The organism is Bartonella sp. P12B (assembly GCF_055796185.1).
This window is the reverse complement of record NZ_JBTTDI010000002.1, coordinates 57672-115342: the sequence shown is the minus strand read 5'-3', so window position 1 is coordinate 115342 and position 57671 is coordinate 57672. Positions and strand designations below refer to the sequence as shown.

General features: G+C 37.0%; 44 protein-coding genes, 2 tRNA genes and 1 pseudogene (1 of these 47 only partly in view). 30 read left to right on the top strand and 17 right to left on the bottom strand.

Annotated features, from left to right (window positions below; genetic code table 11):
* Positions 1–514 precede the first annotated feature (514 nt).
* Positions 515–1603, bottom strand: coding sequence for a 2'-deoxycytidine 5'-triphosphate deaminase (locus AC0QT1_RS02090; protein WP_473201543.1), 1089 nt, complete (start codon positions 1601–1603; stop codon positions 515–517).
* A 301-nt stretch (positions 1604–1904) separates the two neighbouring features.
* Between AC0QT1_RS02090 and mutL the strand changes: the two genes are divergently transcribed.
* A complete protein-coding gene (gene mutL / locus AC0QT1_RS02085) occupies positions 1905–3743 on the top strand; it encodes a DNA mismatch repair endonuclease MutL (RefSeq protein ID WP_473200140.1) in 1839 nt (612 codons plus the stop codon).
* 122 nt (positions 3744–3865) lie between these two features.
* On the top strand, positions 3866–4102 hold the full coding sequence (locus AC0QT1_RS02080) for a DUF2093 domain-containing protein (RefSeq protein WP_473200141.1): 237 nt from the start codon (positions 3866–3868) through the stop codon (positions 4100–4102).
* Between the two features lie 45 nt (positions 4103–4147).
* Here AC0QT1_RS02080 and lpxK read toward each other — a convergent pair whose 3' ends face one another.
* The 7 genes from lpxK to AC0QT1_RS02045 all read right to left on the bottom strand — a co-directional run bounded on the left by lpxK (position 4148) and on the right by AC0QT1_RS02045 (position 11087).
* Positions 4148–5167, bottom strand: coding sequence for a tetraacyldisaccharide 4'-kinase (gene lpxK / locus AC0QT1_RS02075; protein ID WP_473200142.1), 1020 nt, complete (start codon positions 5165–5167; stop codon positions 4148–4150).
* Complete coding sequence (gene waaA / locus AC0QT1_RS02070; protein WP_473200143.1) at positions 5157–6479, bottom strand: lipid IV(A) 3-deoxy-D-manno-octulosonic acid transferase; 1323 nt, start codon at positions 6477–6479, stop codon at positions 5157–5159. The genes lpxK and waaA overlap by 11 nt, the downstream gene beginning before the upstream one ends.
* Positions 6480–7029: 550 nt before the next feature.
* A complete protein-coding gene (locus AC0QT1_RS02065; protein ID WP_473200144.1) occupies positions 7030–7272 on the bottom strand; it encodes a DUF4170 domain-containing protein in 243 nt (80 codons plus the stop codon).
* A 47-nt stretch (positions 7273–7319) separates the two neighbouring features.
* Positions 7320–8123, bottom strand: a complete 804-nt coding sequence (locus AC0QT1_RS02060) for a 3'(2'),5'-bisphosphate nucleotidase CysQ (protein WP_473200145.1) — start codon at positions 8121–8123, stop codon at positions 7320–7322.
* Positions 8110–9441, bottom strand: coding sequence for a TldD/PmbA family protein (locus AC0QT1_RS02055; protein ID WP_473200233.1), 1332 nt, complete (start codon positions 9439–9441; stop codon positions 8110–8112). Before AC0QT1_RS02055 ends, AC0QT1_RS02060 begins: the two co-directional genes overlap by 14 nt.
* A 522-nt stretch (positions 9442–9963) precedes the next feature.
* On the bottom strand, positions 9964–10413 hold the full coding sequence (locus AC0QT1_RS02050; RefSeq protein ID WP_473200146.1) for an SRPBCC family protein: 450 nt from the start codon (positions 10411–10413) through the stop codon (positions 9964–9966).
* 254 nt (positions 10414–10667) lie between these two features.
* Positions 10668–11087 carry an EVE domain-containing protein gene (locus tag AC0QT1_RS02045; RefSeq protein ID WP_473200147.1) on the bottom strand — a complete coding sequence of 140 codons (420 nt, stop codon included), beginning with the start codon at positions 11085–11087 and terminating at the stop codon, positions 10668–10670.
* 1518 nt (positions 11088–12605) lie between these two features.
* On the opposite strand from AC0QT1_RS02045, the gene AC0QT1_RS02040 reads away from it, so the two are divergent.
* On the top strand, positions 12606–12776 hold the full coding sequence (locus AC0QT1_RS02040) for a hypothetical protein (protein ID WP_473201542.1): 171 nt from the start codon (positions 12606–12608) through the stop codon (positions 12774–12776).
* Positions 12777–13653: 877 nt separating this feature from the next.
* On the opposite strand, the gene AC0QT1_RS02035 is transcribed toward AC0QT1_RS02040, so the two are convergent.
* The gene (locus AC0QT1_RS02035) at positions 13654–14889 is read right to left on the bottom strand and encodes an MFS transporter (protein WP_473201541.1); all 1236 of its coding nucleotides are present in this window, start codon (positions 14887–14889) and stop codon (positions 13654–13656) included.
* Positions 14890–15884: 995 nt separating this feature from the next.
* Here AC0QT1_RS02035 and AC0QT1_RS02030 point away from each other — a divergent pair.
* Positions 15885–16068, top strand: a pseudogene (locus AC0QT1_RS02030) (helix-turn-helix transcriptional regulator).
* A 98-nt stretch (positions 16069–16166) separates the two neighbouring features.
* Here AC0QT1_RS02030 and AC0QT1_RS02025 read toward each other — a convergent pair.
* A tRNA-Phe gene (locus AC0QT1_RS02025) sits at positions 16167–16242 on the bottom strand.
* Positions 16243–16646: 404 nt separating this feature from the next.
* Here AC0QT1_RS02025 and AC0QT1_RS02020 point away from each other — a divergent pair.
* The 3 genes from AC0QT1_RS02020 to AC0QT1_RS02010 all read left to right on the top strand — a co-directional run bounded on the left by AC0QT1_RS02020 (position 16647) and on the right by AC0QT1_RS02010 (position 21129).
* A complete protein-coding gene (locus AC0QT1_RS02020) occupies positions 16647–17810 on the top strand; it encodes a phosphoserine transaminase (RefSeq protein WP_473200151.1) in 1164 nt (387 codons plus the stop codon).
* Positions 17811–18196: 386 nt separating this feature from the next.
* A complete protein-coding gene (locus tag AC0QT1_RS02015) occupies positions 18197–19486 on the top strand; it encodes an adenylosuccinate synthase (protein WP_473200152.1) in 1290 nt (429 codons plus the stop codon).
* Between the two features lie 245 nt (positions 19487–19731).
* Entirely contained in the window at positions 19732–21129 is a 1398-nt protein-coding gene (locus AC0QT1_RS02010) for a hypothetical protein (RefSeq protein WP_473201540.1), read from the top strand.
* Between the two features lie 138 nt (positions 21130–21267).
* Here AC0QT1_RS02010 and rpoH read toward each other — a convergent pair whose 3' ends face one another.
* The 3 genes from rpoH to AC0QT1_RS01995 form a co-directional block, all read right to left on the bottom strand.
* A complete protein-coding gene (gene rpoH, locus AC0QT1_RS02005) occupies positions 21268–22152 on the bottom strand; it encodes an RNA polymerase sigma factor RpoH (RefSeq protein WP_473200154.1) in 885 nt (294 codons plus the stop codon).
* 153 nt (positions 22153–22305) lie between these two features.
* Positions 22306–23304 carry an RluA family pseudouridine synthase gene (locus tag AC0QT1_RS02000; protein WP_473201539.1) on the bottom strand — a complete coding sequence of 333 codons (999 nt, stop codon included), beginning with the start codon at positions 23302–23304 and terminating at the stop codon, positions 22306–22308.
* A gap of 30 nt (positions 23305–23334) precedes the next feature.
* Positions 23335–24765, bottom strand: coding sequence for an aldehyde dehydrogenase family protein (locus AC0QT1_RS01995; RefSeq protein ID WP_473201538.1), 1431 nt, complete (start codon positions 24763–24765; stop codon positions 23335–23337).
* A 456-nt stretch (positions 24766–25221) separates the two neighbouring features.
* Here AC0QT1_RS01995 and AC0QT1_RS01990 point away from each other — a divergent pair, with 456 nt between their 5' ends.
* From AC0QT1_RS01990 to AC0QT1_RS01980, 3 genes are all read left to right on the top strand, one after another.
* Complete coding sequence (locus AC0QT1_RS01990) at positions 25222–27738, top strand: DNA translocase FtsK (protein ID WP_473201537.1); 2517 nt, start codon at positions 25222–25224, stop codon at positions 27736–27738.
* A 503-nt stretch (positions 27739–28241) separates the two neighbouring features.
* Positions 28242–28391, top strand: a complete 150-nt coding sequence (locus AC0QT1_RS01985) for a hypothetical protein (RefSeq protein ID WP_473200158.1) — start codon at positions 28242–28244, stop codon at positions 28389–28391.
* Between the two features lie 472 nt (positions 28392–28863).
* The gene (locus tag AC0QT1_RS01980; RefSeq protein WP_473201536.1) at positions 28864–30183 is read left to right on the top strand and encodes a PAS domain-containing sensor histidine kinase; all 1320 of its coding nucleotides are present in this window, start codon (positions 28864–28866) and stop codon (positions 30181–30183) included.
* Between the two features lie 2 nt (positions 30184–30185).
* On the opposite strand, the gene mscL is transcribed toward AC0QT1_RS01980, so the two are convergent.
* A complete protein-coding gene (gene mscL / locus AC0QT1_RS01975; RefSeq protein WP_473200160.1) occupies positions 30186–30599 on the bottom strand; it encodes a large conductance mechanosensitive channel protein MscL in 414 nt (137 codons plus the stop codon).
* 587 nt (positions 30600–31186) lie between these two features.
* Between mscL and AC0QT1_RS01970 the strand changes: the two genes are divergently transcribed.
* From AC0QT1_RS01970 to edd, 15 genes are all read left to right on the top strand, one after another.
* Positions 31187–32275 (top strand): quinone-dependent dihydroorotate dehydrogenase, encoded by a 1089-nt coding sequence (locus AC0QT1_RS01970; protein ID WP_473201535.1) that lies wholly within the window; start codon positions 31187–31189, stop codon positions 32273–32275.
* A gap of 135 nt (positions 32276–32410) precedes the next feature.
* Positions 32411–32487 (top strand) — tRNA-His (locus AC0QT1_RS01965).
* Between the two features lie 545 nt (positions 32488–33032).
* On the top strand, positions 33033–33341 hold the full coding sequence (locus AC0QT1_RS01960) for a hypothetical protein (RefSeq protein ID WP_473201534.1): 309 nt from the start codon (positions 33033–33035) through the stop codon (positions 33339–33341).
* A gap of 88 nt (positions 33342–33429) precedes the next feature.
* On the top strand, positions 33430–34329 hold the full coding sequence (locus AC0QT1_RS01955) for a hypothetical protein (RefSeq protein WP_473200163.1): 900 nt from the start codon (positions 33430–33432) through the stop codon (positions 34327–34329).
* A 291-nt stretch (positions 34330–34620) separates the two neighbouring features.
* Positions 34621–35454, top strand: coding sequence for a hypothetical protein (locus AC0QT1_RS01950; protein WP_473200164.1), 834 nt, complete (start codon positions 34621–34623; stop codon positions 35452–35454).
* Entirely contained in the window at positions 35447–36334 is an 888-nt protein-coding gene (locus tag AC0QT1_RS01945) for a hypothetical protein (RefSeq protein WP_473200165.1), read from the top strand. Before AC0QT1_RS01950 ends, AC0QT1_RS01945 begins: the two co-directional genes overlap by 8 nt.
* A gap of 2 nt (positions 36335–36336) precedes the next feature.
* Complete coding sequence (locus tag AC0QT1_RS01940; RefSeq protein ID WP_473200166.1) at positions 36337–37251, top strand: hypothetical protein; 915 nt, start codon at positions 36337–36339, stop codon at positions 37249–37251.
* 245 nt (positions 37252–37496) lie between these two features.
* Positions 37497–37856 (top strand): hypothetical protein, encoded by a 360-nt coding sequence (locus AC0QT1_RS01935; RefSeq protein WP_473200167.1) that lies wholly within the window; start codon positions 37497–37499, stop codon positions 37854–37856.
* On the top strand, positions 37847–38308 hold the full coding sequence (locus tag AC0QT1_RS01930) for a hypothetical protein (RefSeq protein ID WP_473200168.1): 462 nt from the start codon (positions 37847–37849) through the stop codon (positions 38306–38308). The genes AC0QT1_RS01935 and AC0QT1_RS01930 overlap by 10 nt, the downstream gene beginning before the upstream one ends.
* Positions 38309–39275: 967 nt before the next feature.
* Positions 39276–39719 (top strand): hypothetical protein, encoded by a 444-nt coding sequence (locus AC0QT1_RS01925; RefSeq protein ID WP_473201533.1) that lies wholly within the window; start codon positions 39276–39278, stop codon positions 39717–39719.
* An 846-nt stretch (positions 39720–40565) separates the two neighbouring features.
* Positions 40566–41993 (top strand): glutamine synthetase family protein, encoded by a 1428-nt coding sequence (locus AC0QT1_RS01920; protein WP_473201532.1) that lies wholly within the window; start codon positions 40566–40568, stop codon positions 41991–41993.
* Between the two features lie 11 nt (positions 41994–42004).
* The gene (locus tag AC0QT1_RS01915; RefSeq protein ID WP_473200171.1) at positions 42005–43288 is read left to right on the top strand and encodes an NAD(P)/FAD-dependent oxidoreductase; all 1284 of its coding nucleotides are present in this window, start codon (positions 42005–42007) and stop codon (positions 43286–43288) included.
* Between the two features lie 119 nt (positions 43289–43407).
* Positions 43408–44883: a glucose-6-phosphate dehydrogenase gene (gene zwf / locus AC0QT1_RS01910; protein WP_473200172.1), complete on the top strand. Its 1476-nt coding sequence runs from the start codon at positions 43408–43410 to the stop codon at positions 44881–44883.
* A gap of 10 nt (positions 44884–44893) precedes the next feature.
* On the top strand, positions 44894–45631 hold the full coding sequence (gene pgl / locus AC0QT1_RS01905) for a 6-phosphogluconolactonase (protein ID WP_473201531.1): 738 nt from the start codon (positions 44894–44896) through the stop codon (positions 45629–45631).
* A gap of 67 nt (positions 45632–45698) precedes the next feature.
* Positions 45699–47522, top strand: a complete 1824-nt coding sequence (edd, locus tag AC0QT1_RS01900) for a phosphogluconate dehydratase (protein WP_473201530.1) — start codon at positions 45699–45701, stop codon at positions 47520–47522.
* Positions 47523–47562: 40 nt separating this feature from the next.
* On the opposite strand, the gene folD is transcribed toward edd, so the two are convergent.
* Positions 47563–48462, bottom strand: coding sequence for a bifunctional methylenetetrahydrofolate dehydrogenase/methenyltetrahydrofolate cyclohydrolase FolD (gene folD, locus AC0QT1_RS01895; protein WP_473200175.1), 900 nt, complete (start codon positions 48460–48462; stop codon positions 47563–47565).
* A gap of 323 nt (positions 48463–48785) precedes the next feature.
* Between folD and AC0QT1_RS01890 the strand changes: the two genes are divergently transcribed.
* The gene (locus tag AC0QT1_RS01890) at positions 48786–50666 is read left to right on the top strand and encodes an AsmA family protein (protein ID WP_473200176.1); all 1881 of its coding nucleotides are present in this window, start codon (positions 48786–48788) and stop codon (positions 50664–50666) included.
* Between the two features lie 93 nt (positions 50667–50759).
* On the opposite strand, the gene AC0QT1_RS01885 is transcribed toward AC0QT1_RS01890, so the two are convergent.
* A complete protein-coding gene (locus AC0QT1_RS01885) occupies positions 50760–50903 on the bottom strand; it encodes a hypothetical protein (protein ID WP_473200177.1) in 144 nt (47 codons plus the stop codon).
* Between the two features lie 226 nt (positions 50904–51129).
* Between AC0QT1_RS01885 and AC0QT1_RS01880 the strand changes: the two genes are divergently transcribed.
* From AC0QT1_RS01880 to AC0QT1_RS01870, 3 genes are all read left to right on the top strand, one after another.
* On the top strand, positions 51130–51873 hold the full coding sequence (locus AC0QT1_RS01880) for a 16S rRNA (uracil(1498)-N(3))-methyltransferase (protein ID WP_473200178.1): 744 nt from the start codon (positions 51130–51132) through the stop codon (positions 51871–51873).
* Between the two features lie 66 nt (positions 51874–51939).
* The gene (locus AC0QT1_RS01875) at positions 51940–53313 is read left to right on the top strand and encodes a glutamate--cysteine ligase (protein WP_473200179.1); all 1374 of its coding nucleotides are present in this window, start codon (positions 51940–51942) and stop codon (positions 53311–53313) included.
* A gap of 1695 nt (positions 53314–55008) precedes the next feature.
* Positions 55009–56364, top strand: a complete 1356-nt coding sequence (locus AC0QT1_RS01870; protein WP_473200180.1) for an L-cystine transporter — start codon at positions 55009–55011, stop codon at positions 56362–56364.
* A 14-nt stretch (positions 56365–56378) separates the two neighbouring features.
* Here the strand turns inward: AC0QT1_RS01870 and AC0QT1_RS01865 are convergent, their stop codons facing one another.
* Positions 56379–57263: a methyltransferase domain-containing protein gene (locus AC0QT1_RS01865; RefSeq protein ID WP_473201584.1), complete on the bottom strand. Its 885-nt coding sequence runs from the start codon at positions 57261–57263 to the stop codon at positions 56379–56381.
* A 184-nt stretch (positions 57264–57447) separates the two neighbouring features.
* Here AC0QT1_RS01865 and AC0QT1_RS01860 point away from each other — a divergent pair, with 184 nt between their 5' ends.
* Positions 57448–57671, top strand: the 5' end (the start) of a protein-coding gene (locus AC0QT1_RS01860) for a ComF family protein (RefSeq protein ID WP_473200181.1). 562 nt of this gene lie beyond the right edge of the window; only the first 224 of its 786 coding nucleotides appear in the window; its start codon is at positions 57448–57450; the stop codon falls past the right edge of the window.

The window sequence follows — 57671 nt, the reverse complement described above, 5'->3', positions numbered from 1 at the left end:
TATTTTAGTTCATTAGTAACAGAGACAATTATTGTGTTAGCACATAAAATCAAAAAGGTCTTTGTTAGAATTGAAAGCCAAGCCGTTGAATGCATCCAATAATCTTCTCATATTATAAATACTTAAAATTAAATTAAGTTTCTTCTTCATTGAAATTTATGAAAATACTTTTCATGATTCACAAGGAGCAATTTCAAAAATTTTGAATATTAATGCATATTGATAAACAAATTTCTTTTTCTATCAAGTAATTTTCTGGTTATAATTGTAAACAGAGGAAGCAACCTAAAAAAGTATCAAAATATTGTTGTGCTGTATAAAAACCATAAATTCTGTAATGACAGTAAAAGACATGGACATTTTCAGTTAAATTTTTAAATGGGGTCTATGCTAGCAACCGGTTTTGCATCCTTAATTTTAATTTGCGAAATATACAAACGAAGAGTGCAGCATATCTATGAGAAATCGAAAATGCTTTTTCTGCACGAAGTTTATCAAAACCTATGTTTCAAAATCATTTAAAATGTTTAGAAAGTTTTAATCCCTGTGCTTGGTAATGTGATCCAGTATTCTGTCCATAAAGTGTTAACGGCCGGTGAAGCATATGTTCATACACTAAGCGACCAATAATTTGACCATGCTCCAAGATAAACGGAACTTCATGGCTACGCACTTCTAAAACCGCTTTTGCTCCTTTTCCACCTACTTCCATATGTCCAAATCCTGGGTCAAAAAAGCCTGCATAATGCACCCTAAATTCACCAACTAAGGGATCAAAGGGGGTCATTTCAGCTGCATAAAGTGGAGGGACATGAACAGCTTCTCGTGAAACCAAAATATAAAATTCATTAGGATCAAGAATCAGTTCCCTTTGACCACGATCAAAGAGAGGTTCCCAAAAATCTAGAATGTTAGCAACAGCACGTTTATCAATATCAATAACACTTGTGTGACGTTTACCACGATAGCCGATAAGCCCATTTTCATCCCCCTTTAAATTAATAGAAAGCCCAATACCATTCGCACTAATATTAGGAAAATCTTCTGATATCAGCGTTTCATCTCTATGCAAAGCGTGGAGTTCAATTTCATTTAAAGAGCTGCATCCTTTACGAAACCGAAGTTGAGATAAACGTGAGCCGGTACGGACTAAAATAGGAAATGTGCGTGGACTAATTTCAAGATAAAGTGGACCATGATAGCCGGAACAAATTTTATCAAATTCTTGTGCATTATCTGTAATCACACGCGTAAAAATGTCTAATCGACCAGTAGAACTTTTAGGATTAGCAACAGCTGATAAAGCCTCTGGTAAAACCAAACTTTCTAAAAGGGGAACAATATAAACACAACCTGTTTCTAAAACTGCTCCATCTTGCAAATCAAATTCGTGCAATTTTAACCGTTCGAGTTTATCTAAAACTTTTACATTGGCTCCAGGCATAAAAGAAGCACGTATACGATAGGCTTTGCCCCCTAAACGAAGATCAAGACTTGCAGGTTGTATTTGGGTTGTCTCAAATGGACAAAGAGCTTTGAGAACTTCATTATCAATCAAAGTTTGTATATCATTATCTGCCAAAATACCGCTTATACGCGTCATAGTCTTATGCCTTCCATTTTTACTTTATTTCTTTTTGGCTCAGATGATTGATTAGCGCAAACCGTTTTGAGGTTATAAATTTCTTCCCTTTTGGTTTTGCCAATCAATTTATTGCTACAATTTATACAAGAATGTTACAAACAATAAATAGTACTTGGTACAACATTTCTTGAAAGTAAATAAGAGTTCTTTTACAAATAATATTTCTAACCCACACCCATTCTTGAATGTTGCACAAATAATGCTATCATAGCTCAGAGTTTCTATTATAGAATCCACAAGAATCCTGTTAGAATTTATTATGATCATACGCCATCTTAGCGAAAATATTATTAATCAAATTGCCGCTGGTGAAGTTATTGAACGGCCAGCAAATGTTGTCAAAGAACTTGTTGAAAATGCTATTGATGCAGGAGCAACTCGAATCGAAATTGTTACGGCAAACGGAGGAAAAAATTTTATAAAGGTAAGCGATAATGGCTATGGTATTCCGGAAGATCAGTTAACACTAGCAGTTTCTCGCCATTGTACCTCAAAAATTACTGATGACGTGCATAATATCTGCTTTCTGGGGTTTCGAGGAGAAGCTTTACCCTCGATTGGTTCAGTTGCTAAACTTAAATTAATCTCACGAACGAAAGATGCCGATAGTGCTTATGAAATTGCTGTTACAGCAGGAAAAATTATTGGGCCAAAACCAGCTTCTGGAAACGTTGGAACGATTGTTGAAGTTCGTGACCTTTTCTTTGTGACTCCAGCACGGCTAAAATTTATGAAAACTGATCGTGCTGAAGCAAATGCTATTACTGATATGATTAAGCGAATTGCGATCGCATTTCCACATATTCGCTTTTCTCTTTCAGGTTCAGACAGAACTTCTATGGAACTATCTGCTACTGAAAATAATACACGAGGACAGTTACAACGTATTACGCAGATTATGGGTAAAGAATTTGCTCCCAACAGTATTGCTCTTAATGCTGAGCGTGAAACAGTACGTTTAACGGGGTTTGCTTGTTTGCCATCCTTTAACCGTAGTAATAGCCTTCATCAATTTGCTTATGTTAATGGGCGCCCAGTACGAGACAAATTTATTTGGGGTGCAATTCGAGGAGCTTATGCTGATGTCATGACACGGGATCGTTATCCTGTCTCTATCCTTTTTATTGATTTACCACCCGCTGATGTAGATGTTAACGTTCATCCAGCCAAAGCAGATGTACGTTTCCGTGATTCAGGATTCATTCGCGGTTTAATCGTTGGAGCAATTCGTGAAGCGCTGCATCAAATTGGTGTTCGTCCTACTTCAACGCGTTCTGAAGCAATGTTAGCAGCCTTTCAAACACAACAGTCATTAAAGCCTTTTCAAAGTACTCACCAACCTTTTTCTCACAATCCGCAGCACCAGCATTTAGCATCCGCCTCAATGATTCACAAACCATTGGATATTACCAGTTCTCTTGGTTTTAAAGAAGATGCTACTCCTCTTATGGAGGGCTTAGATATACCAAGCGGTGATGCCTACATTTCTAGCCCAATACCATCATCAGAAGAATTATCTTATCCCTTAGGAGCAGCTAGGGCCCAAATCCATAAGAACTACATTATTGCTCAAACTCAAGAGAGTTTGATCATTGTCGACCAGCATGCTGCTCACGAACGATTGATTTATGAAGCGCTCAAGAATGCACTTTATTCCAAACCGCTTCCGTCACAATTGTTGCTTATCCCTGAAATTGTAGAACTCTCTGAAGAAGAAGCAACATGTCTTTTAACCCACAAAGATGCTTTGCAGAAGTTTGGTTTGGGAATAGAACCATTTGGACCTGGTGCAATCGTTGTGCGCGAAACACCTTCCATGTTAGGAGAGATCAACATACAAGCGCTCATTAAAGATCTTGCAGATGAGGCCGCTGAATATGATACAACAGATAATTTAAAAGCAATGCTTGATTATGTTGCAGCAACTATGGCTTGTCATGGCTCAATACGATCAGGGCGTCTTTTGCGCCCTGAAGAAATGAATGCACTGTTACGACAAATAGAAGCAACCCCTAATACAGGAACGTGCAATCACGGTCGTCCTACTTATATTGAACTTAAATTGGCTGATATAGAGAGACTTTTTGGTAGAAAATAAATTTTTATTTATTGCTTTTTAGCAAGAAAGAAATATTTTTAAATTCACTCTCGACTTTATAAGGTATTCTATGGCACTTTTCCTCAGTTATTTCTCATACAAACAGGAAGGGATTAGAAAGAATGTTTTCCAATGATGAACGTGAAGCAAAAATTCATTATACCAATAATGGATATAAAATCATAGAATATGGAACTTATACCCGTTGTGCTGTAAGCGGACAAAAAATCCCTATAGATGATTTAAAATATTGGAATCATCAGCGTCAAGAAGCATATGCGAGTTGTGAAATTTCCTATCATCGCGAGCTTGAATGTAATCCATATCTCAGCCAATTGTTAAAAGCACAGAAAAAATAACCAGTTGAAAACTATAAATTCAGTCTTTTCTTTCAAAAATGCAAATTAAAGGGGATGTTTACGCTTTCTAAAACGGGTTATGACCTCTTCAAGCAGCATACGGCAAAAATCTTTTTGAGAAAAATTGACTTTGACATCAAAGATAATAAGATTTTTTAAATCTTTTTGTGCACTGTTTGTTTGTATACGGACATAATCCTTAGCTGTTGTAGCGAGCCATAAGTTTTGCATTTTAGCTTTTTGTGCAAGATTCTTTAAATCTGCGTCGGTAAAAAAATAGTGGTCAGGGTAAGAGTAAGTTTGCTTCACATGACCAGACAGTTCTTTAATGGATTGAAAAAATTTATCTGGATTGCCAATACCTGCAAATGCCAAAAATGATTTTCCTGAAACCTCACCAGACGCTAATGATTTAAGGTGCGCATGATGCAAAGTTTTCCCCGCACGAGTGACTAAAAAAGCAACCTTATCATGTGTATCAGAGTGTCCAATCAATAAAACACTGTCTGTTAAAGAAAGTTGTGTTTTTAACGATACACGCAAGGGTCCTGCTGGAAAAACAGCTCCATTACCAAAACCACGCATTGCATCTACAACGAGTAATGCGTAGTCCATGTAAAGACGGCGGCTTTGAAATCCATCATCCATTAAAATAAGATTACATCCTTCTTGCTTGAGTCGTTGTGCTGCCGCATAACGATCAACTGATATAGCAACAAAAGCATGCTTTACAAGTAACAGAGCTTCGTCTCCAACATTGCGTGCATTATCATCTTTCTCATTTACAAGATGTACTCCCTTAAATGCTCCTCCATAACCCCGTGATACAACACCAGGCATGAAACCAAGCTCTTTAGCAGCTTTTGCAAAAGCAATGACAACAGGGGTTTTACCAGTACCACCACATGTAAAATTGCCAATACATAGAACTGGAAGATCGATAATAGGGGGTTGTTGTGCTATACGGCGCTGTGAACAATAGCCATATATCCAAGAAATCGGAGCTAATAAAAGACGTAAAAAGCTTTTTTCTTTCCACCAAAAATGAGGTGTCTTAATGCGCATGCTTCCCCTGATATTGATTTAAACCTGTTTGTATTACAAGAGGTTGTAAAAATGGCTCAAGAAGCTTTAATGTTCGCTCAAGTGCACCCGTCATACCGGTTGCTACTTCATAGGCTTTATCAACCATTTCTTGTCGCAATACCTCATTTGTTAAAAGTTTATATACCTGAATAGCAAGCTGTTTTGTGTCTTGAATCTTATATGCTGCATCATGCGTTAAAAATTGTTCAAACATTTCTTGAAAATTTGAAACATGAGGTCCAGTTAAAATAGCCGAACCAAGCAAAGCTAATTCCAATGGATTGTGTCCACCATCTTCACATAATGACTTTCCGATGAAAGAAACTTTCGATAAGCGAAGGAAAAGTCCCATTTCTCCAATCGTATCTCCCCAAAAAATGTCTGTATTTGCATCTGGAACAGCATTGCTACTTCTACGGATAAAACGCAAGCTTTTATTGTCACATCTTCGAAAAAGATCTTCTAAACGCTCAGGATGACGAGGTACAATGATTGTCAATAAATCTGGCAAATAATTTTTAAGAATCTCATGAACCTCAAAAGCAATTTCTTCTTCCCCTTCATGGGTTGAAACAGCTGCCCAAACTGGACGATTGCCAATGGCACTACGATAATATGTGAGTAAATCTTGATCTTCAAGCGGTAAAACATCAGCCTTAAGATTACCAGAAAACGCTACAGATTTTACTCCAAGTGCTTGATAATAAACGACATCTCTTTCGTTTTGGCTAATAGCTAAGTCGATATGCTTAAAAATATGTCTGGCAAGAACAGGTCGTTTTTGCCAAGCTTTGAAAGAATGTTCAGACATACGAGCATTAACTAAAATTTGTGGAATATGCTTTTTGGCAAGTTCTTTAATACGAAGAGGCCAAATCTCCGATTCACAAACTAATGCTAAATCAGGCTTCCAATGACTAATAAAACGACGCACAGCCAAATCTAAATCCAACGGAGCGTATTGATGAATGAGCCGATTACCAAACTGCTTTTTTACAAGAGAAGAAGATGTTACAGTGCCGGTTGTTAATAATATATTGATTTTCAATGATAAAATATAATTAATAAGTGGGAAAAGTGCAAGAGTTTCTCCAACGCTAGCCGCATGCAACCAAATTAATGGACTTTGAGGACGGACTTTATGGCTTTTACCTAAACGCTCTTTTTTGCGACCCCATTCTTCTTTTTTACGTATAGCGCGAAGAAGCAAATAGAAAGGTACAATGGGGCGTAAACAAAAGCCAATCATTCGATAGATTAAAAGAGCCGTACGTGCCTTTAGTTCCATCATTAAAACCACCTCATTCACCTAGTTTAAGACGTTTATAAGCTTTTTTCTATTAAACGATTCTTCCCTCTGTTTATTGCATCAATTTTTTCCAACAAGTAGCGAAATACTAATACTTTTCACATTTTAGGTAACAAAAACGCTTTATTCATGAGAATAATTTGAAAAGCAGAAACGTAATTTTATTCCGTGCTTTTTCAAGAATCTTCCCTCATGAAAATGCATGTACACAAAGTATGATAGGACAGGTAAATAATTTGGCTAATAAAATAATCTTTTTTCTAGTTTTATAGGATTTATATCCACAATTACGGTATCTTTTATCAGACTTAAGAGCGCTGTAAGCATGAACACTCTCACCCCCATCTTTATAAGGAGGCATTTTATTTTATATGATCAAATTATGAATAAATTTAATCTTTCACTTTTTTACAAAGGGCACATTCATCTCTAAATTTACAAAAGAAAATTATCCAAATCGCGCTTTTATGAGTAAATATCGATTTATTCATAAAAAGCATCTTAAAATACACTGCTTCTTTTTCTGATTTTTTTACGCATCACTCATTTCATTATCAAGAAAGCGATGCAAATCTACAATATAATAACGCTGTAATGCATTATCTACACTGCTTTGTGCTTTCGCTTGCCATGCTTCTTGAGCGGATTGATAATCTGGAAAAATACCAACGACATCTAAATCATCAAGGTTCTTAAATTGATTGCTATTAAGGTTTTTCAATTCTCCACCAAATACAAGATGCAAACATTGTTTTTTTTCGTTGTCTTCAGTCATATGTGCCTCCATATCATTAAGAAATTTTAGCGTATTTTTATCTGTGATTAAACTAACTTTGCTTTATGAACAACATCTATCATATCCTGACAGCAATTATTTTTCCCCGCAATTAAAAGTCCATAGTGGTGAGGTTCAATTCCGTAGGATATGAAAGATGCATCAAGCGATAGGAAACATCCTCCGCATTCTTGTAAAATAAGATCTGCCGCGGCAATATCCCATGCATGACAATTCGGACGAACTAATACGATATCGATTTCATTTTGAGCAATAAGAGCAATACGATATGCGAGAGAAGGAATGTGACGATAAAGACTGACTGTATTGAGAAAATCATCTGGCAATTTTTGAGCGAGCGATTTATCAAGTGAGATTTTATATTTGCGATTAATCTGAGACGCCAAAAGGGGAAGCTTTATACCATTTAACGTCGCCCCTTCACCAATAACAGCGGCATACACATCTCCCTGTGCGGCACATTGCAAGACACCAACGATAGGACGTCCGTTCTCAATAATGGCAACTGAAACACACCAATAGGTGCTACCAGAAAGAAAACCACGAGTCCCATCAATAGGATCAACCACAAAGTAGCGCGCGTAAGCTCCTTGCCCTCGATCATCTTTTGTTTCTTCTGAAATCCAACCATAATGTGGACGTGCTTCAAGAAGTCTTTCTTTCAAAAAGCGATCAACGGCAAAATCTGCTTCACTGACTGGTGAATTACCTTCTTTTCTCCAAACGTTCAACGTACACCCAAAATACCTCATTGCTAAATCCCCTGCTTTTCGACAAACATCAAGCAAAAGGTTTAAATCAGAAGAATGATGCGTGTTATATTCCTGCAAGGGTCATCCCTTCAATTAATAATGTTGGAGCTGCTGTACCATAACGCCGATCAATATCGTTTGCAGGCGTTAAATGCGCTAACATATGAAGCAAATCAGACCCTAGTGTTACTTCACTCACTGGATAAGTGATTTCACCATTTTCAATCCAAAAACCAGAAGCACCCCGACTATACTGACCTGTAACAAAATCAATACCATGTCCGAATAATTCTGTAACATAAAAACCACGTCGTAAATTTTTTATCATATCGTGAGGCGATACTAAACTCGGTTCAATAGAAAAATTGGTACTTGCAGGCTGGACCAATGAGGCTGAACGCACGCCACGACCATTGGTTTTAAGACCTAGTTCACGCGCTGTAGATGATGAAAGAAGCCAGTTTTTTAAAATACCATTTTCAATAATATTTAATGTTTGTCCCTCTACGCCTTCTCCATCGAAAGGACGAGAAGCATTTCCACGCAATCGCAAAGGTTGATCTTTCACATGCACATTCGGTTTCATCACCGCTTTTCCCAAGAGATTTTGTAAAAGACTCGTTTTGCGAGCCACGGACGCTCCATTCACCATAGATGCAATATGTCCAGCAATTCCACGAGCTGTACGCGGATCAAAGATAACATCTACCCTCCCTGTCGAAGCACGAACTGCTCCTAAACGTCGAACAGCTCTCATTCCTGCATTTTTTCCCACAATTTCTGCGGCCTCTAAATCAGAAAAATGTAAGGCTGTTGTATAATCATAATCGCGCTCCATCGCTGTACCCTCACCAGCTACAGTACTACAAGAACGTGAAAAACAACTGGATTGATAAGCTCCACAAAAACCATTGCTAGTCACAAGAACAAATCCACTACGACCATAAGCTGTCGCAGCTCCACCAGAATTGCTTACTCCTTTAACATCAAGCGCTGCTGCCTCTGTTTTTAAAGCATCTTCTGTTAAGAAATGACTATGTGGAACAAAATCATCAAAAAGATCAAGATCTTTAGGATATTTAACCAGAGAATCTTTATCTGCCAAACCTTCAAATAAACTGTCAGGAGAAGCTTTTGCCATTGCAACAGCACGTTCTGCAAGTCCTTGCGGATAAGCCGCTAAATTAGCAGAAACACTTGCTACTTTTTTGCCAACAAAAACTCTTAATGTAAAATCATTGCTTTCTGAAGCTTCTGTTGATTCAACTTTCCCAAAACGGACTGATACACCGCTAGAATATGTATGAACAACAACAGCATCAGCAGCATCTGCTCCAGAACGCTTTGCTGCTTCAACCAACAAAGCAGCTTTATCAATCTGGTTTTTGTCTGTCATCATAGACTCCCTTAATATATTCTTATATGGGTAAGCAATTGGGCGAATTTATATAAAAACGCAATTCTTGTATGCTCATCAATAAAATTGTGTATCATTCATGCCTTGTTTTTCTTGTAACAAATCGAGCATTTTTCTTGTTAGCTTCTTTTTAAAAACACAATAAGTCTTAAAACCTCGTTAGTTTCAATCTTTTTAATTCTCTTTTGTGATCTAAAAAAATCAAATTCACGTTTACAAAAAAACCAATAGAAAATTGCATGATAACGCTTAATTTAAAAATCAAAAATTGCAAAATGATCTAAACCATTTACATATCCACCATAAAGAATGAAACTAATTTTCATGTTATTTTCATTTTCTCTATAACACTCTTTCATTTCTAATCAAGCATAAGGAGATACTTTGCTGATAAGTATTGCAACACATATTAATGGTTCAAAGATTTAATTTTAATAGAGGATTAGCTTGCAAATTGTTTTCTTTTTAACAAAGATCAATTGTCATTATGAGTGAGTATAGCTATGAAAAATTTTTATTTCCAGTAAGAGCACGATGGCTCATTTCAATCATGGCATCGCGAAGATGCAATTTAATCTTCGATCCAATAATGGCTCCAAATAATGGAGCAAGAAAGCCAAACATAGTTACCGTATGACGAATTTTGTTATTTAAGGAACCAGATTCCATTGAATTAATATACTCATGATCAAAAACCATACGCGTAAAAGGGAGTTTAGCATAATCGGAAAAGCAAACATTTTGAATAACTTTATCAAGTGTAAAAGACACTTTAGGTCCTTTTTTAGGTTTCATCTGTCCTACAGTTCCTGCTTTGAAATCACCTGAAAGTTTTACCCACTCAAGCTCGTGGTCCCAACAAGGCCAAGTCGCAGCATCTTCCCACATAGACCAAATTTGCTCAGCATTTGCTTCTGTATTAATTTCTTCGCTATAGGTCCATTTAAACATTTGAGTTCCCTTTATAAAAAAATTCCATTCAATAAATTAAATATATAAATATTCAGGCTAAAAGAAGCTATTCAATTTAAGAGATTCTTCCGTCTTCTAGCTCAGCCCTGAACGGTATTATCATAACAAAGAGTGAGTGGATAACAATCTATTCTTTCAGATAAGGCTTTAGTGAAATGAATCTGCTCAATTTTTTAAAGAAATCTTCTATAGATATCGTATCAAAAATAAAAAATAAGGAAAACAGTTAATACTTAACCGTCATAAATCCCCATTGCTTCGCGAATTCGGGTTGCATCATACGCCGTAATTTCAAAAAAAACTCGTTGCGCTAACATTCCCCAATGAGAATTAGTCAAGAATTTAAGACCTTTAACCTCTTTTAAAACAACTGATTTTGCTTGTTTATTAAAAATAACATCTTTTCGAAAAGGTATGAAATGAGGAGCTTGCTCTACTTGATAAATGTGATTATCCTTAAACACACACTGAAACTCTATCGTTTGAAGAACTTGCCCAGTGCCCATTTCACTACGTGGACAATAAATAAAGACTTCATCTCCTTTGGATGTTTTTCGAAGCGGACTGGTTTTACCGTGACAGACTTGAAGAAAGCCAAATTCTGCTGCAAGCTGCGCGTGAGCCCGAGAAATGACAGCAATCCAATATTTCATCTTATAGTTACCCTTTCAAAAAGTAAGCAATATTTTCTAAATTAAATAAAATCTCTTTTTTAATTTATCCAGTAACAAAAGCAACCTCTTCTCACCACTGAAGATAGTGGAGAGAATTGAGTAGCTTAAATCTGTAAATAGCTGATATGTCATTAATAATAATTATATAGACAATGTAATAAGATATGATTTCTTAATGAGAAAATTAGCTAAATAATTATTGAATTAGAATTTAAATCAGATGTTAGGATCATAAAATCATCTCAAATGAATTATCCTTACATGTCTTCGTTTTAAAAGAAGCGCAATCCATTTTGTTAATCAGCTAACTTATACTATACTTGCTATATCTTTAAATCATAAAACAGAGAAAAGTTTAACGCGAGAATTAAAAATACACTAAGGAATAATTTTATTTATTGCTAGAGCATTCGTTGAAAGATATTTTTTACAATTGTTCTAATCATAAACAAATACAGCTTACATATATAAGCAATTTATATAGGATTATGCATTAAAAATCATATAATAATCTAAAGGCAGCTTTCAAAATCTTTATTGAACTGATTTTGAAGGATTGTATCACGATAAAAGTACAATTTTTTGATTATAGTTTAACACTAAGTTTTATACTAGGAAGAGAAACATAATAATTTGTTGTTTTTATAGCTATTTTTATCATTAAATGCGTTATTCGTAAAAATCGATTTTATACCTAAAAGTTGAAAAAAACACAAAAGATAGCCCAGATAAGAGTTAGAGAGAAAATATAAGAGAAGACTTTGAAAGGTGTTTAAAGTTCTTTGGTGATAAAACAATCTTTGAAAATTGTTTAAAAAATATTGTAGTAGAAAATGCACTGACAACCGAAATTGCATAAACTGTAGAAGATAATCTGAAAATTGGCAATTAAATAAAAACTCCATATATTTCAATATAATAAAATGATGCTGTAGGATGACGTACAAGCCTTTCCCCTAACCAGACCACTGTTAGTGATCGGGGATTTATCACAGTTTTCTAAGCTTGATAAGCATCGCGGTCCATTGCTTGGTGCTCTTAACCTCATTTTCAAGCAAGTTGATGCACGTGTTGTCTTGGTTTGTATGGAAGAAAAATGAGAGTACAATCCTGAACAATATTCTTGGAAGTGTGCATGCGAAGGAAGCATATGAAGGCGTTCATACTTTTATGGGGGTAAATCGATTGTTTGGTAAACGCTATATATTCTCATCACTCGTGGTTTATATACAGGTACTTTATGAGGGCGAGCGAGATTCAAGTTATCTCTCAAGGTTTATTATACACAAGCGCAAGTGAAGATTGAAGGAAAGCTGAGAGAGAAGCAATTTTTTCAGAGAGAAAAATTATTTCTATTCTTCTTATAAAAAACAGCAGTAATTACACAAGCGAACCGACAGCAAAAATTGAAGGAGATAGAAGTGATGCCATAGCAAAGGATGAAATTAGAATAACTTCTAATTCTGTAGCGATGGAGTTAAGAGGGATACCACGTGTATGAATGCTATTGCAGTGATTGAGGGGACAACAGTACGGATGAAGAAACTCTTCATTTCAGCAAAAGATCTTGATTCAAAGTACGCTTATATGGTCGCTTCCTTTGTTTCTGTTCATCGAGATGGGAAAACTCAAAAGAACCAGCAAGTTGCGTGGTTGCAGGACTTCTAACTAAAATCGATTATATGTAGTTTTTTTGGCATTCTCCTTCTAAAAGTTATAAATGGCATTGTAGGAATGGCAGGTTCCATTTTTTCCATTGGAGATCATTCCAGTTGAGCCAATTTTATCAATGAGTAGAATGTCACAACGATCATTTGTAAGAACGGCTACCGTCTGTGGAGAAATCAAGGCTTAGTGCCTGAGATATTGAAGAGCAATTTTTATAAAGTGAGGATTAAAAACAACAATAGAATACTATTCAGTTTTATCGACTTTTGGTTTGTTGTTTTACTCTTGTATCTCTGGTCCAGAGTTGACGAAAACTCACCAACATGTGCTTCGAAAGCTATTGTCCTGCTTTCTAATTAAGTCCCAAGATGACCGATTAAAATAACTTTATTAAATATGCTAGCCCCCTTTATTTTACTTTTTAGCGGAAAAATGCATTATTTTCTGAACGCAATATTGAAAATTGATACGCAAACTAGAGATCATTTTTATGCTGTAAACTCTACCATAAAAAGCTCATTTCTTTCAAGAAAAATATCAATAACATATTATAATATATAATTATTTATACATTTACATCAAGTTGTGCACAAGATCTTTTCATATGTTTTTCTGCTTATTTTTTGTTGAATACCAATTTTGTTGTACAATAATAGTTAATCAAGAGAAAGTTAGGGGGTGAATGGAACGAGAGCTTTACTCAGAGGTCACGCAAGGAAGCTAGGAAAGAAGTATTTATTACAGGAAAACTGCCGATGCAGGAAAGGACTCACATCACTTGATTACTTTTGGAGATAAAACAACAGTTATTAAATCTACCGAAATTAACACTCCCACTCTACGTAAAATCGCCAAAAAAGTGTAAGCATAAAATATGTCAATGATTGTCATCTCTTATAGTATTAAGGGATATTTTATCCTTATTTTTCTTAATTTTTATAGCTCCAACAATTCCAGTAGAAATAATTAATGCAGACATAGCCAAAAAAGAGGTCATTAAGCCCACGAGTGCAAAAAGTCCAGCAATAAAACCAGATACTGCTTCAGCAGAGTTAGCTAAAGTTGAAAAAGTTCCAAAACTCTTACCAAGATCTTCACGACGAGAGCATAATTGGATAGCTGAAACTAAACTAATATCCACAAAAGCACCAATAAATCCTAAGACAAATGCTAATACGAGAAGCGGTTTTAAATAAAATATTCCAACTAATGGTATCATGAACATAGCAATCCCATACAAAAGCCAAAATATCATTAGCTTCAACGATGTAATCTTTAATATAATTTTACTATACAATAAACCACCTACAATAGTTCCAACAGCAATGAGAGAAAAAATATAACTAACAAAGCTTTCCTCTCCACCAACGGAAAGAACAAAAGCTGGAATTAAAAATCTTAAAATTGCACCAGTAAAGAGAATAGCAAATGACGAGCCAATGAGCGTAATAAATAAATTATTATTTTCTTTAGAAATATAGTGAAGATAGGAAGCTGTTTCGCGATAAATTTTGATAAAACTGAAAGATTTATTCTTATTTGAATTGAAATTTATGATATTAAATAACAATATAATAGATGTAAAATAAGTAAAAAAATCAAAAATGAGTACTGCCGATTTATTGGCGAAAAAAAGAAGTACCGAACAAACTAAAGGGCCAATTACGGATGCAGTTTCATCCATAATTTGTGCAATGCTATTTGCCTTTGTAAGATCATTTATTGAAAACATTCTCGGAATAGCAGCTTGAAAACTTGGTTGAAAAATACTCCTTCCTATTGTTGTCAATATTGCTGCAAAGATAAGAAAAATAATCTGTGCAGTACCTGTTACATATGTTATAAAAACAAATAATGAGGTTAATAATCTGATAAATTCACTTAAGATCATATTTTTCTTTAAAGAAAAATTATCAGCTAACCAACCTCCTATAGGACCGAAAAAGAGAAAAGGGATAAATCGAAAGAAATATACAAGACCTGTAAAAAAGACGTAATCTGTTAATTCTAAGACAAGTAAAACAAAAATAACTTCATAGGCAGAATCCCCCATTTTGGAAATAAATAGAGAGAGAAAAAACGATAATGGACTCCTTTTCGTAAATAAAGTCATATAAATCATCCGATATTAAAATTTTCTACGCTTAAAATTACATTACCTTTAATAAAATTGGTAAATATGAAATTTAAAGAAAAAGATAATAAAAATACTTAATAATTTTATAGAAGACGTAAATAAAATTTCATCATAAGACAATAATTCATATCAATATGAAGCAATATAATAATTTTTCTTTCTTATTGCGTTCCAAAAGAAGGAGGATCTAAAAACTATTAGATCAAAATTCACCATATTAATACAAAAATGCCTTATTTTTTTATAACTCTTTTTTGATAAGAATGATTAAAGTCAACACGAGTAAATAAGAAACAGCGCCTATTTTTGTCAAGAGTACTGTAAATTTCACTATTTTTTGTGAAGGGTATAAAATGCTTTTTAAGTAAATGTTGATTATATTATTTTAGTCTGAAGACAACAATGTATACTCATTGTTTATAAGGAGATATATCCCAGATGTCTTGCTGAAGCAGAAAATTATCAAAATAGGTCAGGTTTTAGTTTTGATTGCAATAGAAAATTCATCCTTTAGAAGGATGAATATATAAATGAACAAGTTTTTAGCTATAAATCACTCTATTTTAGCAATTTTTTTGCAATAAATGCCTTTAAAAGACGTTGCCCTTCTTCTAATCATCAGCAAAAACATAATTTTAATGTAATAAGACTAGCTTAGTTTTGTCAGTTCCTCAATAATAATTATCTTTTACTATAAGATTGTTTGATAAAAGAACATCTACATCTAGTCTAGCGAAGCTACTGCTAGGAACACAGTCCATTTTTCGGTTCAAGCTTCAACCTGTTCATTGATATGAGGAAAGAATTGAACAGATTAACAGAGCTATTGGATATTTCTTTATAGGAATTCAACAGAATATGAAGCTGATTCTCACAAAAGTAGCTTAAACTTATGAGGGCGTATCTTTCAACTTTTCTCGAAGAGAGTGCCCTAATCCGTTTAGATAAGGTATAAAATGAAAGGGAATGAGATGATATTTGATGATAACGATTGATATGTAACAACATGTGAATGTGCACAGATTTTTAGCTTTTTGACAATAAATATCCGTAATTGGCTGATTCAGGGTATTTTTTCCTCTACCTTAAGCGGAGAGGTCAGTGAGATGGAGAAAGAAAGAGATATTAGCATTTACGCTTAAAAAAATTACCTAGAAAATAGCAATAATTTAGGTCAACTTATATAAAAGGTGGACTAAAGTTTGTCCTTTTAAGAAAAAGATTACATATTTCAATGTATTAAAGAAATAAAATGGTGCCCAGACGCGGATTCGAACCACGGACACGCGGATTTTCAGTCCGCTGCTCTACCAACTGAGCTATCTGGGCACATTTCACAAAACATATGAAACGTGTGCGGTTATAACATTAAAATTTTCTCTGTCCAGTCATCAAAAGAAAAATAATTGATTTTTTATAAGTTTATTTCCGTATTCTAGAAATTATAACTGCTCTTTTCGTAAAATCAACTTGATAGGTATATTGCGATACGTTAGTGTACTCTCATCAGAATGTTGTCTTATCGTGGTGATAGCACAAGGAAATCTTTCTAAAGAATGAATCTAGAAATATAATTGAGAGAAATATTCTTCATAAGATTTCCGTGTGTTTTAAGCTTACGAAATAAATAGAAATGTTTTTGATCTTTGTTTAAGGGGACTTATTGGCACAGTCTTTATAAGATTAGCTTTTCTTTAAAGAAAGGCAAGCCATCATCTAAAAGGGGAGTAATAATGATAATGTTGCAAAAACCAAATTGTCGGCCAAATAATCCTAATTTTTCTTCAGGTCCTTGTAGTAAACGACCTGGCTGGACTATTGAAGTCCTTAAAAATGCATTAGTTGGGCGTTCACATCGATCGAGAGAAGCAGAATTAAGACTTGCTGAAGTCGTTGATTTAACCCGTGAGATTCTTGAAGTGCCTTCTAATTATCGTATAGGAATTGTGCCTGCTTCAGATACTGGAGCTGTTGAGATGTCTCTATGGTCTTTATTAGGTGAGCGTGGCGTTGATATGGCAGCGTGGGAAAGTTTTGGATTGGGGTGGATTGCAGATGTTGTTGAGCAATTAAAGCTTTCTGATGTGCGCCTTTTTAAAGCTCCTTATGGTGAGCTACCAGACTTAACACAAATTGATTTTGATCGTGATGTTGTTTTTACATGGAATGGAACCACTTCAGGTGTCCGTATTCCTAATGCCGATTTCATTCCAAATACGAGAACAGGGTTAACAATTTGTGATGCAACATCAGCAGCTTTTGCTCAAAATCTTGATTTTTCAAAATTAGATGTTGTTACTTTTTCATGGCAAAAAGTTCTTGGAGGAGAGGCTGCACATGGTATGGTGATTTTAAGTCCTCGTGCTGTTGAGCGACTTGAGAGCTATGTTCCATCTTGGCCTATGCCGCAAATTTTTTGTATGACAAAAGATGGAAAATTGACTGAAAATATTTTTAGAGGTGTGACCATCAATACGCCCTCTCTGCTCTGTGTTGAGGATTTTCTTGATGGGTTGAGGTGGGCAAAGGCGCAGGGTGGTTTGCGCGCATTGATGGCGCGCGTTGAGAAAAATTTTGCTGTACTCGACGCTTTTGTTCGCAAAACACCGTGGTTAGAATATTTGGCAAAAGATCCTCAGGTACGTTCTAATACATCTGTTTGTTTAGATATTGTTGACCCAGTTATTACTTCTTTGAATACTGAAAAGCGGGTGTCTTTTATAAAGGCGGTCGTGAATCGTCTTGATGAAGAAGGGGTAGCTTATGATATTGGCTCTTATCGAGATGCACCTCCAGGAATTCGAATTTGGACAGGTATAACAATTGAGGCTTCTGATCTGGAAGTTTTAACACAATGGCTTGAATGGGCATTTCAGGTTGAAAAAGCTCGTCTTTAAGTCATTATTGGCGAATTTTATACTGTGTTTTTTCAAAAAAATACGAAAGGGAATGATGACCTTTCGTATTCTTGTGACAGATAAACAATTTGCAAATATCGTACAGATTACAAAAGATCATGAGAGGAGTGTGAGTGATTTGTCAGGTATTGGTTAAGGAAACAACCAAAATCTTTAAATATTTCTACCTTTTGCGGCAAAAATAATAGATTTAAAATGAAGATATATCTTGATATTTTTACCTTTATTATCATGAATTTGAAAATTTAATGACTAAGATTAGAAAAAGCTGAAATGAAGAGTCGCACTTGCTCTAAGGTTTCGTTATAAAGAGACATTTGTTTTTGAATGCTGGTTTTATTTGACAAAACACGACGGAGAAAGTTATGGCCAATGTAGTAGTTGTCGGTACACAATGGGGAGATGAAGGTAAAGGTAAAATTGTAGATTGGTTGTCTGAGCGTGCAGATATCGTGGTAAGATATCAGGGGGGGCATAATGCAGGTCACACATTGGTTGTTGATGGAATTAGTTATAAATTATCGCTTTTACCATCTGGTTTAGTTCGTGGAAAGTTATCAATTATCGGTAATGGTGTTGTCGTTGATCCCCATCATTTTGTAGCAGAATTAAAAAAACTGCGTGATCAGGGTATAAAAATTACACCAGAAATTTTACGTATTGCTGAAAATGCTCCGTTAATTCTCTCTTTGCATCGTGATCTTGATGCAATGCGTGAAAGCGGTTTGTCTGGTTTAAAAATTGGTACGACGAAGCGTGGTATTGGACCAGCTTATGAAGATAAAGTAGGGCGTCGTGCTATTCGTGTAATGGATTTAGCGGAAGCTGAAACGCTTATGGCCAAGATCGAACGCCTTTTGGGACATCATAATGCTTTGCGTCGTGGGATGGATGTTGCAGAGATTGATTCTCAGGCGCTTTATGATGAGTTGATGCAAGTAGCAGATGAAATTTTACCCTTTATGGATTGTACGTGGCGCCTTTTAGATGAAAGTTATCGGATGGGAAAGCATGTTCTTTTTGAGGGGGCGCAAGGTGCTTTATTAGATAATGATTTTGGGACTTATCCTTATGTGACGTCATCCAATACAGTTGCTGGACAGGCATGCACTGGTTCAGGGATGGGACCTAGCGCGATTCATTATGTTTTGGGTATTGCAAAAGCTTATACAACACGTGTTGGAGAAGGACCATTTCCGACAGAGCAAATAAATAATATTGGCGAATTTCTTGGAATGCGAGGACGTGAGTTTGGCGTTGTAACGGGTCGAAAACGTCGCTGTGGTTGGTTTGATGCAGTTTTAGTACGTCAGATGGTAACGATTTGTGGGGTGCAGGGAATAGCACTGACAAAACTTGATGTTTTAGATGGCTTGGATGAAATTAAAATCTGTATTGGTTATGAGCTTGATGGTAAAGGAATTGATTATTTACCCTCTTCTATGAGAGCACAAGCTCGTGTGAAGCCCATTTATGAAACATTAGAAGGTTGGAAGGATACAACAGCACGTGCGTTAAGCTGGGAGGATTTACCAGTTCAAGCTATTAAGTATATACGTTATATTGAAAAACTGACCAAGACAAGCATAGCTTTATTATCGACTAGCCCTGAGCGTGAAGATACGATTTTGATTACTGATCCTTTTAAAAATTAATCATTATGTTTAAAATTGCTGTATAAATTCTAAATTTAATTCTTTGTGCTTTTCTATGACGAGAGGCTTGAGAGTGTATAAGAGAAAGGCACAAAATAGCATTGTTTATTTTTCATATTCGTTTTAAACTGTTAGGATAGTTGTATCGTATATAAATGACAATCAATTTAAAAGGCTAGAATAAAGCCATTTTTGGCCTTATAACTGGGATCTTTTTTCTCAGTTTGAGAAAGATTATAGAGGATATGGTAGATTTCGTTGGAATCTTAAAAAGGGCGATTAATGCGCAAAGTAATGTTACACAGCAAGTGCGTCAACGGATTTATAAGCGGGCTATCGAAACACTAGAACATCAATTTGTAGCAGCAAAAGCACCACAAGCCATAGCAGATGGGCAAAGGAAGATTTTGCAGAGTGCTATTGCAACTGTTGAAGAAGAATATTTAGCTCTTGAAAAGAATTTACTTTCTTCAGGTCTTGAAGGGAATCCTATAAATAGCACTAAAGTTGACAAGTACACGCAAAGTTCTATTTTGCAGCAAGATAATGCGTTTTTAGAGGTAGAAACACAAGAAAAGCAGGTTTTTGTTACAAGTTCAAAGGATAACAAAGTGCTTGATAAACTTAGTGTGTCCGTTACACCAGACGCAGAGCCTGTCAAGATGGAAACTTATTTAGCTTCTTCTTCGGAAGCGGATAATCCATACATTGTTTCGCATATTTTTTCTCAAGCCATGCGTCGTGCTAATCGGTCCTCAATGCAAAAACGTATTGTGATAAGTACTGCTGTTATTGCTAGTCTTGTCGTCTTAACTATTGGAGTTTGTTTTGTTGGTCGCCGTATTTTTGTATTAGATGACTATCAGCTTTCTGAGGAAAATCAGCAAATTTCTCATCCGTTATCAAAGGCACTTGCGGTTAACCAAAAATTAACGAAACGCTTATTAGAGGATGGGAGAGAAGTTGATGTTGGCTTAGATCAAGCAGCAGATTCTTCTAATAAAGAAGGAACTTCAACAGTTGTTTCCAGTAATTTCCAATCGTTTGAACAACGAGGTGAAGCTGTTTTTTATCAAGCACGTACAAATTATGATGCAGAAAAAGTAGCAACAGGGAGTGTTCATTGGACACTTATAAAGGAATTTCGTGAGAAGGGTACTTTAGAAGAACCAACTATACAAGGTGATATAACAATTCCAGATGAAGGGTTATCATTACGGTTAATTTTACGTCGTAATACTGAGGTCTCTTTTCCTGCTGCATATATTATGGATCTTATTTTTATTCCTTCTGATAATTTTTCAGGTCAAGCTATAAGTAATGTTCAAGCATTCACTTTTAAAGCAAGTGAACAATCCATTGGACAGGCTTTAACAAGGGCTATTGCAGCAAAGATTGATGATAATCTCTTTCTTGTTGCTTTGAGTGGCAATCAACCATTTCTTGATCGAAATTTACAATTGATGCGAGAATTGGATTGGGTACGTTTAGTGTTAACTGATAAAAAGGGACGAATAAGCGAATTAACCTTTGCAAAAGGGCTAAAAGGTAAGTCTGTTTTTAATGAAGTTATTGGGCAATGGCTTACGCAACCAGATAAGCGAACAATTCTTGGACAGAAAAATAAAGCATCAATGTATTAGCAGACAAAGAGCCACAATGAATTTTTTCCATCAAAAGGGCTTTGTATTTCAATTTAAGAATAGAGAGCAAATACACTTTGCTCCTGCTTACTTTTAAGAATGCACAAGCAATCGAGTTTACACTTGATCTTTAAAGTTTTATATTTGACTTTCGGATAAAACAGAAGATTTGATGAAATTTTGTACTTTTTCAAATGCACGCATTTCGATTTGTCTTACACGTTCTCGACTGATATTAAATTCACTGGAGAGTTCTTCTAGTGTCAAAGGTTTATCGCTTAAACGACGTGCTTTGAATATGCGTCTTTCACGTTCATTCAGATTATCCATAGCATTTGTGAGCATAGAACGGCGATTTTGCAATTCACTTTGTTCAATTAAAATCTGCTCTTGATTGTTGGAGTCATCCACCAACCAATCTTGCCATTCACCGTTTTCACCTTCTTTTGTGCGGAGAGGTGCATTGAGTGAAGTATCACCACCAAGTCGGCGATTCATTGAAATAACTTCATCTTCTGACACATTCAACTTCGTTGCAATTTCTTTTACGTGTTCCGCATTAAGATCGCCACTATCAAGTGCTTGAAGCCTGCTTTTTAATTTACGAAGATTGAAAAACAAACGCTTTTGATTAGCGGTTGTTCCCATTTTCACCAAACTCCAAGATCTCAAGACATATTCTTGGATTGATGCTTTAATCCACCATATTGCATAGGTCGCAAGACGAAAACCACGTTCTGGGTCGAAACGTTTAACAGCTTGCATAAGTCCAACATTGCCTTCTGAAATAACTTCTCCAATAGGCAGTCCGTAGCCGCGATAGCCCATTGCAATTTTGGCTACGAGACGCAAATGACTCGTTACCAATCTATGTGCGGCTTTTAGATCATTATGTTCACGATAACGTTGAGCCAACATATATTCTTCTTTTGGCTCAAGCATTGGAAAACGACGCACTTCTTCTAGGTAACGATTCAATCCTCCGTCACCTGTCGTCACGGATAACACATTCACATGGGCCATAAAGCACCCTCCTTTTGTATAAATTCCCTGATAAGGCAAATTCTATTTGCAGATATTATAAATATTCATCTAACCTTATTCTAGCATAATTTTCAATTTTGTTCAAAAAGAGATATTTTATTGTGAAATCTTGAAAAGGCTAAAAGTTTCAATTTATTTTTTAAAATTCTTAATAAGTTCAGCCATATCTTGAGGGAGAGGTGAAGAAAAAGACATAATTTGACCTGTCGCAGGGTGTTCAAAAGTAAGGCTAGCAGCATGGAGTGCTTGTCGGTTAAATTGATCGATTGCATTCTTAATGATGGGACTAAGCGTATTCGATTTTGTTTTAAAAGCGTTTCCATAAACAGTATCACCTATAAGGGGGTGTCCAATATAAGCCATATGAACACGAATTTGATGAGTCCGTCCAGTTTCCAGACGACATTCCAGAAGACTTGCAAAAGGTGTTGTATCTGTGGAGGTTTGATATTTTTCAAGGAGAGAAAAATGTGTAACAGCATGGCGTGTATGGGTGTTTCTATTATGGATGACAGCTTGTTTTATTCGATTATGAGGGGAACGGCCAAGGGATGCATCAATTGTCGAAATATTACGACGAGGAGATCCCCAAATCAAAGCGTGATAGCGCCGATCTAATGCACTGTTACGTCCATGATCAGAAAATTGGATACTCAGGCTTTTATGAGCAAGATCATTTTTAGCGACAACCATGATTCCAGTTGTGTTCTTATCAAGACGATGAACAATACCAGGGCGCTTAACACCGCCGATACCAGATAAACTATTACCACAGTGATAGAGAAGGGCATTAACCAATGTTCCGGTCCAATTACCATTGCCAGGATGAACAACAAGTCCAGCAGGTTTATTAATGACAATAACATGATCATCTTCAAAAAGAATGTCCAATGCAATGGCTTCACCGCTAGGTTCTGCATCACGAAGGAGTGGCATTTTCAATTCTATAATTTGATTGGGTTTTAATTTTGTTTTTGGCTCCTTTATTAATTGATCATCAATTTTAAGATAGCCTTCACGGATGAGAGTTTGCAAGCGTGAGCGTGACAGCGTATTATGATATTTTTTCGCAAGCCACTGATCAAGTCGTTGCCCAAGAGCACTTTCATCCGTTATTTGCTGTGTTATCATACAATTCCTATTAAGCTATAATATTATCCTTTACCAATATGAAATTGCTTTCGTATCAAGAAACTCTTTAATTCCCCAATCACCACCTTCACGAGCTCGTCCAGAAAATTTTACGCCTCCAAAGTAACTCCCACTCGGTAATCCATATCCGTTAACTTCTACCATACCAGAGCGGACTTGTGCCGCAATACGACGACATTTGCTACGATCTTGAGACTGTATATAGTTTGTAAGACCATATTCTGTATCATTAGCCAAAGCGACGGCTTCATCTTCTGTGTTAAAGGGAAGAATCGAGAGGACTGGACCAAAGATTTCTTCTCGGAAAATACGCATGTGAGGTTTTACATCGGCAAAGACTGTTGGGCGTACATAATAACCGCGCTCCATTCCTACTGGTAAACCAATTCCGCCTGCGACAAGAGTTGCACCTTCATCAATTCCAGATTGGATAAGATCTTGAATTTTTTCATATTGTTGTTTTGAAACGACTGGGCCAATATGATTTCCTGCTTGATGACTTGGCCCCACTTTTGTTTGTTCAGCAATATTTTTGGCTGTTTGAATAGCTTTTTCATAGAGAGCTTGTTCTACAAGCATACGTGTTGGTGCATTACAGCTTTGTCCACTGTTATAAAAGCAGTGTCGTACACCACGTTGAACAGCTTCTGTGTCAGCATCGGCAAAGATGATATTAGCTCCTTTACCTCCCAGTTCCAGACAGACTCGTTTTAAAGTATTGCTAGCATTTTTAGAAATATCTTTCCCCGCTCTCGTTGATCCGGTAAAGCTAATCATTTCTAGCTGTGGATGAGCAGAGAGATAAGAGCCAACATTGACACCATCACCATTGATTAAATTAAAAACGCCGGCAGGTAAAGCAGCCTCATCTAAAATTTCAGCAAAGAGCATAGCAGAAAGAGGAGCAATTTCAGAGGGTTTTAACACCATAGTGCAGCCAGCTAAGAGAGCAGGGATAACTTTAAGTGTTACTTGGTTCATAGGCCAATTCCATGGAGTAATCAATCCTACAACACCGATAGGGTCATAATGAAGAATTGCCTGTTCATTTCCTTCTATTAAAATGTCTTGAAATGAAAACTCTTTATAGGCTTTAATAAAGTTGCGAATATGGGAACTACCAGTTGCTGTTTGCGCATTGAGTGCCATATCGATCGGTGCTCCCATTTCCATTGAAATGGTTTTTGCCATCTCTTCTGAGCGTTTTTCGTAGATTTCTAAAATTTTTTCAACGAAGTTAAGACGTTCACGAGGCAGAGTTGTTTTCCAGGTTTGAAAAGCTTCTTTAGCAGCGTTAATCGCTTTATCTGCGTCTTTTGTATTGGCAAGGCTAATGACAGCACAAGCTTCTTCTGTTGATGGATCAATGACATGGAAATCATGAGGAGTGCTTGGATCATCCCATTGTCCATTGATATAAAATTTCCGTTTGTTAAACATGATACGCTCCCTATTTTTTCTATTTTTGTATTATTAAGTTTCGTTCTATTTGAGCCTTTTTAAACAAGAATAACAAGGATAATCTTATCAAAGGTAAAAACGCGTTTGTTTTATAACAACAAGGCTGTAAAATTTAAAGAGCACTTCTTATGCGAACGGCGTGCATTATTTGTCTTAATCCTTTTTAAAAAATGGGAAGGAAAGAGAAGTATGGGCAATTTTTCCATAATTTTTTATCATGGAGTTTTTTTTCACGAAAAATGATGCACAATTGTATTGATCATGATTTTACAATTTATCCAGTATTTGTCGAAAAAATCTCAATGAAAGAAATGACAGCATTATTTTTTGTTAAAAAATGACAGTTAGCAAAGGGTTATTAACCTTCATCCTGTAGGCTCTACGCATTCTTTTTGAAGAAGTATTTTTTCCATTGCTATAAGTTTGTTGGATACCATGCATAATTTGAAAACAAAATCTATTTCAACGTCTTCTTCTGATGAGAGTACACAAAGTGTCTCAGAAGGGAAGTTATCTACGAAGATTACGGAGATATTTCCTTATCCGGAAGTATGGAAAAAGGCATTCACTCTCGGACAAAATGTGCGCTTTACGCGAACACCAGAGGTTGAGATTTTACGTCGTCGTATTGAGTCAGATCCAGTTTTTGCAAAGCAGTTTAGAGTTTTTACGAAGAAAGAGCGAAACAATCTCACAAATATTATACATAATAAGGATACAAAAAATTCCATCCCAACAAAAAGGGTCATTAATTCACAATCGATAGCAAATAAAGCGTCTGTTTGTCATGCAACTGTTTTGAAAGAATTATCACGACAAGCTGTTAGGAAGCCGCTTGAGGAGGAAGCAGAAAAGCATAAATTACAAGTAGAAAATGTTGAGCAAAAAACAACGCCTGTTTTTCATCTTTCTGATGACGCATTTTTTGAGTGTGGATCCTTTCTATTAGAACAGGTTGATGCTAAAATTTCAAGAGAGGATGCAACATCGATTGGTTGCATGAGTCATGAGATTCCTCTCGATGCGACTTCTACTTTTGATGAGTCCATTACGGCTCTCTACCGTGTTCTTGAATACCGCTTTCCACAATTTTACGATTCCATTACATCAGAAACACCAGCGGAGAAGATTTCTCATTTGAAACATGCAAAGAATGATACAGTTAAAGAGAATCAAAAGTGTCATTCCGATCTTATTGTTGAGGATTCTGCTGAGAGGTTAATCAACATTGAGGGCCCTATAAAAAGACAAAATACTAATAGTGTTGCCGATTGTGCAACAGAAAGTATTGCCAAAAATTCAAAAGATTTTTCTGTAATGCAATCAAAAGGAAAAGTTTTTCGATCGACTAACGCATCTTTATACAATTATGATTCTACTTTTACGTCAAAGACTCAATCTTTTGATGATGCTCCTTATGAATTTCCTCCGATAAATTTATTACAGGAACCTGTTCTGCATGAAGGAACGCTGATTCCACAGGAAACATTGGAGCGTGGTGCTGGACTCTTGGAAAGTGTTTTGGAAGATTTTGGCATTAAAGGTGAAATTATTCACGTTCATCCAGGGCCCGTGGTGACAATGTATGAATTTGAACCTGCTGCTGGAGTGAAATCATCACGGGTTATTAATCTCTCTGATGATATTGCGCGTTCTATGTCTGCTATTTCTACACGCGTTGCTGTTATTCCTGGACGGAATGTTATTGGGATTGAGTTGCCAAATGCGGTTCGTGAAACGGTTTATTTACGAGAATTAATCCAAACAAGTTCTTTTCGTGAAAGCCAATTTAAACTTGCTCTTGCTTTGGGGAAGGGGATTAATGGTGAGCCTGTCATTGCAGAATTAGCAAAAATGCCTCATTTATTGGTTGCAGGAACAACAGGATCGGGAAAATCGGTTGCGATTAATACAATGATTTTATCGATTCTTTATCGCATGACTCCTAAACAATGCCGTTTAATCATGGTTGACCCTAAAATGTTAGAACTCTCTGTTTATGATGGCATTCCACATCTTTTAACACCTGTGGTAACTGATCCCCAAAAAGCTGTAACAGCTTTAAAATGGGCGGTTCGTGAAATGGAAGAACGTTACCGTAAAATGGCTAAGTTAGGTGTACGCAATATTGATGGTTTTAATGCACGCGTTGCCCTTGCGGCACAAAAAGGCGAAACGATCATGTGCACTGTACAGTCGGGTTTTGATAAAGAAAGTGGAGAAATGCTTTATCATGAAGAAGCGATGGATTTAACACAGCTTCCTTATATTGTTGTGATTGTTGATGAGATGGCTGACCTCATGATGGTAGCAGGTAAAGAAATTGAAAATGCCATTCAGCGTTTAGCGCAAATGGCTCGTGCAGCAGGCATTCACCTTATTATGGCTACCCAGCGCCCTTCTGTTGATGTCATCACTGGTACGATTAAAGCAAACTTTCCTACTCGTATTTCTTTTCAGGTAACATCGAAAATAGATAGTCGCACAATTCTAGGAGAACAAGGTGCTGAAACACTTTTGGGTCAAGGGGATATGCTTCATATGGCAGGTGGTGGCCGTATTGTACGCGTTCATGGCCCTTTTGTCTCTGACGAAGAAGTTGAATCCATAGTTGCACATCTTAAAATGCAAGGAAAACCTGAATATTTAGCAACAGTAACAGTAAGTGAAGACGATAACAAAGAGGGTGGGGTTGCTGATTCAGGTTCTGAAGTTTCTAAGGAAGAAAATCTTGGTGAAGATGGCGAAGAACTCTATAGGCAGGCTGTAAAGCTTGTTATACGTGATAAAAAATGCTCAACATCTTATATTCAGCGTCGGCTTTCAATCGGTTATAATAAGGCTGCTTCTCTCGTGGAGCGCATGGAAGAAAGAGGTATTGTTGGAGCTGCTAATCATGTTGGAAAACGTGAAATTCTAGTCACTGAGTATAATAAGCAAGACAATTTTTAAAATGCGTGATTAAAAATGTCTAATGATCATTATGTGAATGATTAAAGCTTTCGTTAGTTCATGAGAGCAGGTGTTTTTCTGCGTTTTTTGAAATGAAATATTAAAAATATGAGTGGAGACTTACAAAATAAAAGCGATATTTTTTATTGAAACTACCGGTACATAAAATAAGATGATATAAAGAAGGGATGAAAATGTTTTTTACATTTTTAGTTTATCTTAAATGTAAAGAAATTAAAAAAACTTCAAATGAGGACAGATGGCTTTTGTTCTTTTCTCTGATTATAGAAGTGCTCTTTGGTTCAATAGAATTGGGACGTATTTTATAGCTTTTCTTCTGTAGTGGACATAAGAAACGAGAGTTTTTTTTAGACGAAATGAAATATCGCAAGATATTGGAAGGGTGCTAGAAGTGCAAGTTTTATTGCATTAGATGGTTTAAAAGCATACCATTGAATTTTTATAGTTTCTATTGATATTATTGGTTTAGGCAAGGCTTTTTATTGGAAGATTCTCTGAAAGAAGAGATTTCTTTTGTCGCTAGCTTGGATGATACAACAATGTCTGTTGCAATAATTGATGAATATGCGATGGTTTTGAGGGCTTCTTCTCATTTTTCTGTTTTTGGTGAAACGGTCAAATTTCCGCTATAGACGACTGATAGTAAGATGACAGTCGAACTAATTTTACTCATAGCAGTGTGTTTACATAGGTTGGTATTCTTGAAATAAAATCAGTATTTTTTGCATGCCATTAAAATCAAATCAATTGGAGAATAAAGAGGCACTTTTTCATTTTATGCTAGAAATTTTTCTACAACGGTTTTACTTGGAAAATGGATAAAAATGGTTGATTTGGAGATATTTCAAAAGAATTATCTAAAACTTTTAGACTTTTATGGTTTTCTATTTTTAGATCTAATTTTGATAGACTTACCAGTAGATTTAATGATGAATGATATCAAATATAAGCGGTTTTATTGAAGCATTTTTACTTTGGAGAAAATAGGCCGTTCAGTAGACTTTTAATGATTATCCCAAATGACTCAAAGTTGAATTATTTGCTGTGCCAATTTTTGATGAAAGAGGGTAGTGTGAAGGATTTCATGGTTTTGGTGTTTTAAAGATGCAAGAAAAAGAGAAAAAAGATGAAAACTTGGAGGTAAAAAAATCAAGCCTTTCGGAGATAGAGCGTTCAGCTTTTCATGAAATTGCACAGCGATTGCGTGGAGAATTGCATTCATCTTTAGGATGTGAGCATTTCGGTAAAAAAACGATAGAGCCTTTATCAAATGCACAGGATTTGCCGGAAAATACAATAGAACAAGCGCTCATAAAAGAACCAGCAGTTGTTTTATCATTACTGGATACAGCGACTGATGGCATGTTTTGGTTGGATGGACAGGGTTTTATTCAAGCAGTCAGCAGTAATGCTTTGACATTGACCGGTTATGAGATCAATGAATTGTTGTCACAGCCATTATCATCATTATTTACTTTGCAAAGTTGTTCTTTGATTGAAAAGTATTTTAAATTAATCCGTATGAAAGGAAAATATCAGATTTTTAATGGTGGGGCGACACTTGAGTTAGTGACAAAAAGTCAAAAAAATATAACGGTTTCTATAACGATTGTACCTTTAGCACGGCAAGACAATTATGCTGTTATAGTGAATAATATGACAGGAGGAATTCTACCAGTAGATACAAAGGCAGAAGAGAATGAAAGGGTTGGAATTGTTCATGAAATGCGAACACCTTTAAATGCTCTCATTGGTTTTGCCGAAATTATGAGGGATGGCCGTTTCGGTACGATAGACAATGAGCGTTATCGCGGCTATTTATGTGATATTATCTCATCTGGAAAACATATATTATCACTGGTTAATCAGTTATTAGAATGCTCAAAAGCAAATTATTCTGGTTTAAATAACCAAAATAAAACGCTCCTTACAGCTGAAGCATTTGATGTGATAGCTTGTTTGCGTTCTAGTATGGCTTTTCTTGAAACACAGGCTAATCATAATGGCGTTATCATGCGTATTGCTGCTCCAGTTCATGTGCCATTTATTGGTGTATCACAACAGACATTTCGGCAAATTATATGGAATCTTCTTTCCAATGCCATTCGTTTTACACCATCGGGCGGGCAAATTATTGTTCATGTTTCTTATGGAAAAAAAGAACGTGTCAAGATTTCAGTGAGTGATAACGGTATAGGAATGAGTGATGAAGAGATTATGCAGGCATTAGAACCTTATGGTCAGGTAAAGCGCAAAGACGGACGATCTGGTGACAGCGCCTTTATGGGGACTGGTTTAGGACTCCCAATGTGTAAGGCAATGATAGAAGAAAGTGGTGGTCAATTTTTATTATTTTCAAAACCCAATCATGGAACAACTGTAGAAATGTTTTTTCCTGTGTTCCATGAGGAGAGTCACGAATAAAATTATTTTTTCTTGGCCAAAAGATCTCTAATTTCTGACAGAAGCTGTTCTTCTGGAGACATTTTTTTTGAATTTCCCTCTTCTTCTTCTTTTCGGCGCATTTTATTCATACCTTTAACAAATAGGAAAAGGACCCAAGCAATAATGAGAAAATTGATAAGTAAAGTTATAAAGTTGCCGTAGCTAATGGTTGCTCCGGCTGCTTTAGCAGCACTTAATGTAGCTTGTTTTTCACCGGCAAGTTGGATAAACATGTTAGAAAAGTCGATTCCACCTGTAATAAGTCCAATGATAGGCATAAAAATATCATTGACAATTGAATTGACTAAGCTACCAAAAGCTCCTCCTATAATCACACCGATTGCAAGATCAATCATATTACCTTTTAGGGCAAATTCCTTGAATTCTTTAAGCATTGCATCTTCCCCTTCATATAAAAGATATACGACAGTTTTAATTACCGCTTTCGATAGAAAAGAAAAGGGCGGTTTTTATTTTGTTGCTAAGATTATATTACAAAGATTAAAATTCTTGTCCAAGAGTATTTTAGCATGTTAGAAGGTCTAACACAGAGGTTCTGTTTGACTTTAAAATTAAAAATATCTCATGGAATTCAAAATGCTGGAGAGTTTTTAGTAGAAAGCTTTATTTTCTTTTTTCATTACAAATAGGAAACCGTTTTTGCTTTATAAAAGTGGTACAAAATTTTTTATGATAACATATTGAAAAAAGATATCTATTGTATGGGATTCTTGTTTTTCTTCTTATAGATTTTAATATTTGAACAATTTTGAAAGGGTAAGGAAGTTTTTTCAAAGACCAAACGGCTCGTTTTCTGCTCGGTGCATGTAAAAATAAATGTAAATGGCGAAGATATAATAAATTTTCTTGTAGAAGGGGAGGCGTTTTTATTGAGGTGATATGCTATCTTTATTGATAATTTTTTTATATTAAAAGATTTACGTGAGGTGTGGCGGATTAGTTTTATTTTGGAGAAGGATTGATGAGTTTTTTTCGTTGTATTGGTCGTTCCGCTTTATTTTCGTTGGATCCAGAACACGCGCACCATTTAGCGATTATCGCGCTAAAAAGTGGATTGAGCAGTTGTCAAAAGGTTTTTGATAAGCGTTTGTGTGTGACTGTTGCGGGTCTTGAATTTGAAAATTTTATCGGTCTTGCTGCGGGGTTTGATAAGAATGCAGAGGTTGTTGAGGCTATTTTTCGCTTAGGATTTGGCTTTACTGAAATTGGTACAGTTACACCAAAGCCCCAAACGGGAAACCCTAAACCGCGGCTTTTTCGTTTAAAAGAAGATGAAGCGATTATTAATAGAATGGGTTTTAATAATGATGGGCATAAAATTGTTTACGATAGACTTCGCACGTATAAAAAGACGGGTATTGTAGGAATAAATATTGGTGCCAATAAGGATACGGTTGATAAGACTAGCGATTATACTTCTGGTATTGCTCATTTTTATGATATTTCTGATTATTTCACAGTTAATATTTCTTCGCCTAACACACCAGGTTTACGTACTTTACAGGCTCGTGATAGTTTACATTTTTTGATGAATGCGATTTCGCAGGCGCGTAATGAACAAAAGAAAAAGTATGGATTTTCTGTTCCCATTTTTTTAAAAATTGCACCTGATTTATCAGAAAAAGAATTGGATGATATCGCTGAAGAAATGAAGCTTTCTGATTTTGATGGTCTCATTGTTTCCAATACTACGCTTTCACGACAAGGACTTAAAAATAGTCTACTAAGTGGTGAGGAGGGGGGGCTTTCTGGACGCCCACTCTTTGAGCGCTCTACTATTGTGCTTGCAAAAATGCGACAAAAATTAGGGAAGGAGATTGCAATCATTGGCGTTGGTGGTGTAAAAGATGCGCAAACGGCTTTGGAAAAAATCAAAGCTGGTGCAGATCTGATCCAATTATACAGTGGAATGGTCTATGAAGGGCCTAACCTCATTATAGCGATTCTAAAAGAAATTTTGCAACTGATACAGCAAGATGAGGTTGAAAATATAAGAGCTTATCGTGATCACAATGTTGAATATTGGGCAAAGCGTGCTCTTCCTTTGTAAAGGAATTCTTTTTTTGATAAAAAATGCAAGATTTTTTTAAAGGGGCTTGCAAACTCTTTTGATCTTCCTTATGTGACACAGACAAGGAATAAGTGTTTATGAAATAGTAAACAGTTATGATACATTTATTTTTAGGCGGTTGTAGCTCAGCTGGTTAGAGCGCTGGTTTGTGGCACCAGAGGTCGTAGGTTCAAATCCCACCAACCGTACCATTTATCTTGTTATAACTTTTCTAATTCTTATTTAGTGCGGTTTTTGCTGTGGTTAAAAGCCACAGTTATTGGCCTTTTTTGCCTTTGAGCCGTCACGGAGCAGAGACCTTGCGCGGATGATTTTTCTCAAATTTTGCCCAAAACGGAATGATATGATCAATAATCGCTTGAAATATAAACGGGTTAACTAAATCTATGCTTCTGATTGCAATTGCAACAATAAATATCTCTATCAGTATATTTATATACTTTTAGTATATTTTGTAAACCAAGAGAATCTTATCCGACTTTCATTATTATTGCTCATAATATAAACCATTAAGTTTAAACACATAAAATAAGTAAGCATAAATTTACTAAAATATCCTATATTTTTGACACAATGCCCTTGATTTTGTCAACTATATATTATAAATGCAAACTTGCATGAAAATGCATTCATATCTCCAGGGGTGTTTCGGTGGTTAATTATGGGTAAGCCATTCTGGCGCGGGGACATAAGTAAGCTTGGGGGATTTATTTATAAACTAAATTGGAGAAAATAAATGGGAAGTTCAAGTCGTTCGCGCGATTATTGCAGTGCCGATAATTTTAGTAGCAAATATAACTCTGGTACTGCGTTTGGTAGCAAGTATGGTGCTGGGGTTGGCCTTGTGGGTGGTATTGGCGTAGGAGTGGTAACGCGTAATCCTAATATTGGCATGTCCGCAGCAAGCTTGGGGTTAAGTGTAGGCGATCGATTCGGAGGCACCATAGGCGGTTATACTGGTTATGGTGTGGCTGCTGCTCAGTGTGGCACACAGTTTTTGGGTCAATCTATTGCTAATTCAGGTAGGATGTTGATGCACTTTTGATGTAGTTCTTTGAGTTATCCTAAAGCCTAGAACGGTGGTACTGTAAAAGGTGCCACCTTTATGTTTGGAATATTGCACAGGAGGATCTATGGGCGCGTTTGGTTTAGTGCTCGCTTATTTTTGTCTGTGGTTTGGCATGTATCTATTCTTCAAAACTATTGCTATTAATGGAAAAAGCATGTTATACAAGGGGAGCATGGTTGCATTCATAGTGGCGGCATTGGTTACTCCTCCCCTCGTGTATGTCTTTGAGTATATAGTCGGTGTGCCGATAACATCTCCTCCTATTATTATAATTATGTTCTTTCTTTCTTTTTGCATTGAATTTATACCCAATATAGTAAACAATATAAAGTGCTTTAGTTTATCCATTATCGCAAGTTGCCCCATTTTTTTCATCGCAGCTGGTTTTATTGTTATGAGTGATGACGTTCTGTTAGATTTTTTTGATCTGCAGCTTTCGAGCTATATTTATCTGCTTTTCATTATTCCGTTGATGATAGAGGGGGCTCGCTATGTCCTAATTGCTAAAGCTTTGAAGGAAAAATCTATGTCAATGCTAGATTTAAGCATTTGCATTGGCTGTGGGTTTGCCATAGGCGTCTTTTTTGTGTCATCACTGCTTTTATCAGACCTTCGAGAAATCTATCAACAGATAGGTTTTGCAAACAGGGAGGCAGTGAAAAAAATGTTTGATTATGCGGTGCTTGGTTTTGCTATTCTAACGGGCCAGGTTTTTTTGACATTTTTGATGGTTCTCTTTGTTACTACAAAGAAATATTATTGGTTGGTCCTTGATGTTCTTGCTGAGCTGTTTTTTAGCCTCTTTGTTTCTTATTCTGTAGCGTTTGTTCATACAGACGATAACTATGGAATGGTTATAAATTGGATTTGTTTGATGTATGTTGTTTATGTGTACGTGCGTTACATTAAATCAAAGAGTGTGAAGCTTAGCGTGATTAACCCGTTTAAAAGGAAAACTAAGTGAGAAGACAGGAGGCTATAGTTCTTTGGGTTATCCTAAAGCCTAGAGCAGCCAACCCAGGAGGGGCAGTTTCTGGAGCAATAGTAGGCGGGGTCCCGTGGCGCAGCTGCGGATATTGCTAAAGCTGGTTGGGATTGTGCTCGCTCTAAGTGATGAAATTGTTGTTTGACCTGGCTTTTTTAACAAGGTAAAGGCTTTGCTAAGGGGTACACTATCAGCCTCTTAGCAGGGAGTTTTTCTCCGGCAATAATATCTTGGTATGCTTGGGAGGGCAAGGCGCTTTAAGGAAATTATATGTCTGACTTAATTTTTGGAATGCTGCTTAGTTTTGGGATAAGTTCCAGCCCTCGTTTCCTTAAAAACAATGGCTTGTTGGGCGAGCGCGTCATTTTTGGGGGGCTAGCTGGCCTTTCCTGCGCTATCATCTTCGCTTATCCACATAGTGAAAGTGGGCTTCCAGACTTATCTTTGCTTTTGGTATGTTATCTTGCCATGCTTTTAATTCTGTACGAGCACTACTTATATAAATATTTAGTTCTTAGATTCTGTGGTGCAGTTGCTGCCTTGTGTATTGGGGCAGGTTTTGTATATTTGAGCTCTTTGTTGCCATTGCCTGCTTTGTCTGCTGCTAATAATAGCCAGCAGCAGGTGGTGCATTACATGAGTTTGGTTGCTGCAGACCATCCCTTTTTTATCCTTTTGATATCAGTTTTAACTGCGGAGCTTTTGCGTTTGTGGTTGCTTCGCGTATATAAGCCAGAATTAGCTGCGCGTGAGGTCCTTTATTTCGGGCTGGGCTGGGGTGTTCTAGACTTATGCTATAAGACCCTCCCAGCTCTTTTTCTTTACTTGAATTACCGTGTTGATAGGGCGCCACAAATGGTGGGCTATGTCGCATTTGAATCTTGTCCACAAGCGATCAGCTATCTTATTGCCGCGGGCATGATTGTATTGATGCATGTTGTAAATACGCGCTTTATGTATCTTGGTTTCCAAAATAAGCGCAAGGCCTATTTCTATCTGCCTTTTGTAATTCATTTTGCGGTTGGTCTTTTGTCTATGTTTGACATTTCTTCAGGCTATGCAATATTAATAAATTCTATTTCTGAGGCTTACAATAATGCTTGACAAATTGACATTATCTGTTATCGGCGCCGTTTTTTGTCTGGTGCTGATTATTTTTCCTTTGATGAAGAAAAAAACATTGGTTGAACGTTTGGTTTTCTTGCTCGTTGTTTTGTGTCTTGTTTTTCTTTATGTTTATGGCGCTGCGAGTTATTTTCCTTATTATGTTTTGGCGCTTTCGCTTATATTGGGGTACCGCTGGTTACTCTCTTTGGTTAAAGCGTTTAAAGGCACGAAGGCGATTATTGGGTCAAGCGCTGGTTGTTATGTGCTTTTGATTTTTTTTCTATACGAGTTTATGCGTATGATAGGCAGTTTGATTTTTGATTTTTCTGCTTATAGTACGCCTAATATTGTTTTTGCTGTTACTCTATTCCCTATAGGCATGGCGATTATGCAGTTTTTTTTGCTCTCTCATTGGGTGCCAGAGGATAATGGCAATGGTGTAGAGGCAGCACTGGGCGTGGGAATGGGGATTTGGGGGGCTTCTATAGGGCTTGCACTGCTTACATCTCTACCAGAAACTGTGAAAATCCTAAAAGGGGTTTTTAGTCTTGATAGGGACGCCTTACTTTCTTTACTTGAGACGGTAATATATTATACGTTTATTATAGGTCTGAATCTTTTATCAACTTTTTTAATGCTTGTGGTTTGCCTTGACAAGAAATGGCGTTTTTTTGTTCTTATCCTGCTTTTACAATGCTTGGCGGCTTGGGCGCGCTTTTCATGGCGGGCCGCTGAGCCAGAACTTCTTGCAATTGGGCATTATACAATCGCTACTATTCTTATGTTTGCTCTTATGCGGCAAATTTATGATTTTGTGCAAGACAGATTATCCATGAAGAAAAATAGCAGGTACGCTGTAGTAAATGAGGGGGCATAATAATGTTGGTTTTATTTATTACTTCGCTTCTCGCAGGCCTTATTTATGGCGCTGTCATTTATAATTTTTTTCGCTCTACATTTAGTTGGATAAATGTGCTGTTGAGCGGCATAGTTTTTGGGGTGATTGTTCTGTTAGTATGGCGTTACTCGGAAACAGAACATAAACTTGATGCCTTACGTTTACTGCAAGTGTTTGGCGTTGTTTTTCTTCTATGTGTGTTTCATCATTTTCTGAAGTTCAAATTGGTTGTCGCTGGTGCTGTGGGATGGTTTGTTGCTAGCTGCATTGCTGGCGGGTTTATTGCTTTTTGGGAGCAATCTGTAATAAAAACGCTTTATATGATGAGTATTGTTGAAACCAAGAGTCGTGCAGAGCAGGGGCTGGCGCTTGTTTTTTTATTTTTAACATTTACGTTTTTTTTTGTTGTAGCAGAAGAAGCCATGCGTCGTTGGTTAGTTACTAAGTTTTATCGGTGCTCGCCTAGTTTTTTGTGGCGTTTGCCGCTGAATATTGGCATAGGCTGGGGTTTATGCGAATTAGTTTATAAGGCGCTAGGGCCTTTCCTTGTTTATAATGGCTGGCCTATTCGATCTAGGTTATTAGCCAATGAGTATGTAATTTTTTATTCCTGGACGCAAGCGAGTATTTTTTTGTGTGCTTTAATGAGCGTCATACTCATGCATATTTTCAATACATGCTTGGCGTATCGTGGTGTTGTTACGCGCTCTAAATTTTATGCGTGTGCGCCTTTTTTTGTCCATGCTATTGTTAACTGTTTCGGTGCAACAGTGCTGGTTACAGATAAGGTTTGGTTTAATGTTGGGGGCAGCTTGTTTATTCTACTTTGTGTGATGTTGTTCGTATATTTTGAAAGCAAAAATCCTTTAATACAAAATATAAAATTGCGCGCTTAAAGTGTTGTAGAGTGATGAATAACTTTGTGTACTCTAAGTATGGCTAGAAAGCCTGATACGCGCTTTCTGTTCTGCAAAAAATAGAGAAGGTTAGCATCGACGTAACGCGTCCAGTACCAAGAGCGACGTCATTTCTGCACTAATCGGTGGGTTTTGTGCCACTGGCCCCGCGCATATGGGAGCCTGCAATATGCTATCATGCGACTTTCTAGTGTCCTCCATGAGATTGAAGCCGGGATCTTGAGGTGGCGGTAACGCATTATTGCAAAGACAAACCCTGGCTAGGGTTTGGTCATCCGATTATGCAACGGGATGTCCGGGCTGATTTCTTTTTTTTACGCTTTCAGGCGCCTATGCGCCCCTTCAGTTCGTTTGCGCGATCTATTTCGGACAATACAGGACTGCAACCCAATGTCGATTTTCTAATTGCAAGCATCATGAGCAAACATCGGGCTGCTCCTGAGCTGGGATTGTTGGCTTTTTTCGTTTGTCGTATGTCGATACTTCTCGCGCGCTATCAAGCGCGGTTTAGCTCTCATTCTTTCGGTTTATCATCAAAGGATTTAAGAGAAAAATATAAAAAGGTCCCCCAATCATGGCTATAAAGCATCGCACCGAGCCAAATTTCTTGGGTATATGTCAGAGTATCACTTTAATCGCACCGATGCGGGCTTGCGGGAAAATCGATATTTCTCACTGGGATTTAGCCCATAACTATTTGAAACAGGGCTTTTTACTCGAAGCCTTGCATCAGTTTTCAGTTCGATTCGTCACCATGGTGGTTAAAAACTCGGATCTCACTTATCACGATCTCCCTGTTATGGTTAAACAGTTTTTCTCTACCAGCCATTTTGATAGTGATCGGTTACGTGTTGAAGGACATATTGAACGTATTAATGAGGCCTACCGTCTTCACTGTAAGGCCAGCCCATACGACAATGGCGGGCCGTTATTGCGTAAGCAATCATCATTGTCGGTAGGGTCTGCTTCTCTGGCTCGTGTTCTGAGAAATTCGTTCTTCCATTACGAGGCGATTTATGTAAGATTTCCTCCGTAACCGGAGATTCTTGTACTTTTTCCTTCAATGTGCATCACCTGCTTTTTGAGGAATATTTCCCCTCCCGCGCCGTATGTCCTAGTTCACTATTGATTGAGTTGGTTCTGGCTTTGTCCACGCAGGGTAGGGTGAAAAATATCGCCTCTGTTGCGCTGAAAAAGGTAAAGTTCATTGAAGCAGTTTATCTCAGAAATACCTATCAGTTGACCATTAAACAGGATACAGAGTGTGCACTAGGTGGCGTTTTTTATATTCATATGGAAACTAAAAAACGAAGCACTTGCGGTAAGTTTTCTATCAAATATAAAAAGGAGGGTGCACCTTAACATAATAATCTCTTTTATTCCGTAGAGTATTTACTCCTAGGTTATCAATGGAAACGTTTTAACTTTGATCGAACGCTCTCTCATCTTAACTGTGATTTTATTGTCCATTATTACTGTGAACATTAAAATTGACCGACAGGGAGAACCAGTGATGATGACTAACATTCTGACAATTATTGTCCTGTTTGTTAATTATTTCGCTGGATAGTCTACACTTTTGCTGAACTACCCCACAGTTTTTTTGCTATCTGTCACTTGCTCTGGTTTCATTGATGAGCTTGCTGGTAAAGAGACCCTTTACCATTTTTTATGCCAGATTTTATGCCAGAGCTGGTGTTTCTGAAGAAAAACGCAAACATATCCTATTTTATCTCATCAATAAATATATTCCATGGATTTGGGTAATCATCTTTTTTGCCAATAGTCTCATAGCGGCTTTTTTTTTTCATGGATCCCCCAGCTTTTGTGGGTCACTATGGGTTTAATTTGTGCTAGTATTCTTTTTTCTAAATATTTTCCTAACATCATGCTATATTTTTATCGAGTCAAACACTATGGAGCATAATATGTCATTGTTGAATATTTTAACCGGAACCCCTTTATGGGTCTGAGCTTTGCTTATTTTTCTCATTACGAGGGGAATGAGCGCATTGAAAGATAGGGAAATGAAGGTTAACCGCCTTTTTCTATTGCCGTTAATCTTTCTTTTTTTGGGCGGAAGCGATGTGATTAACCAGCTGGCGTTCCCGCGCTGGGGAGCAGTCTCAATGTTGGTGGGACTGATGATCGGCGTTGGCGTTGGCTGGTTGCTCTGGCACGCCGCTCCGCGTTTAAAAATCAAAGAGGGAACGGATTTAATTATTCGGCCTGGTACACCGTTGACGTTGATATTTATTCTTATCACTTTTGTCATCAAATTCACATTGATTGCTTTTCTCCATGTTAAACCTGATTTGAAATATACATTTGATTTTAATCTTCTTTTTGGTCTTTTAAGTGGGTTCACTGGTGGTGTGTTGTGGGGCGGAGCATTAAATTTATATATAACATTTCGAAAGAATCCAAATGAATCCCTATACCATTAGCTATGGGTGCCTCCCATCAGAACTATCTCAATAGAAGCTTATTCTTAACAACAACGCTGCATATAAATGCAGCGTTGCCTCATAGTTTCAGATTTTTTGTTCCAGTGCGTGAATACGTGACGGAAGTGATATATCTGACTATGCCTCCCTTGGGGATAGAACGAGTCTAAAGGTTTAGAATGCTATGAGTTTAAGCTAGCTGGATTTTGAGCAGATGGTTTATCGCCAATGGTAAATCATTTTGTTTTACAATTCAAAAAGAGGATAGTGATGGTCTCATTGGCGTAGGTGGGCAAGAAAACTCTTAGCTTGGCAATGCGTCAACAGTTTGTAGAACTATGTTGTGGAACCCATACGCAAAGCGGTTGCTATGATGGCATGATGCTTTTGTCAAACATTATAATATGGTAGGAACAGATGTTTAAGGGTGCAACTGCGGGCACTGTACGACTCAGTAGCATTACATCTGAGTATTTAGGAGCGGCAGACTCCGTACAGTCCACGCGTACAATATGTGCAGCACGCTTGCGGGAATCAATGTGTTATTATTGCATTGTGCACGCAACCCTCTAGCTAGTAATTCCTTGGTAAGGCTGTTTTCGAAGCTGGTTGTAATTATCTGTGTGTTTTTAAAGAGAACGTTAGCACCGATGTATCGCGTGCAGTACCAATTTTTACACTATGTTTGATATGGCAAGCAGTTTATAATAGTTGTAAGGTTTCTTTCACCTTAATAGAAGTTGTGGCATTCTTTAAAAATTAGGTTGATAAAGTTTTTTCGTAACGTTCATGTATAGGGTGATACCATAAGAGCGAAGCTTGAATGTTTTTTTGAGTTGGTGTTCTATGGCTGTAAAAAATGGTGAACAAATGAAAAATAAGAGTTCTAAATCTGTTTCTGGTTTTCTCAAAAATTTACGTGGTGTAAAAAATTGGGAGCAAGTTTCGCAGTGGCTTGCTTTCCGTAATGTAGAAGATATTGAATGTATTACGCCTGATCAAGCAGGTGTACCGCGTGGCAAGATGATGCTTTCTAAAAAATTTACATCGGAAACATCGCTGGCATTGCCTTCAGCCGTTTTTGTGGCAACAATTTCAGGAGATTATCCTGAAGATGGCCATGGTTTTGAATATCCGAAAACAGATGGTGATCTACGTCTTGAACCTGATCTTTCGACGTTAAGCATTGTGCCATGGGAAGAGGCTCCTACCGCACAAGTGATTTGTGATCTTGTCTATCAAAATGGACAGGTTGTGGATTATACACCACGGAATGTTTTACGAACAGTGCTTGGTTTTTATACGAAAATGGGTTTAAAACCAGTTGTCTCACCAGAAATTGAGTTTTATTTAGTACAAAAAAATCCTGATCCTGATTATCCTTTAGTTCCTCCAGTTGGTCGTTCTGGACGTTCAATTGGTGGAGGGCAGGGGTATTCGATTGCGGGTGTAAATGAATTTGATGAGTTCATTGATGATATTTATCATTTTTCGGAAGCGCAGGGGTTAGAAATTGACACGCTCATTCATGAAGAAGGAGCCGGCCAATTTGAAATTAATTTACGTCACGGTGATCCAATTGAATTAGCTGATCAAGTCTTTATGTTTAAACGCACAATTCGTGAAGCCGCACTTAAGCATGATATGTATGCTACTTTTATGGCCAAGCCTATTCAAGGGCAGCCAGGTTCTGCTATGCATATTCATCAATCGGTTGTTGATAAAAAGACGGGTATGAATATTTTTACACAAGAAGATGGTGAGGAAAGTGTTTTTTTTCGCTATTTTATTGGTGGATTACAAAAACATATGGCAGGGGGACTTGTAATGCTTGCCCCTTATGTAAATTCTTATCGGCGTCTCATGCCTGATATTTCAGCACCTGTTAATTTGCGATGGGGATATGATAATCGTACCACAGCTTTTCGTGTTCCCCGCTCTGCTCCACAGGGGCGACGTGTTGAGAATAGACTTCCTTCATCAGATGCTAATCCTTATTTAGCTCTCGCAGCTTCTTTGGCTTGCGGTCTTATTGGATTACAGCAAAAGCTTGAACCTGATGAACCAACAATAAGTAATGTGAATACTGATAGCATTGAATTACCCCGTGGTCTCATTGAAGCGGTCAACTTATTTGAACAAGATACAGCGATACGTGCCATTTTAGGAGATGTTTTTGTCAGTACTTATGCTGCAATCAAACGACAAGAGTTCGAAACTTTTATGGAAGTGATTAGCCCGTGGGAGCGAGAGTATCTCTTGCTTAATGTTTAAGGTTTATCACGATGATTGATTATAATCCGATTTCTCCAGGAATTTCTTGGTATGAGGACACTTTAGACGAGCGTCCCTCTTATCCGTTTTTTAGCGAACAAATACAGTGTGATGTGGTTATTATCGGGGGTGGATTTACTGGGCTTTCTGCTGCCTATCATTTAGCTAAGGCTGGAGTCCAAGTTGTTTTATTAGAAGCTTCACGGTTTGGTGATGGAGCTTCAGGGCGCAATGGTGGGCAATTAGGAACAGGGCAAAGACAATGGGTAGAATCATTAGAGAAAAAATATGGTTTTGAACGAAGTAAGATATTGTTTGATTTAGCTGAAGAAGCCAAAAGAGATATTCTATCTTGGTGTGCAATGCCTGATTGTCAGTGTGATTTTATGGCAGGGCATCTTTCTGTTACCCATAAAAAACGCGAATTAGCATCTTATCAGCGACATGTTGAAGCGATGCAGCGTTATGGCTATGACGGTCTCACTTTTATGAACAGGAATGAAACAGTTAAACGGCTTGGTTCTTCTTTTTACCATGGTGGTATTTATGATGCACAGACTGGCCATATCAATCCCTTAAAGCTTGTTGTTTGGTTAGCAAAAAACGCAAAAAACGCTGGGGCTAAACTTTATGAGAAGACGAAAGTAATTGCGATAGAGCGCAATGGTGGCCATTATAGAGTAAAAACGGGACAAGGTAATATAACAACAGAGCATGTTTTATTAGCGACTAATGCATATAAACTTGGACTTCAGCATTTTGTTGAGAAAAAAATCTTTTCTATTCGCTCTTATATTGGAGCAACTGAACCGTTATCGCAAGAGTGTCCTATTCTTCAGGGGGGCGAGTCGGTAGATGATTCTCGTTTTATGGTTCGCTATTTTCGCAAAACTACTGATAATCGCTTATTATTTGGTGGAGTAGAAAGTTATGATAATCAATATCCTGTAAATTTAGATAGACGCATACGACGGCAGATTTTTGAAATTTATCCTCATCTCCACTCTATAAATCTAACCCATCATTGGGGAGCGACAGTTGCTATCACTGTTGAACGGTTGCCTTATGTTCGCCAACTTTTTTCCGGTGTAACTTATTGTGGTGGTTATTCGGGGCATGGGGTTATACTTGCTCCTTTTATAGGGAAGTTATATTCTGAGTGGCTAACTGGGAAGCGTGAGCGTTTTGCGTCTTTTCAAGACTTAAAGATTTCATCTTTTCCAGGTGGAAAAGTTTTGCGTTATCCGCTTGTTTTTTTGGCTATGCACTGGTTTTCTTTGATGGATAAGTTTTAACGAGGCACTCTTTGAAACGGAGAAAATGAGTGGCTTGTTTCATATCTATCTGCTTTAATGATTGAAGTTTCTATAAATTTTTTGAACTGTTATAATTAAATGGGAAGAGAGACAAATTTATGGTAAGTAAAATTATTCCAGTCTCTCCCTTTGATTGTATTGTTTTTGGTGGCAATGGCGACTTAACATCACGCAAGCTTATGCCTGCTCTTTATCATTGTCAGTGTGTTGGACAATTGAGTGATCCGACGCGTATTATTGGGGTTTCTCGCTCTTCGTTAAGTCGTGAAGAATATCAAAATTTTGTTCGTGCTTCTCTAGAGAAACATGTTCAACCAAAAGATCTCAACCTAATTGAACTGAATCGTTTTCTTGCGCGTTTAATCTATGTTTCTGTGGATATTACATCAAATCGGGGATGGCAAGATCTTGCTCTTTTACTATCAAAAGATCCAGCTGATATTCGAGCTTTTTATTTAGCGGTTGGTTCGCCACTTTTTGGTAATATTGCGATGAGATTAGGACAAAATGGTTTGGTGACACAGCAAACACGGATTATCATTGAAAAACCTATTGGTCGTGATGTAAAAACAGCAGTAGAACTCAATGATATATTTGCAAGAGCATTTGATGAAGATCAGATCTTTCGTATTGATCATTATCTTGGCAAGGAAACAGTTCAAAATTTAATGGCATTGCGGTTTGTTAATACACTTTATGAACCGTTATGGAATTCCAATTATATTGATCATGTCCAGATAACAGTTGCTGAATCGTTAGGATTGGAAGGGCGTGCAGAATATTATGAGAGTGCAGGTGCGCTACGCGATATGGTACAAAACCATATGCTGCAATTGCTCTGTTTGGTTGCTATGGAAATACCATTTACCAATAGAGCAAATGCGGTACGTGATGAAAAATTGAAAGTTTTGCATTCTTTGACACCCCTTGATGTTCATAATGTAGAGCAAAATACTGTGCGTGGGCAATATCTGGCTGGTGTCTTGAATGGTATCTCTGTAAGATCTTATTTTGATGATTTGGGGAAAAAAGTCAGTGAGAGCGAAACATTTGTAGCGCTTAAGGTTAAGATTAATAATTGGCGTTGGGCGGATACACCTTTTTATTTACGAACTGGTAAGCGTCTGTCCACGCGGATGTCTGAAATTGTTATAGTTTTTAAACCCATCCCTCATAATATTTTTGATGAGAATTCAGATGAGGTTTTTTCTAACAGACTTGTTATTCGTCTCCAGCCTGATGAAGGTGTAAAACAGTGGTTGATGATTAAAGATCCAGGTCCTGGTGGTATGCGATTTCGTCATATTCCATTAGACATGAGTTTTGCGTCTGCATTTTCGCAGCGTAATCCTGATGCTTATGAACGGCTATTAATGGATGTTATTCGTGGAGATCAAACACTGTTTATGCGTCGTGACGAAGTTGAGGCTGCTTGGCGTTGGATTGATCCTATTCTTGAGGGATGGCAAGCAATAAAGCAGCCAGTTCATGGATATAGAGCTGGTTCATGGGGGCCCTCTGCTTCGACACTTTTGATGGAACGTGATGGGCGGGTATGGAACAATTTAGTTTAGAGCAATAAGTATGCATGGAATAAATATTGACCGTTTGAATTTTGAAACACCTACAGATTTAGCGTTAGCATTGGCTGATCGCGTTGCAGCAGAGCTTAGTGTGGCTGTTCTTGAGCGAAAACGGGCGATTCTAGCAGTTTCTGGTGGTAACACACCGGAATTGTTTTTTCATTATTTATCAAAAGCTGATATTGATTGGCAAAATATTATCATCACGTTAGTCGATGAACGCTTTGTACCAGCTCATCATGAACGTTCAAATGAACATCTGGTACGCCGTCATTTGTTACAAAATTTTGCGGCTCAAGCACATTTTGTAGGACTTTATCATAAAGCAATTACTGTTGAACTTGCTGCTTTTACGGCTGCTAGTCGTGTCAATACTTTGCCTAGACCCTTTGATGTTATTGTTTTAGGAATGGGGATTGATGGACATACTGCTTCCTTTTTTCCTGATGCGCATCGTTTAAAGCAAGCACTTGATCTTCAAACACAGGCACTTGTTTTACCACTTCATGCAAAAAGTGCTCTTGAGCCAAGACTGACACTGACTTTGCCAGTTATAATACAATCTCGTTGCATACTTCTCCATTTTGAAGGTTTTCAGAAACGCGAGTGTTTTGAAGTGGTTTGTCAGGAGGGATCTGAAATGGAAATGCCTGTTCGGGCGGTTTTACGCAATGCTCATCACCTTGTTCAGGTTTATTGGTCTCCAAGTGAAAATGAAACAAGTGAAGCGAAAACATGATAGAGATGTAAGTGGTACGCAATCTCTTTTTAATGGTTGGAAGCGTAAATGCAAGGGGGGAATAAACATGGCACTTTCCAAGATAATAGCTTCGGTTACACGAAGGATTTATGAACGTTCTCTTCCAACGCGAGAAATTTATTTAGATCGTATTGCTAAGGCGCAAGAAAAGCGTCCCAAGAGAAGTTTTTTGGGATGTTCCAATCAGGCTCATGGTTTTGCTGCTTGTGGTCAAAGAGACAAAGAGCATTTGAAGCATAATATTGTCGGCAATATTGGTATTATTACTGCGTATAATGATGTTCTTTCAGCACATCAACCTTTTGAATATTTTCCTCACTTAATTAAAGAGGCTGCCCGTATGTTTGGTGGTGTTGCACAAGTAGCAGGTGGTGTTCCTGCGATGTGTGATGGTGTAACACAAGGAAATGTGGGGATGGAGCTTTCTCTTTTTTCGCGTGATGTAATTGCAATGGCGACGGCTATAAGCTTATCACACGATATGTTTGATGCTGCACTGTATCTTGGCGTGTGCGATAAGATTGTACCTGGTTTAGTGATTGGAGCGCTGACATTTGGTCATTTACCAGGAATTTTTATTCCAGCTGGTCCCATGACAAGTGGTCAAGGCAATGATGAAAAAGCGAAGATACGCCAGCTTTATGCAGAAAATAAAATAGATCGTCAAACATTGCTGGAATCAGAATCCCGCTCTTATCATGGGCCTGGAACATGTACATTTTATGGGACTGCTAACTCAAATCAGGTGATCCTAGAGATGATGGGGATACATATGCCGGGAAGCTCTTTTATCAATGCAAATACACCGTTGCGTGATGCGTTAACACGGGAAGCCACCCAGCGTGTACTTGCAATGACAGCACTGGGCGATGATTATAGACCACTTGGTATGATAGTTGATGAGCGTTCTTTCGTAAATGCTATTGTAGGATTAAATGCGACAGGAGGATCTACCAACCATACGATTCATTTAATTGCCATGGCTGCTGCTTGTGGTATTCAATTGACATGGCATGATATAGCAGAAATTTCGTCAGTGGTCCCTCTTTTAGTGCGAATTTATCCTAATGGTTTGGCTGATATAAATCATTTTCATGCTGCTGGTGGAATGGGTTTTGTTATTCGAGAGCTCATTGAGGCAGGGTTAGTACATGAAAATGTCTGTACAGTTTTTGGCAAAGATCTCAATGCGTATGTAATTGAAGCAAAACTTGGTTCTGATGGTAGTGTGGTGCGTGAGCCCGCTCTCAATGAAAGTGGTGATCATAAGATATTGGTAGGGTGGAGAAAGCCGTTTCAAGCTGATGGTGGTATTCGCGTTTTGTCGGGTGATTTAGGCACAGCTATTATTAAAGTTTCATCTGTTAAATCTGATCGTTGGCGAATTGAAGCTCCAGTTTTTGTCTTTAATGATCAAGAGGCACTACAAGAGGCTTTTAAATCTGGGGTATTAAATAATAAAGACTTTATCGCTGTTATTCGTTATCAAGGGCCAAAAGCAAATGGTATGCCAGAGCTTCATAAATTAACAACAATTTTAGGCATTTTACAAGATCGAGGTCAAAAGGTAGCATTGGTAACGGATGGACGTATGTCAGGTGCATCAGGAAAAATTCCTGCTGCAATTCATGTAACACCAGAAGCTTTGGACAATGGTCCCATTGCGCGTTTGCAAGATGGTGATATCGTCTGTCTTGATGCTCATGTGGGTAAATTAATTATTTTGGAAGATTTGTCAGAATTTAATGCACGAACGATCACTCACCCCGACCTTTCAAAAAATGAATACGGTGTTGGACGTGAACTTTTTCGTCTTTTTCGCCAATCCGTTAATCGTGCAGATCAAGGGGCATCTGTTCTTATGGCATGAATAAAGTAATATTTATTGCAATGAAGGTATACCAAACTTCTTAGAATTTGGGTACAGGAAGATTGTGTGCTCGAGCGGCGGCTTTAAGCGTATTAACCATGAGCATGGCAATAGTCATAGGTCCAACCCCTCCTGGAACAGGAGTGATTGCGGCAGCTTTCCCTTTTATTTCTTCAAAATCGACATCCCCGACAAGACGCGTCTTGCTTCCCTCTTTCTCTGGAGTTGTAATGCGATTAATACCAACATCAATAATAATAGCACCATTTTTAACCCAGTCTTTTTTAATCATTTGTGGGTGGCCTACAGCTGCTACTAAAATATCGGCACTACGACAGACATCATCAAGGTCACGGGTACGGCTGTGGGCGATTGTGACAGTGGCATTGGCTGCTGTTAAAAGGGCTGCCATAGGCTTTCCGACAATATTAGAGCGGCCAATGACAACGGCATCAAGACCAGATAAATCTCGTCCACATTGTTGTTCAATCATCATCATGGCACCAGCTGGTGTACAGGGAATAATAGCGTCTTCAAGGTCATTAGCAGCAAGTTTTCCTACATTGATATAATGAAAGCCATCAACATCTTTTTGGAAAGCAATAGCTTGTGTTATGCGGTTTGTATTAATATGGGGTGGTAAGGGGAGCTGTACTAAAATGCCGTGGATTTTAGGGTCAGAATTTAATGCTGCAATATGTTGGAGGAGTTCTTGTTCTTGTGTTTCTTTGGGAATCATCTGTTTGATTGAAAAAAAACCACATTCTTCGGCTTTTTTACTTTTTGATGCGACATATACCTGACTTGCGGGGTCGTCTCCGACAATAATAACAGCGATACCAGGTTGTATATTATAATTATTGCGGAGTTTTGCTGTTTCAGCCTTCACTTTCACAATAATCTCTTCAGCAAGCTTTTTTCCATCGATAATATTATTCATTGAGAGAGATCCTTTCGGTAGAGGGCTGTTTATCCTTTTGTAAAGTGTTTGCTGACAATCCAAAAGCATTTAATAGCAATATTCATATGAGAATGGTAAAAATGATTCGATAATATTATGTATTTTATAATTTTTGAAAGGTTTTAAGATAACTGTTTTGTTTGGAAGCAGCAATATTGTCGTTCCAATAAACTTTGGATAAAAATAAGAATAATTAAATTATTAAATGAGATATAACGGATTTTAGAATTATAAGAATTTTTTTTACGATTATTTAAGTTTGCTTTTAATCTGTTATAGCGGCGGAAATATAGAGGAATATTGTGCGCGCCAGAATAATAAAATTTTTGAGCGGGGTTTTTATTGCAATTATTTTTTGGTTTGGAGTGGGTATTCTTATTTTACCTTATCTTGTGTCAACAGATATGATTCGTATACGTTTGGCTCAAGATTTAAGTGCGTGGACGGGTTATAATGTGCAATTACGTGATCCACCGCGATTGAATCTTTTTCCTTATCCTAAAGCATTTCTTTCTGGCATTACTCTAACCTCAAAACTGAATAATGTTGTACCGTTATTGGAAGCTGAATCGATAGAAGTTGATCTTTCTTTGCTCGATCTTCTTTGGGGGCATGTTTCCTTTTCGGAAACACGAATTGTGCGTCCCCAATTTGTTATGGAAAAACCGGTAAAAACAGTAGCGGATTTTTTTGATAGATTTTCGCGGTCGCAAAGTGCATTAGGATTCGCGATAAGGAATGCTCGTGAAATAATTAATCATAATCCTGATCAGCCGGACATAAAGCGTCTCTTAAACCAACCTTTTGGGCGAATTGTTATTGAAAATGGTACACTCGTTTATCATGATAGTATTTCTGGTATGCCAGAAAAAATAACAGGATTAAATGCAACTTTAGATTGGCCTGAACCAACGCAAAAAGTGCGATTTCGTGCAGATGCTCGTTGGCGCGGAGAGTTGACAACGTTATCGATTGACGCTGATCAAGTGTTATCGCTTTTAGCAGGAGGGAAAAGTCAAGTTAAGGCGAGTCTCAATTCTGTACGTGGTGGTATAACCTTTATAGGGCAGGCACGATTATCTGAATATTACATTTTTGATGGGAAGGTATCAATGCGTTCTCCAGGGTGGAATCAGACATTGTATTGGATTGGAGGCACACAATTTTGGGGACAGAGATTAAAAGCACCTATTGTATGGGAGTCTCATTTTTTAGCGCAGCCAATGCATATTCAAATGGATAATATTACATTTACAATGGGGACATCAAATGCGCGTGGTGCTTTAGAAGTTGATTTTCAGAACTATGTACCAATTGTTATTGGATCTTTAGCATTTGATAACCTAGATTTTAACATTTTTGAATCAATGCTTTCTTTCGTTAAAGAGCAGAATTCATTTCCTGATACGGCAATTTTAAATCGTATCGGGGTGGATGTACGACTTTCTTCGCCACAAGCAAAAGTAGGAAATATTGCGCTCACAAATTTAGCTGCTGCGATACAAATAAAAAATGGACATATCATTTTTGATCTTGGGGATGCGAATGTTTTTGGTGGATCTCTTCAAAGCAATATTGAAATTGCACCAGTTGATAAGAATGTGCGTATTGAAGGACGTGCTTCAGTTGTTTCCATGGATACGCAGGCTTTTTCAGAGGCTCTAGGAATTATCCCATTTGTACAAAGCAAAGCAAACTTGACGATGATGGTACGAACGCTTGCCAATTCTTGGTCAGAAATTTTTGCGAAAATGCAGGGTGAATTAACACTGAATCTGTCTTCTGGTCGATTGTTAGGATATGATTTGAATAGTTTACAGAAAACGCTTTCAGAAAAGGAACAATTTCTTTTAATGAAGAGTGATGTCCTTTCAACAACTTTTGATCTCTGGAATATTCAAACAAGTTTTTCAAATGGTACGATAAAGATAACAGAATCACTGATGGATACAGCAGACTGGAGCTTATCCATGTGGGGAATCATTTCTTCTGCTATCATGCAAGATCGAAAGGACGAATTTATATTACAAGCCCAAGTGCGAAAAAGTCATAGCTCAGGAACTCTTTGTAAAGATGTCCAGTGCCTTGCGAACAGTCTTATGCAGCCTTTTACCTTTTCTCTTAGTTCTAAAGGACTGGAATACGGTAATTTCTTGGTTAAAAAAGATGCTGATACAGATTGATGGGCCTTTTTAAGGCTGTATTGGCAAAAACTTTGGAAAACCGCTAAAAAATGTCGTCTTTCTATAAAATTTTAAGAGTAAGCTAGCCGGTGCTTATTTAAGTTCAGCAGAAATACCATAGCCATCTTCAGCGATTGTGTGTTTTCCATCTGCTCCAACGGAGCCAATTCCTACCGTAATCAGAATAAAAGCTAGGAGAGTGGTGATAGTAATAACTGTAGCTTTTTTTGCAGACATATTTTTCTCCAATTATGCAATAAATCAAAAAATGCAATGGTAAATAATCTGTTATTGTGAATTTATGTTAAGAGCAGAATCACTTAGTATTCTATTTGTTCCCATTTTTATCTCATAAAGCTAAAAAACTCTATAATTCTTTATAAATTATAGTCCTATAGATCTATCTTCTTCTTTTTGTTATACGTTTTTTCGATAATTATAGTTAGCTTTGGTACGATTTTTTATGCGTATAAATTATAAACTGAAAAGATTGTTTATCCATCAACCTCTTATTTTAAATGAAGAAATAAAGATAGAGGGGGCGCAAGCATCTTATCTTATACGTGTTTTACGGCTAAAAGAAGGGGCCAAAATTTTACTTTTTAATGGACAGGATGGTGAATGGCTTGCTAAACTGATCGCCATTAAGAAAAAAATTGTTGTGGTTCAGCTTATCCAGCAGGAAAGATTGCAAACGACGCATTCGAATCTCATTTACTGTTTTGCTCCACTCAAAAATGCGCGTTTGGATTATATGGTGCAGAAAGCTGTTGAAATGGGGGTATCGGTTTTGCAGCCTGTTATAACACATCACACACAGGTTACGCGTATCAATAGAGCGCGTATGGAGGCTAATGTTATTGAAGCTTCTGAACAGTGTGGCATTTTATCTTTACCTGAATGTTCTTCTCCTCTTTCGTTAGTAGAGCTTTTAGCACATTGGGATGAGACACGTCCTTTATTCTTTTGTGATGAAGCACACAAATCCCATAACGTATTGCCTTTTTTAAAAAAGCACGAAATCACAGCATTGGGTGTCCTCATTGGACCAGAAGGTGGGTTTAGTGAAGAAGAGCGAAACTTTTTAAAAAAACATCCTTTCGTGATTCCAATGTCTTTGGGACCACGTATTTTGCGCGCTGACACTGCTGCTGTTGCTGCTTTAGCTCTTCTTAATGCTAGTGTAGGAGATTGGTCAATTGATTGAAGTGTATAAAATCATTCTAAATGGTTCATTTAAAATGATAGAACTAATGATAGGATAAAATAAGTTATGGCGCTTGATATAACAGATGAGAGTGAAATTTATAACTTAGATTGCCTGGTTAGCTATTTTCAGGAGGGGTGTAAAGCAGAAAATGATTGGCGTATTGGTACAGAACATGAAAAATTTCCATTCTATAGAGATGGTTTCCGTCCTGTTCCGTATAATGGCACGAGAGGGATTCGTGCACTTTTGGAAGGAATGCAAGAGGTTTTAGGATGGAGTCCCATTTTAGATGAGGGAAATATTATTGGACTCGTAGGATCGGCTGATCAAGGTGCTATTTCTTTGGAACCTGGAGGGCAATTTGAATTATCTGGTGCACCGCTAGAAACAATTGGTCATACTTATTGCGAGGTGATGGAACATTTAACTCTTCTCAAGAAAATTTCAGAGCCACTGGGGATTGGTTTTCTCGGTATGGGGGCTAGCCCAAAGTGGACATTGGCTGAAACTCCGCGAATGCCCAAGTCTCGTTATCAAATTATGACCGATTATATGCCAAAAGTTGGCACAAGTGGTCTTGACATGATGTATCGAACATCGACCATTCAGGTTAATCTTGATTTTTCCTCTGAAACGGATATGCGGCGAAAAATGCAAGTATCAATGAAGTTACAATCGATTGCAACAGCATTATTTGCTAGTTCACCTTTTACAGAGGGAAGCCCGAATGGCTTTTTATCTTGGCGCTCTGAAATTTGGTGCGATACTGATAATCAGAGATCTGGAGTTCTCCCCTTTGTGTTTTCTGAGCGTTTTGGTTTTGCTGATTATGTTGAATGGGCACTTGATGTACCAATGTATTTTGTCGTGCGCGATGGCCGTTATTATGATTGTACTCATATAACTTTTCGTCAATTTATGAAGGGAGCATTAAAAGGGCAGGTTGCAAATTCAATACCCAATATGGGAGATTGGATTAATCATCTATCCACTTTGTTTCCCGAAGTCCGCTTAAAACGATTTTTAGAAATGAGAGGTGCTGACTGTGGTTCTTGGAGACGCATTTGTGCATTGTCGGCTTTTTGGGTTGGGATTCTGTATGACAGTGAAGCACTCAATGAAGCAGAAGCTTTAACAAAAGATTGGTGTTTTGAAGAAGTTTTGGATATGCGCAACCGTGTTCCTAAAGAAGGGTTAAGAACACCTTTTCGTCACACCATAATTTTAGAAATAGCTCGTCAAGTTGTTGCTATTTCACGCAAGGGGTTAAAAAATCGCAGACAGTGCAATGCTGATGGTTTAGATGAGACAAATTTTTTAGTTCCTTTAGAAGAGGTAATCGCGTTAGGACAAACAGATGCTGATCGGTTATTGTCTCTTTATCATTCTATTTGGAATGGGGCTGTAGAACCTGTATTTTTAGAGTGTGCCTATTAGATTTTGAAGTAAAAAGCTTCATCTTTCATTTCCAAATAAGTGTATATGATTATTACTTCTCATTGACAGATTTCCTTTAGAAGCCTATTTTATTTTACTTGCAATCCTCATCTCTTGATGTTTTTTATGAAGGAGATAGTGCAAGATTTGTCGGCACAATTATCTTTACTTCTGCAAAGCAGCAGTTCAGTAACATCACGATCTTTACACCCTCAAGTCCCATTCATCTTGCATTAAGACGATTCAATAAGAGGTATATTTGTTTTTTCAAATTTTTTTGCCCATAGGTTAATTACGCTAGAGGTGTCCACACAAACGGTTTTTGTTATTTGCTAGAGACATATATTATACTTCTTTCATTTTTTAATGGTAAGATTGGTGATCTTATCTCTTCTTTCGTATCTATATGGTATATTTCTATGCGAGGGTGCAAACAGTGGCTGTATTTAAAGATACGTTATAGAATTACATATTATCATTTCTTTTTCACTCAATTTACTTATTTTGGCTAACGCTAAGTGAAGGATCTAAGTTTTTGTGCATTTAAACATTGGATTCTGACAATTTTTTTCAAGTTTTTATTAGGAAAAAAATTCTTTTTAAATTATTCTAAATAGTATCGTATTTTATGATATTAACTTGAAAAGACTTAATTTTTGTTTTTTTATTTATGAGATAGAGCACGGATATTTTTTTATTTTTTGCTATAAATCGGCGAATCTTTCATAAAAAATAATTTTATATCAAGAATAAAGGATTAAAATAGCTAAATTGGAATGATAAATTTGCAACTCTATTAAATATTACCAAAACTACTTGGTACCATATTCTGTAGAAAGGACAGGGTTTATTTTTATCTTTAAGAGTTTTTAAGTTATTCCTCATCTAATTCTATCTTTTTTTAGCACTTTAATTTTTAGATATATATAATAAAGCTTATTTTACGGATTTAGATTTTTTATTTGAGTGTATCTTTAGATTTTTTATTTGAGTGTATCTAAAGAATAACCATAGGGGAAATAAAGCTTCGATTATTACGCACGTATTGTTTTGCATTTCAGCATTCTATTATAAATTCAAAAATTTTAGCATTTATAATTTTAGTGGTTTAGAAGAACTGTTTTATGGCAACTAATAAGTAAAGAGAATTCCACCAAGAACCAAATAAGATTTTGTAAAGACCGTTTGAATAAGATGAGACATTAAAAAAGGACGGTGACCAAAATGGGTGAGGATGTCGGTAATAAAATTGGCATAGAAAGATAGCTTAGTTTGTTATTGTATTTTTAGAAAAACAAGTCATGGGATTGTTGGCGGTATCTTTATTATTTTGGGAAGGATTTGCTTCCTTCAAATCGTAAGAAAGAATAATGGCGTCATTCAAATCTTAAGGCGTATTAAAAGCGTTCTTTTATTATTGAAATGGAATAGAAGATGTTGATATTTTGATTCTTTATTAGAAGTCTTTCTCTTAAGAGTAAAATTTTATAAATAATCGGAAAATGAACTCATTTGATTTTTTATTTCCTTCCAAGAGCTATTAATAGGCAAAAAATTCTCTTCTAACCGATAACTTTAAAAATAGTGATTTTGTAAAAGTGTTGTAAACTTTGTATTTTATTTTTGAATATTATGCATTGATTTTAGGCTATGCATAATATTCACTATCAAGCATAACAAGAGTGGGCATAAACAATGGCATTTAATTTTTTCATCAATTTATTTTTATTTGTTATTTTCTTATTCTTGCTTACTCAAAGTAACAGGATGAAATGGAGTCTTTCACTACGTGTTATGTTAGGGCTTATCCTTGGCATACTTTTTGGAAGTGTTTTACAGATTATTTATGGAGAAGGTGAAGCCACGTTATTGAAATCTGTTGAATGGTTTAACATTGTTGGTAATGGCTATATCTTATTACTCCAAATGATTGTTATGCCATTGGTTTTTGTCTCTATCGTCTCAGCAGTTGCTCATTTGCATTCTGTTTATGCTGTTGGTAAAATGAGCATAATGACCATTTCAATATTGCTTTTTACAACGGCTCTTTCAGCATTGGTCGGCATTTTTGTAGTTAATTTTTTCGGATTAACAGCAAATGGTTTGGTGCATGAAGGGCAAAATGTTTCTACTCTTCTCGATGATCGTATTTCTCAACTTGGAGACATGAATATTCCAAAGATGATTTTATCCTTGATTCCTAAAAATCCATTTGCTGAATTAAGTGGAGTCAAACGTACATCAATTATAGGTGTTGTTATTTTTGCATCCTTTTTAGGAGCAGCAGCTCTTCTTTTAAAGAAAGATGATTCCGAACAGGGAGAAAAAGCGCTTTTATTCATTCAAGTGGCACAAGCTTGGATTACGCGGTTAGTCCGTATTGTGATTGCTTTGACACCCTATGGTATTTTTGCCCTTATGACGAAGGTAGGAGCAACCTCACGTGTTGCGGATATTTTAGATTTATTGGTTTTTAGCATCGCTTCCTACATTAGCATTATCTTTATGTTTGGAATTCATGGTGTGTTGCTTGGCATATCAGGAATTAATCCGTTTCGTTTTTTCAAAAAGGTTTTGCCTGTTTTGACATTTGCTTTTAGTAGCCGTTCAAGTGCTGCAAGTATTCCTTTGAATATTGAGGCTCAAACGCAATGGATTGGTGTACCACAGTCAATAGCGAGTTTTGCAGCCTCTTTTGGAGCAACAATTGGCCAAAATGGTTGTGCCGGTATTTATCCAGCGATGCTTGCAACCATGATAGCACCCTCTATGGGTATTAATCCCTTTGATCCTACTTGGATTGCTACTCTTGTTGGTGTTGTAACGTTGAGTTCTATTGGTGTAGCTGGTGTTGGTGGTGGTGCTATTTTTGCAGCATTGATTGTATTGCCAATAATGGGATTACCTGTTTCTTTGGTTGCTGTTCTCATGTCTATCGAACCCTTAATTGATATGGGGCGTACAGCTCTCAATGTAAGCGATTCAATGTTGGCTGGAACTATAACCAGTCAAATGTTAGGGGTAACGGATAAAAACACCTTTGAAAAGTAATTCTCATGTGGAGTTTATAGTTTTTTGTGTTCTTTCCTTAAAACACTTGCGAGAGATATTTGCGCTGAGCCTGGCTTTATCGGTTTTTGTTGATTTGGATGAGGAGTCCAACCAGAAAGCCAAATAAAAGAAAAATGTGCACGGATCCGTCCATCAGGATCGCTAAATTTTTGTGCATAGATTTCAGCGGCTCGGAGAAAAAAGCGCTTAGATACAGGGCGCCGTGAGCGATTGATGAGTGCATTTTGCATTCCCATAGTTTTAAGGTCATTTATAAGATCAAACATTGTATTATAGCGTATTGTGACATCTTCAATATCTGCGACAGGTAGAGCAAAACCAACACGCTGTAAAAGGGCTCCTATCTCACGAATGTCGGCAAAAGGATAGATTCTAGGACTTGCTCCGCCATAGATTTCAACTTCAGCTTGTAGGAGAGATTCACGTAACTCCATAAGTGTGCCAGCTCCAGCCATAACAGCTAGGAATAATCCATCTGGTTTCAGAATATTTTTTATCTGACTAAGGACACCAGGGGTATCATTAGTCAATTGTAATGAAAGAAGTGAAACGATGAGATCACAATAATTTTGAGGAAAGTCAAGAAATTCTCGAGGACGCAAATGAAATTTTTTGTCATGGCTTTGATAAAGTATGTCAGTTTCAACGCGTTCTATGGAATGGACTTTTCCAGATTTCAATAAAGCTTGCGCTGCAAGATCTGTATGGCTGTGTAAATCGAGAGCTAATGTAAAGAAACGATTAATAGTACAGAGACGTTTATACAGATCCTCCGCCATGTAGGACAATAAAAAATCATATCCTTCTTTTGCTTTTTTGAAAGCACGTTTGCGAAATTGCTCAATACGATCATGATCAAAAATTAAAGGATGTGGCATATCGTTCATGACTTTCGATCTATGATTCAAAGAATATTTTACAAAGGTTCATTTTATGCCAGCTCTATCAAGCTCATGATGTGAAAGAAAAACAAATTTATAAAAGGTAAGAGTTTTTAAAGGAATTAAAATTAAAAAGTATAAAAGATTTTTTTGTGCAGGGAAGCTGTAAAAGCCTAAATTAATGTTGTGCTTTCAAGAAATAGCTTTAACTAGCGGAAATATATTAAGCAAGTTGATTGAGCGCTTGCTAACAATTTTGTATCCGCCAATTTGTCTTGGATGCAAGCAAAGCGTTTCCGCTTATGGTACGATTTGCTCCGAATGTTGGAAAGGTCTTCAGTTTATCACAAAACCTTATTGTCCTGTTATGGGAATTCCTTTTGTTTGTGATATGGGGGAAGGTTT

What these genes read in the sequence shown, in the direction of transcription:
- AC0QT1_RS01925 (WP_473201533.1), top strand. Translation starts at nt 39,276, where the DNA reads ATGAGCGCATTGAAAGATAGGGAAATGAAGGTTAACCGCCTTTTTCTA.
- AC0QT1_RS01955 (WP_473200163.1), top strand. Translation starts at nt 33,430, where the DNA reads ATGGGCGCGTTTGGTTTAGTGCTCGCTTATTTTTGTCTGTGGTTTGGC.
- edd (WP_473201530.1), top strand. Translation starts at nt 45,699, where the DNA reads ATGGCACTTTCCAAGATAATAGCTTCGGTTACACGAAGGATTTATGAA.
- AC0QT1_RS02000 (WP_473201539.1), bottom strand. Translation starts at nt 23,304, where the DNA reads ATGATAACACAGCAAATAACGGATGAAAGTGCTCTTGGGCAACGACTT.
- AC0QT1_RS01880 (WP_473200178.1), top strand. Translation starts at nt 51,130, where the DNA reads ATGCGTATAAATTATAAACTGAAAAGATTGTTTATCCATCAACCTCTT.
- AC0QT1_RS02080 (WP_473200141.1), top strand. Translation starts at nt 3,866, where the DNA reads ATGTTTTCCAATGATGAACGTGAAGCAAAAATTCATTATACCAATAAT.
- rpoH (WP_473200154.1), bottom strand. Translation starts at nt 22,152, where the DNA reads ATGGCCCATGTGAATGTGTTATCCGTGACGACAGGTGACGGAGGATTG.
- AC0QT1_RS02050 (WP_473200146.1), bottom strand. Translation starts at nt 10,413, where the DNA reads ATGTTTAAATGGACCTATAGCGAAGAAATTAATACAGAAGCAAATGCT.
- AC0QT1_RS01950 (WP_473200164.1), top strand. Translation starts at nt 34,621, where the DNA reads ATGTCTGACTTAATTTTTGGAATGCTGCTTAGTTTTGGGATAAGTTCC.
- AC0QT1_RS01995 (WP_473201538.1), bottom strand. Translation starts at nt 24,765, where the DNA reads ATGTTTAACAAACGGAAATTTTATATCAATGGACAATGGGATGATCCA.
- AC0QT1_RS02035 (WP_473201541.1), bottom strand. Translation starts at nt 14,889, where the DNA reads ATGACTTTATTTACGAAAAGGAGTCCATTATCGTTTTTTCTCTCTCTA.
- AC0QT1_RS02015 (WP_473200152.1), top strand. Translation starts at nt 18,197, where the DNA reads ATGGCCAATGTAGTAGTTGTCGGTACACAATGGGGAGATGAAGGTAAA.
- AC0QT1_RS01990 (WP_473201537.1), top strand. Translation starts at nt 25,222, where the DNA reads ATGCATAATTTGAAAACAAAATCTATTTCAACGTCTTCTTCTGATGAG.
- AC0QT1_RS02010 (WP_473201540.1), top strand. Translation starts at nt 19,732, where the DNA reads ATGGTAGATTTCGTTGGAATCTTAAAAAGGGCGATTAATGCGCAAAGT.
- folD (WP_473200175.1), bottom strand. Translation starts at nt 48,462, where the DNA reads ATGAATAATATTATCGATGGAAAAAAGCTTGCTGAAGAGATTATTGTG.
- AC0QT1_RS02055 (WP_473200233.1), bottom strand. Translation starts at nt 9,441, where the DNA reads ATGACAGACAAAAACCAGATTGATAAAGCTGCTTTGTTGGTTGAAGCA.
- AC0QT1_RS02020 (WP_473200151.1), top strand. Translation starts at nt 16,647, where the DNA reads ATGATAATGTTGCAAAAACCAAATTGTCGGCCAAATAATCCTAATTTT.
- mutL (WP_473200140.1), top strand. Translation starts at nt 1,905, where the DNA reads ATGATCATACGCCATCTTAGCGAAAATATTATTAATCAAATTGCCGCT.
- lpxK (WP_473200142.1), bottom strand. Translation starts at nt 5,167, where the DNA reads ATGCGCATTAAGACACCTCATTTTTGGTGGAAAGAAAAAAGCTTTTTA.
- AC0QT1_RS01980 (WP_473201536.1), top strand. Translation starts at nt 28,864, where the DNA reads ATGCAAGAAAAAGAGAAAAAAGATGAAAACTTGGAGGTAAAAAAATCA.
- AC0QT1_RS01940 (WP_473200166.1), top strand. Translation starts at nt 36,337, where the DNA reads ATGTTGGTTTTATTTATTACTTCGCTTCTCGCAGGCCTTATTTATGGC.
- AC0QT1_RS01920 (WP_473201532.1), top strand. Translation starts at nt 40,566, where the DNA reads ATGGCTGTAAAAAATGGTGAACAAATGAAAAATAAGAGTTCTAAATCT.
- AC0QT1_RS01960 (WP_473201534.1), top strand. Translation starts at nt 33,033, where the DNA reads ATGGGAAGTTCAAGTCGTTCGCGCGATTATTGCAGTGCCGATAATTTT.
- AC0QT1_RS01865 (WP_473201584.1), bottom strand. Translation starts at nt 57,263, where the DNA reads ATGCCACATCCTTTAATTTTTGATCATGATCGTATTGAGCAATTTCGC.
- AC0QT1_RS01885 (WP_473200177.1), bottom strand. Translation starts at nt 50,903, where the DNA reads ATGTCTGCAAAAAAAGCTACAGTTATTACTATCACCACTCTCCTAGCT.
- AC0QT1_RS02040 (WP_473201542.1), top strand. Translation starts at nt 12,606, where the DNA reads ATGAATGCTATTGCAGTGATTGAGGGGACAACAGTACGGATGAAGAAA.
- AC0QT1_RS01875 (WP_473200179.1), top strand. Translation starts at nt 51,940, where the DNA reads ATGGCGCTTGATATAACAGATGAGAGTGAAATTTATAACTTAGATTGC.
- mscL (WP_473200160.1), bottom strand. Translation starts at nt 30,599, where the DNA reads ATGCTTAAAGAATTCAAGGAATTTGCCCTAAAAGGTAATATGATTGAT.
- AC0QT1_RS01915 (WP_473200171.1), top strand. Translation starts at nt 42,005, where the DNA reads ATGATTGATTATAATCCGATTTCTCCAGGAATTTCTTGGTATGAGGAC.
- AC0QT1_RS02065 (WP_473200144.1), bottom strand. Translation starts at nt 7,272, where the DNA reads ATGACTGAAGACAACGAAAAAAAACAATGTTTGCATCTTGTATTTGGT.
- AC0QT1_RS01970 (WP_473201535.1), top strand. Translation starts at nt 31,187, where the DNA reads ATGAGTTTTTTTCGTTGTATTGGTCGTTCCGCTTTATTTTCGTTGGAT.
- waaA (WP_473200143.1), bottom strand. Translation starts at nt 6,479, where the DNA reads ATGATGGAACTAAAGGCACGTACGGCTCTTTTAATCTATCGAATGATT.
- AC0QT1_RS01870 (WP_473200180.1), top strand. Translation starts at nt 55,009, where the DNA reads ATGGCATTTAATTTTTTCATCAATTTATTTTTATTTGTTATTTTCTTA.
- pgl (WP_473201531.1), top strand. Translation starts at nt 44,894, where the DNA reads ATGCATGGAATAAATATTGACCGTTTGAATTTTGAAACACCTACAGAT.
- AC0QT1_RS02045 (WP_473200147.1), bottom strand. Translation starts at nt 11,087, where the DNA reads ATGAAATATTGGATTGCTGTCATTTCTCGGGCTCACGCGCAGCTTGCA.
- zwf (WP_473200172.1), top strand. Translation starts at nt 43,408, where the DNA reads ATGGTAAGTAAAATTATTCCAGTCTCTCCCTTTGATTGTATTGTTTTT.
- AC0QT1_RS02090 (WP_473201543.1), bottom strand. Translation starts at nt 1,603, where the DNA reads ATGACGCGTATAAGCGGTATTTTGGCAGATAATGATATACAAACTTTG.
- AC0QT1_RS01930 (WP_473200168.1), top strand. Translation starts at nt 37,847, where the DNA reads ATGGCTATAAAGCATCGCACCGAGCCAAATTTCTTGGGTATATGTCAG.
- AC0QT1_RS01945 (WP_473200165.1), top strand. Translation starts at nt 35,447, where the DNA reads ATGCTTGACAAATTGACATTATCTGTTATCGGCGCCGTTTTTTGTCTG.